52 protein-coding genes (2 of these 52 only partly in view) are annotated in these 55,948 nt (G+C 72.9%); 27 read left to right on the forward strand and 25 right to left on the reverse strand.

The genetic code is table 11. The features are described 5' to 3' along the window. Positions 1-219 carry the final stretch of an FUSC family protein gene (locus tag ACULK4_RS15380; RefSeq protein ID WP_445966458.1) on the forward strand. It extends 867 nt beyond the left edge of the window, so the window shows 219 of its 1,086 coding nt (coding positions 868-1,086); its start codon lies off the left edge, out of view; it ends in the stop codon at positions 217-219. Positions 220-348: 129 nt separating this feature from the next. Continuing rightward, positions 349-1,323: a PLP-dependent cysteine synthase family protein gene (locus ACULK4_RS15385; protein ID WP_445966459.1), complete on the forward strand. Its 975-nt coding sequence runs from the start codon at positions 349-351 to the stop codon at positions 1,321-1,323. Positions 1,324-1,330: 7 nt separating this feature from the next. Here the strand turns inward: ACULK4_RS15385 and ACULK4_RS15390 are convergent, their stop codons facing one another. Continuing rightward, the gene (locus tag ACULK4_RS15390) at positions 1,331-1,552 is read right to left on the reverse strand and encodes a hypothetical protein (RefSeq protein ID WP_445966460.1); all 222 of its coding nucleotides are present in this window, start codon (positions 1,550-1,552) and stop codon (positions 1,331-1,333) included. 178 nt (positions 1,553-1,730) lie between these two features. On the opposite strand from ACULK4_RS15390, the gene ACULK4_RS15395 reads away from it, so the two are divergent. The 6 genes from ACULK4_RS15395 (at position 1,731) to ACULK4_RS15420 (ending at position 9,554) form a co-directional block, all read left to right on the forward strand. Next, the gene (locus tag ACULK4_RS15395) at positions 1,731-4,700 is read left to right on the forward strand and encodes an aminotransferase class III-fold pyridoxal phosphate-dependent enzyme (RefSeq protein WP_445966461.1); all 2,970 of its coding nucleotides are present in this window, start codon (positions 1,731-1,733) and stop codon (positions 4,698-4,700) included. 13 nt (positions 4,701-4,713) lie between these two features. Next, positions 4,714-5,922: an adenylate/guanylate cyclase domain-containing protein gene (locus tag ACULK4_RS15400; protein WP_445966462.1), complete on the forward strand. Its 1,209-nt coding sequence runs from the start codon at positions 4,714-4,716 to the stop codon at positions 5,920-5,922. A 155-nt stretch (positions 5,923-6,077) separates the two neighbouring features. Then, positions 6,078-7,295: a carboxylate-amine ligase gene (locus ACULK4_RS15405; protein ID WP_445966463.1), complete on the forward strand. Its 1,218-nt coding sequence runs from the start codon at positions 6,078-6,080 to the stop codon at positions 7,293-7,295. Between the two features lie 148 nt (positions 7,296-7,443). Beyond that, positions 7,444-8,310, forward strand: coding sequence for a TspO-related membrane protein (locus tag ACULK4_RS15410; protein WP_445966464.1), 867 nt, complete (start codon positions 7,444-7,446; stop codon positions 8,308-8,310). A gap of 88 nt (positions 8,311-8,398) precedes the next feature. Then, entirely contained in the window at positions 8,399-9,085 is a 687-nt protein-coding gene (locus ACULK4_RS15415) for an alpha/beta hydrolase family protein (RefSeq protein WP_445966465.1), read from the forward strand. 61 nt (positions 9,086-9,146) lie between these two features. Continuing rightward, positions 9,147-9,554, forward strand: coding sequence for a TM2 domain-containing protein (locus ACULK4_RS15420; RefSeq protein ID WP_445966466.1), 408 nt, complete (start codon positions 9,147-9,149; stop codon positions 9,552-9,554). A 27-nt stretch (positions 9,555-9,581) separates the two neighbouring features. Here ACULK4_RS15420 and ACULK4_RS15425 read toward each other — a convergent pair whose 3' ends face one another. Then, positions 9,582-10,337 carry an SDR family NAD(P)-dependent oxidoreductase gene (locus tag ACULK4_RS15425; protein WP_445966467.1) on the reverse strand — a complete coding sequence of 252 codons (756 nt, stop codon included), beginning with the start codon at positions 10,335-10,337 and terminating at the stop codon, positions 9,582-9,584. Positions 10,338-10,535: 198 nt separating this feature from the next. Between ACULK4_RS15425 and ACULK4_RS15430 the strand changes: the two genes are divergently transcribed. Further along, positions 10,536-12,152: a molybdopterin-dependent oxidoreductase gene (locus ACULK4_RS15430; RefSeq protein ID WP_445966468.1), complete on the forward strand. Its 1,617-nt coding sequence runs from the start codon at positions 10,536-10,538 to the stop codon at positions 12,150-12,152. A 21-nt stretch (positions 12,153-12,173) separates the two neighbouring features. Here the strand turns inward: ACULK4_RS15430 and ACULK4_RS15435 are convergent, their stop codons facing one another. Genes ACULK4_RS15435 through ACULK4_RS15450 form a run of 4 tightly spaced genes read right to left on the reverse strand, consistent with a single transcriptional unit; the run spans position 12,174 to position 16,959 of the window. Further along, positions 12,174-12,545: an HNH endonuclease gene (locus ACULK4_RS15435; RefSeq protein WP_445966469.1), complete on the reverse strand. Its 372-nt coding sequence runs from the start codon at positions 12,543-12,545 to the stop codon at positions 12,174-12,176. A gap of 36 nt (positions 12,546-12,581) precedes the next feature. After that, positions 12,582-14,324 carry an amidase gene (locus ACULK4_RS15440; protein ID WP_445966470.1) on the reverse strand — a complete coding sequence of 581 codons (1,743 nt, stop codon included), beginning with the start codon at positions 14,322-14,324 and terminating at the stop codon, positions 12,582-12,584. Beyond that, complete coding sequence (locus tag ACULK4_RS15445) at positions 14,321-15,457, reverse strand: agmatine deiminase family protein (RefSeq protein ID WP_445966471.1); 1,137 nt, start codon at positions 15,455-15,457, stop codon at positions 14,321-14,323. Before ACULK4_RS15445 ends, ACULK4_RS15440 begins: the two co-directional genes overlap by 4 nt. Beyond that, on the reverse strand, positions 15,454-16,959 hold the full coding sequence (locus ACULK4_RS15450) for a purine-cytosine permease family protein (protein ID WP_445966472.1): 1,506 nt from the start codon (positions 16,957-16,959) through the stop codon (positions 15,454-15,456). Before ACULK4_RS15450 ends, ACULK4_RS15445 begins: the two co-directional genes overlap by 4 nt. Before the next feature lie 75 nt (positions 16,960-17,034). On the opposite strand from ACULK4_RS15450, the gene ACULK4_RS15455 reads away from it, so the two are divergent. Further along, the gene (locus ACULK4_RS15455) at positions 17,035-17,694 is read left to right on the forward strand and encodes a TetR/AcrR family transcriptional regulator (protein WP_445966473.1); all 660 of its coding nucleotides are present in this window, start codon (positions 17,035-17,037) and stop codon (positions 17,692-17,694) included. Here the strand turns inward: ACULK4_RS15455 and ACULK4_RS15460 are convergent. Beyond that, positions 17,648-17,917, reverse strand: coding sequence for a hypothetical protein (locus ACULK4_RS15460; protein ID WP_445966474.1), 270 nt, complete (start codon positions 17,915-17,917; stop codon positions 17,648-17,650). The genes ACULK4_RS15455 and ACULK4_RS15460 overlap by 47 nt on opposite strands. 94 nt (positions 17,918-18,011) lie before the next feature. Here ACULK4_RS15460 and ACULK4_RS15465 point away from each other — a divergent pair, with 94 nt between their 5' ends. The 3 genes from ACULK4_RS15465 (at position 18,012) to ACULK4_RS15475 (ending at position 24,818) form a co-directional block, all read left to right on the forward strand. Continuing rightward, the gene (locus ACULK4_RS15465) at positions 18,012-20,870 is read left to right on the forward strand and encodes a helix-turn-helix transcriptional regulator (RefSeq protein ID WP_445966475.1); all 2,859 of its coding nucleotides are present in this window, start codon (positions 18,012-18,014) and stop codon (positions 20,868-20,870) included. Between the two features lie 55 nt (positions 20,871-20,925). Beyond that, the gene (locus ACULK4_RS15470) at positions 20,926-24,465 is read left to right on the forward strand and encodes a TM0106 family RecB-like putative nuclease (protein ID WP_445966476.1); all 3,540 of its coding nucleotides are present in this window, start codon (positions 20,926-20,928) and stop codon (positions 24,463-24,465) included. A gap of 68 nt (positions 24,466-24,533) precedes the next feature. Then, on the forward strand, positions 24,534-24,818 hold the full coding sequence (locus ACULK4_RS15475; RefSeq protein WP_445966477.1) for a glutaredoxin family protein: 285 nt from the start codon (positions 24,534-24,536) through the stop codon (positions 24,816-24,818). Positions 24,819-24,896: 78 nt separating this feature from the next. On the opposite strand, the gene ACULK4_RS15480 is transcribed toward ACULK4_RS15475, so the two are convergent. Beyond that, on the reverse strand, positions 24,897-25,898 hold the full coding sequence (locus ACULK4_RS15480; protein ID WP_445966478.1) for an LLM class F420-dependent oxidoreductase: 1,002 nt from the start codon (positions 25,896-25,898) through the stop codon (positions 24,897-24,899). 116 nt (positions 25,899-26,014) lie between these two features. Between ACULK4_RS15480 and ACULK4_RS15485 the strand changes: the two genes are divergently transcribed. Next, positions 26,015-26,515, forward strand: a complete 501-nt coding sequence (locus ACULK4_RS15485; RefSeq protein WP_445966479.1) for a hypothetical protein — start codon at positions 26,015-26,017, stop codon at positions 26,513-26,515. 9 nt (positions 26,516-26,524) lie between these two features. Here ACULK4_RS15485 and ACULK4_RS15490 read toward each other — a convergent pair whose 3' ends face one another. Both ACULK4_RS15490 and ACULK4_RS15495 read right to left on the reverse strand, forming a co-directional pair. Next, complete coding sequence (locus ACULK4_RS15490) at positions 26,525-27,709, reverse strand: baeRF3 domain-containing protein (protein WP_445966480.1); 1,185 nt, start codon at positions 27,707-27,709, stop codon at positions 26,525-26,527. A gap of 150 nt (positions 27,710-27,859) precedes the next feature. Continuing rightward, positions 27,860-29,296 carry an FAD-binding oxidoreductase gene (locus ACULK4_RS15495; RefSeq protein ID WP_445966481.1) on the reverse strand — a complete coding sequence of 479 codons (1,437 nt, stop codon included), beginning with the start codon at positions 29,294-29,296 and terminating at the stop codon, positions 27,860-27,862. A 228-nt stretch (positions 29,297-29,524) separates the two neighbouring features. On the opposite strand from ACULK4_RS15495, the gene ACULK4_RS15500 reads away from it, so the two are divergent. Beyond that, a complete protein-coding gene (locus ACULK4_RS15500) occupies positions 29,525-30,574 on the forward strand; it encodes an LLM class flavin-dependent oxidoreductase (RefSeq protein ID WP_445966482.1) in 1,050 nt (349 codons plus the stop codon). A gap of 35 nt (positions 30,575-30,609) precedes the next feature. Here ACULK4_RS15500 and ACULK4_RS15505 read toward each other — a convergent pair whose 3' ends face one another. The 3 genes from ACULK4_RS15505 to ACULK4_RS15515 all read right to left on the reverse strand — a co-directional run bounded on the left by ACULK4_RS15505 (position 30,610) and on the right by ACULK4_RS15515 (position 34,069). Further along, a complete protein-coding gene (locus ACULK4_RS15505; RefSeq protein WP_445966483.1) occupies positions 30,610-32,346 on the reverse strand; it encodes an alpha-glucosidase in 1,737 nt (578 codons plus the stop codon). A gap of 108 nt (positions 32,347-32,454) precedes the next feature. Continuing rightward, a complete protein-coding gene (locus ACULK4_RS15510; RefSeq protein WP_445966484.1) occupies positions 32,455-32,871 on the reverse strand; it encodes a transferase in 417 nt (138 codons plus the stop codon). Positions 32,872-33,094: 223 nt separating this feature from the next. Continuing rightward, positions 33,095-34,069, reverse strand: coding sequence for an FKBP-type peptidyl-prolyl cis-trans isomerase (locus ACULK4_RS15515; RefSeq protein ID WP_445966485.1), 975 nt, complete (start codon positions 34,067-34,069; stop codon positions 33,095-33,097). A gap of 112 nt (positions 34,070-34,181) precedes the next feature. Here ACULK4_RS15515 and ACULK4_RS15520 point away from each other — a divergent pair, with 112 nt between their 5' ends. Next, on the forward strand, positions 34,182-35,003 hold the full coding sequence (locus ACULK4_RS15520) for a class I SAM-dependent methyltransferase (protein ID WP_445966486.1): 822 nt from the start codon (positions 34,182-34,184) through the stop codon (positions 35,001-35,003). 22 nt (positions 35,004-35,025) lie between these two features. On the opposite strand, the gene ACULK4_RS15525 is transcribed toward ACULK4_RS15520, so the two are convergent. Further along, on the reverse strand, positions 35,026-35,874 hold the full coding sequence (locus tag ACULK4_RS15525; protein WP_445966487.1) for a sulfurtransferase: 849 nt from the start codon (positions 35,872-35,874) through the stop codon (positions 35,026-35,028). Positions 35,875-35,975: 101 nt separating this feature from the next. Here ACULK4_RS15525 and ACULK4_RS15530 point away from each other — a divergent pair, with 101 nt between their 5' ends. The 6 genes from ACULK4_RS15530 to mnhG are packed head-to-tail and all read left to right on the forward strand — an operon-like array spanning position 35,976 to position 42,318. Further along, the gene (locus ACULK4_RS15530; RefSeq protein ID WP_445966488.1) at positions 35,976-38,993 is read left to right on the forward strand and encodes a Na+/H+ antiporter subunit A; all 3,018 of its coding nucleotides are present in this window, start codon (positions 35,976-35,978) and stop codon (positions 38,991-38,993) included. After that, positions 38,990-39,442: a sodium:proton antiporter gene (locus tag ACULK4_RS15535; protein ID WP_445966489.1), complete on the forward strand. Its 453-nt coding sequence runs from the start codon at positions 38,990-38,992 to the stop codon at positions 39,440-39,442. Before ACULK4_RS15530 ends, ACULK4_RS15535 begins: the two co-directional genes overlap by 4 nt. 20 nt (positions 39,443-39,462) lie before the next feature. Further along, complete coding sequence (locus ACULK4_RS15540; protein ID WP_445966549.1) at positions 39,463-41,052, forward strand: Na+/H+ antiporter subunit D; 1,590 nt, start codon at positions 39,463-39,465, stop codon at positions 41,050-41,052. After that, on the forward strand, positions 41,049-41,678 hold the full coding sequence (locus ACULK4_RS15545; RefSeq protein WP_445966490.1) for a Na+/H+ antiporter subunit E: 630 nt from the start codon (positions 41,049-41,051) through the stop codon (positions 41,676-41,678). Before ACULK4_RS15540 ends, ACULK4_RS15545 begins: the two co-directional genes overlap by 4 nt. Beyond that, complete coding sequence (locus ACULK4_RS15550; RefSeq protein ID WP_445966491.1) at positions 41,675-41,947, forward strand: MrpF/PhaF family protein; 273 nt, start codon at positions 41,675-41,677, stop codon at positions 41,945-41,947. Before ACULK4_RS15545 ends, ACULK4_RS15550 begins: the two co-directional genes overlap by 4 nt. After that, positions 41,944-42,318: a monovalent cation/H(+) antiporter subunit G gene (gene mnhG, locus ACULK4_RS15555; protein WP_445966492.1), complete on the forward strand. Its 375-nt coding sequence runs from the start codon at positions 41,944-41,946 to the stop codon at positions 42,316-42,318. The genes ACULK4_RS15550 and mnhG overlap by 4 nt, the downstream gene beginning before the upstream one ends. 30 nt (positions 42,319-42,348) lie before the next feature. Here the strand turns inward: mnhG and ACULK4_RS15560 are convergent, their stop codons facing one another. From ACULK4_RS15560 to paaA, 7 genes are all read right to left on the reverse strand, one after another. Further along, positions 42,349-44,958, reverse strand: coding sequence for a N,N-dimethylformamidase beta subunit family domain-containing protein (locus tag ACULK4_RS15560; RefSeq protein WP_445966493.1), 2,610 nt, complete (start codon positions 44,956-44,958; stop codon positions 42,349-42,351). 100 nt (positions 44,959-45,058) lie between these two features. Then, positions 45,059-45,832, reverse strand: coding sequence for an enoyl-CoA hydratase/isomerase family protein (locus ACULK4_RS15565; RefSeq protein ID WP_445966494.1), 774 nt, complete (start codon positions 45,830-45,832; stop codon positions 45,059-45,061). Between the two features lie 196 nt (positions 45,833-46,028). Further along, positions 46,029-47,240 (reverse strand): 1,2-phenylacetyl-CoA epoxidase subunit PaaE, encoded by a 1,212-nt coding sequence (paaE, locus tag ACULK4_RS15570; RefSeq protein ID WP_445966495.1) that lies wholly within the window; start codon positions 47,238-47,240, stop codon positions 46,029-46,031. Further along, complete coding sequence (paaD, locus tag ACULK4_RS15575; protein ID WP_445966550.1) at positions 47,240-47,737, reverse strand: 1,2-phenylacetyl-CoA epoxidase subunit PaaD; 498 nt, start codon at positions 47,735-47,737, stop codon at positions 47,240-47,242. The genes paaE and paaD overlap by 1 nt, the downstream gene beginning before the upstream one ends. Positions 47,738-47,808: 71 nt before the next feature. Then, complete coding sequence (gene paaC / locus ACULK4_RS15580) at positions 47,809-48,681, reverse strand: 1,2-phenylacetyl-CoA epoxidase subunit PaaC (RefSeq protein WP_445966496.1); 873 nt, start codon at positions 48,679-48,681, stop codon at positions 47,809-47,811. Then, a complete protein-coding gene (paaB, locus tag ACULK4_RS15585; RefSeq protein ID WP_445966497.1) occupies positions 48,678-48,983 on the reverse strand; it encodes a 1,2-phenylacetyl-CoA epoxidase subunit PaaB in 306 nt (101 codons plus the stop codon). The genes paaC and paaB overlap by 4 nt, the downstream gene beginning before the upstream one ends. A gap of 48 nt (positions 48,984-49,031) precedes the next feature. Further along, positions 49,032-50,003, reverse strand: coding sequence for a 1,2-phenylacetyl-CoA epoxidase subunit PaaA (paaA, locus tag ACULK4_RS15590; protein ID WP_445966498.1), 972 nt, complete (start codon positions 50,001-50,003; stop codon positions 49,032-49,034). A 135-nt stretch (positions 50,004-50,138) separates the two neighbouring features. Here paaA and paaI point away from each other — a divergent pair, with 135 nt between their 5' ends. From paaI to ACULK4_RS15615, 5 genes are all read left to right on the forward strand, one after another. Continuing rightward, a complete protein-coding gene (gene paaI / locus ACULK4_RS15595) occupies positions 50,139-50,606 on the forward strand; it encodes a hydroxyphenylacetyl-CoA thioesterase PaaI (RefSeq protein ID WP_445966499.1) in 468 nt (155 codons plus the stop codon). Between the two features lie 114 nt (positions 50,607-50,720). Continuing rightward, entirely contained in the window at positions 50,721-51,983 is a 1,263-nt protein-coding gene (gene paaK, locus ACULK4_RS15600; RefSeq protein ID WP_445966551.1) for a phenylacetate--CoA ligase PaaK, read from the forward strand. Between the two features lie 16 nt (positions 51,984-51,999). Beyond that, positions 52,000-52,626, forward strand: a complete 627-nt coding sequence (locus ACULK4_RS15605; RefSeq protein WP_445966500.1) for a TetR/AcrR family transcriptional regulator — start codon at positions 52,000-52,002, stop codon at positions 52,624-52,626. Between the two features lie 29 nt (positions 52,627-52,655). Continuing rightward, entirely contained in the window at positions 52,656-53,423 is a 768-nt protein-coding gene (locus tag ACULK4_RS15610) for an SGNH/GDSL hydrolase family protein (protein WP_445966501.1), read from the forward strand. A 27-nt stretch (positions 53,424-53,450) separates the two neighbouring features. Beyond that, complete coding sequence (locus tag ACULK4_RS15615) at positions 53,451-53,831, forward strand: SpoIIAA family protein (RefSeq protein ID WP_445966502.1); 381 nt, start codon at positions 53,451-53,453, stop codon at positions 53,829-53,831. A gap of 12 nt (positions 53,832-53,843) precedes the next feature. Here the strand turns inward: ACULK4_RS15615 and ACULK4_RS15620 are convergent, their stop codons facing one another. The 4 genes in view from ACULK4_RS15620 to mftF are tightly spaced (at most 9 nt apart) and all read right to left on the reverse strand, a layout consistent with a single transcriptional unit that may run on beyond the window. After that, positions 53,844-54,623: an ABC transporter permease gene (locus tag ACULK4_RS15620; RefSeq protein WP_445966503.1), complete on the reverse strand. Its 780-nt coding sequence runs from the start codon at positions 54,621-54,623 to the stop codon at positions 53,844-53,846. Next, positions 54,620-55,366 carry an ABC transporter ATP-binding protein gene (locus ACULK4_RS15625; protein ID WP_445966504.1) on the reverse strand — a complete coding sequence of 249 codons (747 nt, stop codon included), beginning with the start codon at positions 55,364-55,366 and terminating at the stop codon, positions 54,620-54,622. Before ACULK4_RS15625 ends, ACULK4_RS15620 begins: the two co-directional genes overlap by 4 nt. Continuing rightward, a complete protein-coding gene (locus ACULK4_RS15630) occupies positions 55,359-55,928 on the reverse strand; it encodes a TetR/AcrR family transcriptional regulator (protein ID WP_445966505.1) in 570 nt (189 codons plus the stop codon). Before ACULK4_RS15630 ends, ACULK4_RS15625 begins: the two co-directional genes overlap by 8 nt. Positions 55,929-55,937: 9 nt before the next feature. Then, positions 55,938-55,948 carry the 3' portion of a mycofactocin biosynthesis glycosyltransferase MftF gene (mftF, locus tag ACULK4_RS15635; RefSeq protein WP_445966506.1) on the reverse strand. The gene runs 1,423 nt beyond the window's last position, so 11 of the gene's 1,434 nt are visible here — the last part of the coding sequence; its start codon lies off the right edge, out of view; it ends in the stop codon at positions 55,938-55,940.

Below are 55,948 nucleotides of genomic sequence, written 5' to 3' on the forward strand. Positions count from 1 at the left end.
CTGCGTCGCGTCGCGCACGACGTGCGGCTCGCCGTGCACCTCGCCGACGTGGAGCCGCAGCCGATGACCTCGGCCGTGCCCGCGCTGACGGCGCCGCTGGTGGTGTCGCCGCCGAAGTCCGACCACTGGATCCTCGTCGGCTCGCTCCTGGAGGACCTGCGACGCATCCGCGAGGAGCTGCTCCTCGACGAGGCGCCGCCGGACGCCGCCGCGTTCTGACGCACGACGCGGTCCGCAGTCCCGTCACCGCGACCGTCGTGCGCAGTCAGCGGCCGCCCACGACGGACAGCGCGCGGCCCGCCGACCCCCACCCAGCGGGAGTAGGCTGCGCGAAGAGGAGGTCTCCTCATGATGCACGTCTCGGGCGACTCGGTGGGCGGCGCCCGGGGCGCCGCGGAACCCGCGATCGGCGGGTTGGCGGCCATCGGGCGCACTCCGATGGTGCGGCTCGGAGCAATCGTTCCCGACGGCGCGGCCGAGGTGTGGGTCAAGCTCGAGGGCGGGAACCCGACCGGGTCCTACAAGGACCGGATGGCGGTGTCGCTCCTCTCGAGCGCACTGCGCCGAGGCGACGTCTCGCCGGGCGACACGGTCGTCGAGTTCACCGGCGGGAGCACCGGCACCGCACTCGGCTTCGTCGCCGGGGTGCTCGGGCTGCAGTTCACGGCCGTGTTCTCCGACGCCTTCTCCGACAGCAAGCGCCAGGCCATGGAGGCGTTCGGCGCCACCGTCCTCATCGAGCCGAGCGTCGACGGGATGATCACCACCGAGCTCGCGGAGCGCATGCGGCGGCGAGCGCATGCGCTCGCCGCACAGCCCGGGTCCTTCTACGCCGACCAGTTCGGCTCCCCCGACGTGCGCCGCGGCTACGCCCCCATGGGCGAGGAGATCGCCGACGCGCTCGACGGCGACCTCGACGTCTTCTGCACGGCGGTCGGGACCGGCGGCGCGCTCATGGGAACCCTCGACGGGCTGCGCCGTGCGGGCGTGGACCCCGAGGTGGTGACCGTCGAACCGGCCGAGGCGCCCCTCCTGACGACCGGCGTCAGCGGGGCGCATCACGTCGAGGGGGTCGCGGTGTTCCCCGATCCGCCGTTCCTCGATCGATCGGTGCTCGGCGACGTGCGGGTCGTCGCGCAGGAACGGGCGTTCGAGATGTGCCGCATGCTCGCTCGCGTGGAGGGCGTGTTCGGCGGCGGATCGACCGGCCTGAACGTGTGCGCGGCGATCGACCTCGCCGTCGAGCTCGGCGCCGGTCACCGCGTGGTGACGATCTCGTGCGACACGGGCCTGAAGTACCTCGGCGAGGACCCCTACGCCTGAGCGCGGTTCAGCTGAGGAGGTCGCGGACCGACTCGCCCCACTCGAATCCGCAGTCGCGGCAGTCGAAGATCGGGCCCTCGGCGTGGATGCCGGCGGACGCCGCCTCCGTCGCCTCCACCTCGAAGTCGAGGGGGCCGTACACGATCACGCGCACCGCGGCGGAGCCGCAGCGCAGGCAGGGCTCGTCGAGCACGTCGGGCTCGAGCGTCGGATGCGTCTGGTTCGTCATGCCAGCACGGTACGTCGGGCCTCCGACATCCGTGCGAACGGGGCCGCGCGTCGCGACCTCGGCGGACGAACGGCACGGCACCGCGACGACGCGGCGAACGAGCGCACGGCGGATCGACACGACGGCGCTCGGCTGCGGCATCCGCTCTGGCTAGGGTCGAGGCGGAAAGGGGTGCGACATGACCCATCCCGCGAAGGCCGGCGGCTTCGACTTCTTCAGCGCCGGCGAGCTGCCCGCGCCGAACCTGTCCGCCGGCGAGGTCGCCGCGATCGTGCGCGAGCACTGGGGGCTCGATGTGGAGCTCGAACCGCTCGGCAGCCAGCAGGACCAGAACTTCCTCGCGCGGTCTCGAGACGCCGCAGGCTCCTCGACCGGCCTCACGGGCACGCCCGTCGGCGTCGTCAAGATCACCAACCCCGCCTTCACCGCAGCCGAACTCGACGCGCAGGACCACGCGGCATCCCGCATCGCCGCCGCCGCACCGCACCTGCGCGTCGCCACGACCACCCGCGCCGCCGACCGCGGCCCGCGATCCGTCGTCGCCGACACGAGCGAGGGCGCACTGGCCGTCCGCCTGCTCGAGCACCTGCCCGGCGGCACGCTGAACGGTGGCGCGCACCTCTCCCCCGCGGTCGTCGCACGCATGGGCGAGATCGCCGCGAGCGCGAGCCTCGCCCTCGCCGGGTTCGCGCACCCGGGCCTCGAGCGCGTCCTGCAGTGGGACCTCCGGCACGCCGACCGCGTGGTCGAGCTCCTCGCGCACCACCACCCCGACCCCGCCAGGCGGGCCATGGTGACGGATGCCGCGGCCCGCGCCTGGGCCGACGTGCAGGCGGTCGCCGCCGACCTCCCCGTACAGCCCGTGCACCTCGACCTCACCGACGACAACATCGTCTGCACCACCGAGCACGGCATCCGCATGCCCGACGGGATGATCGACTTCGGTGACGTCACGTCGACCTGGGCGGTCTCGGAGCTCGCCATCACGATCTCGTCGGTGCTGCACCACGCGGGGGCCGAACCGGCGTCCGTGCTGCCCGCGGTGCGCGCGTTCCACGCGCTGCGCCCGCTGTCGCCCGCCGAGGTGCACGCGCTCTGGCCGCTCGTGGTGCTGCGCGGCGCCGTGCTCGTCGTGAGCGGCGAGCACCAGGTGCAGATCGACGGCGGCGCGAACACGTACGCGGCCGCGGGCGTCGAACGCGAGTGGTGCATCTTCGAGCAGGCGGTGTCGGTCCCCTCCGTCGTGATGACGGCCGTCATCGCCGAGGCGCTCGGCGTCGATCCGACCCTCGGGTCTCGAGACGGGCACGGGGCGCCCCCCTCGACCCGCACGCTCGCGACGCGTCTCGAGACCTCCCCCGGCGTCGACGTCGCCCGTGCCGTCCGCCTCGACGTGTCGATCACCTCCGACGACGTCGACGCCGGCGCCTGGCTCGAGGCCGATCTCGACGAACGACTCGCGCTCGCGGCGCTCGACGCCGGGGCATCCGTCGCCTGGCTCGAGTGCGGCACGCCACGGCTCAGCGAGAGCCGCATCCGCTCCGCAGAGTCGCCCGCGACGGTCCCGACCGGCGTCGACGTCTGGTTCGCCGAGGCGCAGCACGTCACGGCGCACGGCGACGCGCGGCTGGTCGTCGAGACCGTGGATGGCGCGACCATCCTGGACGGGACGGTGCCGTCGCGCAGGCGCGCCCGCATCCGCCTCGAGGCACCGGACGCGCCGCGGGTTCCGCACCTCGTCAGGCCCGAGTACGCGGCGGGATGGCTCGCGCTCACCGAGGACCCGGCGGGGGCGATGGGTCTCGATTCCGATGGTGTCGAGACGCGTCCGGCTGCGCCGGGCGTTCCTCGACCCGCGGCCGACGACGCGGCCGAGCTCGTCGAGCGGCGCGGGCGCGCCTTCGCCGAGGTGCAGGAGCACTACTACGACGCCCCGCCGCGCATCGAGCGCGGCTGGCGCGAGCACCTCGTCGGCACCGACGGCCGCGCCTACCTCGACATGGTCAACAACGTGACCCCGCTGGGCCACGGTGACCCGAGGCTCGCCGCCGCCGTCGCGAAGCAGCTCCGCACGCTCAACACGAACTCGCGGTTCAACTACGGCGCGGTCGTCGAGTTCTCCGAGCGGCTCGCGGCGCTCGCACCCGACCCGCTCGACACGGTGTTCCTCGTGAACTCCGGCTCCGAGGCGACCGACCTCGCGATCCGCGTCGCGATGGCCGCGACCGGCCGGCGCGACATGGTCTCGCTCCTCGAGGCGTACCACGGCTGGACCTACGCGTCCGACGCGGTCAGCACCTCGACGGCCGACAACCCGAACGCACTGGCGACCCGCCCCGACTGGGTGCACGCGCTCGACGCGCCGAACCCGTTCCGCGGCATCCACCGGGGTGCGGATGCCACGCGCTACGCGCCCGAGGCCGCCGACCGCATCCGCCGGCTCGCGGCATCCGGTCGCCCGCCCGCGGGCTTCATCGCCGAGACCTTCTCCGGCAACGCCGGCGGGATCCCGCTGCCCGACGGATACCTCGCCGAGGTGTACTCCGCCGTCCGCGAGGCCGGCGGACTCGCGATCGCCGACGAGGTGCAGGCCGGGTACGGCCGGCTCGGGCACTGGTTCTGGGGCTTCGAGCAGCAGGGCGTCGTGCCCGACGTCATCGCCGTGGCGAAGGCCGCCGGCAACGGGTACCCGCTCGGCGCCGTGATCACGACCCGCGAGATCGCCGCCCGCTACCGCACGCAGGGGTACTTCTTCTCGTCGACGGGCGGCAGCCCCGCGTCGAGCGTCGCCGGGCTCACCGTGCTCGACGCGTTCCGGGACGAGCAGCTCCAGGAGAACGCGGCCGACACGGGCGGGTACCTGAAGGGCCGGCTCGAGGCGCTGGCGGAGCGGCATCCGCTCATCGGCGCCGTGCACGGGCTCGGGTTGTACCTCGGCGTCGAGTTCGTGCGCGACCGCGCGACGCTCGAACCCGCGACCGGGGAGACCGCGGCGATCTGCGACCGGCTGCTGGCGCTCGGCGTCATCATGCAGCCGACGGGCGACTTCCAGAACGTGCTCAAGGTGAAGCCGCCGCTCGTCGTCACCCGCGAGAGCGCCGATTTCTTCGTCGCGATGCTCGACCGGGTGCTCGCCGAGGGCTGGTAGTACGCTCGGCCACGTGGACGGGGCGACCGGTCGGTACACGTGCGACGAGCTCGTCGAGCGGTCGGGTGCTGACGCCGGGTTCGTGGACCGCCTGCTGGAGCTCGGCGTGCTCGCCCCCGCGGAGGACGGAACGTTCGGGCCCGGCGACGTGCAGCGCGTCCGGCTCGTCGAGGCGTGCGACCGCGCGGGCCTCCGCGCCGAGGCGATCGCCGAGGCCATCGGGGCCGGCCGGCTGCACCTCGGGTTCATGGACTCCCCGCAGTACCGCTGGTCCGAGCTCCGGACCGAGACATTCGGCGAGCTCGCCGACCGCTTGGGGATCCCGTTCGAGGTGATCCGGCAGTCCGGCGCGGTCCTCGTCAACCGGCACCTCACGCCCGAGGACCGCACGCGCGAGGACGACGAGGCGATCTTCACGATCATCGGCCTGGTCGCGACCATGGCCGACCTCGACGCGCTGGTCCGGATCGGGCGGGTGTACGTCGACGGGCTCCGCCGGGTCGCGGAGGCCGAGAGCGAACTGTTCCAGACCTACATCATCGGCGGGTTGATGCAGGCAGGGACGACCTACGGGGAGGCCCTCGCGCAGTCCGCCGCGATGGGCGCGCAGATGACGCCGCTCATGGAGCAGATGGTGCTCACGCTGTACCGCCGCCAGCAGGAACGCGGGTGGACCGAGGGGATCGTGGAGGGGATCGAGCGGGCCCTCGAGACGTCGGACTCCCAGGCGATGTCGACGCGTCCGCCGGCGTTCGTCTTCATCGACCTCGCGGGGTACACCGCCCTCACCGAGGAGCAGGGCGACGCCGCCGGTGCGCGGCTGGCCCGTGAGATGAACGCGATGGTGGAGCGGATCGTCGCCGACCACGCGGGCACGCCCGTGAAGTGGCTCGGGGACGGCGTGATGATCCGCTTCCAGCACGCGGGCCAGGCCGTGCGCGCCACGCTCGCGATGGTCGCCGCGGCGCCTGCGATCGGCCTTCCCGCGCACGCGGGCGTCGCCGCCGGACCCGTGGTGATGCAGGACGGCGACTACTTCGGCCGCGCGGTGAACCTGGCATCTCGGATCGCCGGCGCGGCGACGGCGGGCCAGACCCTCGTCACCGGCGCGGTCGTGGAACTGGCCGACGATCCCGGATTGCGGTTCCGCGAGGTCGGCCCGCTCGATCTGAAGGGCTTCGCCGACCGCGTCGGGGTCTTCGAAGCCCGGGCGGCCGGCTGAACAGTCCCGGCCGGCGGCCGCCGTCGTGCTGCTCGCACCCCGTCGAGGCACATCCGTCGGCCCGACGGAACCCCTTGACACTTCGCGCCCCGCGGCGCACCCTGCAAGCAGGCGGTCGGGGGCCCGAATCCCTCGCGCGCGCGAGAGGGGCGGCGATGACGACGTTCGGCATCGAGGAGGAGTTCTTCTTCCTCACCCCAGACGAGTTGCTGCCCGCCGACATCGCCGAAGACGTCTACCTCCGGCTCGCCGACGATCAGCGCTGGGGCACGCGCGTGCACCGCGAGTTCCTCGCGTCGCAGGTCGAGTACGCGAGCGAGGTGTTCACCGACCTCGGCACGGCAGGTGAGGCGCTGCTCGCGTTCCGCCGCGAGGTCGACGCCGACGCCGGACGCCACGCGGTGTGCGTCGCCAGCATCGGCACGACCCCGGACGCCCACCCGTTCCCCTCGATCACCGACACCGAGCGGTATCACCGGATCGTCCGCGACATGGCCGGGGTCATCGCCGACCACCAGATGAGCGGGCTGCACGTGCACGTCGGCATCCCGAGCCGGGAGCACGGCGTCGCCGCACTGAACGCCGTACGACCCTGGCTGCCGCTGCTCACCGCGATGACCGGCAACTCGCCGCTCTGGCGCGGGTACGAGACGGGGTACGAGAGCTGGCGCACCGTCCAGCTGCGCCGCTGGACCACCGCCGGCTGCCCGCCGCGCTTCGCCGACGCCGCCGACTACGACCGTCGCACCCGCCAGCTGCTCGGCATGGGCGGCATGGCCGACCTCGCCCTCATCGCCTGGAACGTGCGCCTGTCGGAGCACCTGCCGACGATCGAGTTCCGCATGGCCGACGCGCAGCTCACCGCCGACGACACGCTGCTCATCGCCGCCCTGTGCCGCGCCCTCGTCGTGCAGGCGATCGACGAGGTGGAACGCGACGGGCTGATCGCCGCCGCGGCCGTGCATCCCGTGCGACCGGCGGGCGACCCCGACCGCGACGTGCCACCCGAGCTGCTCAGCGCCGCGATCGTGCACTCGGCGCACGCCGGCCTGTCGAGCACCGCGTTCGACCCGGCCAGCGGACGCCTCGTGTCGGCGCCCGAGCTCGTGCGTCGCCTCGAACGCCACCTCGCCGAGCCGCTCGAGCGGATGGGGGACCGGGAGGTCGTGCACGACCTGGTCGAACGGTTGCTGCGGGACGGCACCGGGGCGGCGCGCCAGCTCGCGGCGCGGCGGCGCAACGGCATCGCCGGGTTGCGCCGCCTGTACGCGTCCACCATCACCGCGGCGCCGCGCACGAAGCGGGCCGCGGGCGCCGAGCGCGGGCCGGCGCGGGCGCCGCACGTCGAGCGGCTCGCCGGCGGCATCCGCTGACCCGGCGCACGCGCTGACCCGGCGGCACCTGGTCACCCGGGGCATCCGCTGATTCAACCGAACGGTTGAGGCGCCGGAACCGCCGGCCTGCCTACCGTGGGATCAGCTGACGAGATCAACCGACGAGTCCCACCGACGAGGAGATCCCATGAGCACGACGCACGAGACCACCCGCCCGACGACGAGCGAACGCCCGCCGGGCGTGGCAGACACCGTGCGGCAGGTGGTCGTGCTCGTGACGAGCGTGCTCGCGATCGTCGCGGCGTTCATCGGCTCGGGCGCGTTCGTGGGCACGCCCATCCAGGAGGCCGCTGGCGGCTGGCTCGACGCCGACTCCACGCTCATCGCGCCCGGCACGCCGGCGTTCTCGATCTGGAGCGTGATCTACACGGGCATGCTCGCGTACGCGATCTGGCAGCTGCTGCCCGCGCAGCGAGCGGACGCCCGGCACCGCCGCATCGGCTACGCGGTCGCCGCCTCGCTCGTGCTCAACGCGCTGTGGATCGGCGTGGTGCAGCTCGACCTGCTCGGACTCAGCCTGCCGGTCACCGTCGCGCTGGTCGCGGTGCTCGCCTGGCTGTTCGTGCAGTTGCGACGCAATCGTCCGAAGAACCTCGTCGACACGATCGTCACCGACGGCTCGATCGGGCTCTACCTCGGCTGGGTGGTCGTCGCGACCGCCGCGAACGCGACCGCGGTGCTCGCGGCGGCGGACTTCTCGGGCTGGGGGCTGCCCGACGAGACCTGGGCGGTCATCGTGATCGCCGCAGCCGCCGCCGTCGGCGTCGGGCTGGCCGTCTGGGGCCGCGGCCGGATCGCGCCGATGCTCTCCCTCTGCTGGGGGCTGTCGTGGGTCGCGGTCGCGCGGCTCACCGACGAGCCCGAGTCGACGACGACCGGAATCGCCGCGATCATCGCGGTCGCGGTCGTCGTCGTCATGACTCTCGGTATGCGGATCGCCGCGATGCGATCGGCACATGCGGGCGGTTCGGTGGGGGCCGACGCCACGACATGACCGGGGGACGCTGCGTGGGGGCGCAGCACGAGGAGCCGGGGTGCATTCGGGTCGCCCCGGTTCCTCCGCGTTCGGGCACCATGGGGTGATGAGCGTCGACGAACAGCCCCTCGCGGTCGACGTCGGCGACGGCGTGGGCACCGTCTCCGCGGTGCTCGCACGGCCCGCCGACGCCACCGCGACGGTCGTCGTCGCACACGGCGCGGGCGCCGGCAGGGAGCATCCGTTCCTGACCGGGTTCTGCCGGGCGCTCGCCGAGCGCGGCGTCGCCACGCTGCGCTTCGACTTCCCCTACCGCGAGGCCGGCCGCCGGTTCCCCGACCGCCCCCCGGTCGCGATCGCGACGTGGCGTGCCGTGACGGATGCCGCGGCCGCCCGTGCGCCCCGCGGCGAGCCCGTGTGGGCCGCGGGCAAGTCGTACGGCGGGCGCATGGCGTCGATGGCCGTCGCCGAGGGGATGCCCGCGGCCGGCCTGGTCTTCCTGGGCTATCCGCTGCACGCTCCGGGGAAGCCGGAGAAGCCCCGCGACGAGCACTTCGCCGCGCTCGGCGAGGTGCCGATGCTGTTCCTGCAGGGCCGCAACGACCCGTTCGCGATCCCGAACGAGCAGCTCGACGAGCTCGTGCGCCGCATCGGCCCCTCGGCCGTGCTCGAGTGGGTCGAGGGCGGCAACCACTCGTTCGAGGTGAAGGGGGCCCGGCGTCCGCCCGCCGAGGTCGGGGCGTCGCTGGCGCCACGGGTGGCGGAGTTCGTCACCGGACGTTCACGCGCCTGAGGGACCTTCGACCCCGTGGCATCCGCTCGGGCAGGGGAGCATCGTGCGGAGGAGGTGCACCATGACCGCTGTCCCGCCCGGTCCGCCGGAGTACGCAAACCCGCAGGTCGCACGCGCGGCCGCCACGACGACGTCCGACCGCTCGTTCATCGCCACCTGGCTGTTCGCGTGGCTGCTCGGATTCCTCGGCGTCGACCGCTTCTACCTGGGCAAGGTCGGCACGGGGATCCTCAAGCTGCTCACCGTCGGAGGCTTCGGCATCTGGTGGCTCGTCGACCTCGTCCTGACGCTCACGAACTCCCAGCGCGACGGCGACGGCCGGAAGGTCGTCGGCACGCGCCAGGAGCAGACCATCGGGTGGATCGTCACCGCGGTCGGCCTGCTGCTCGGCTGGATCGCGAGCGCGATGACGCAGGCGTTCGCCTTCCTCACCGACCAGCTGCTGCCGAACCTGCCCTGGCTGTCGTAGCGCCTGCCGACGCCCCCGCCGCCGGAGTCAGACCGCGGTGTACCCGCCGTCGACGAGGTGGTAGCTGCCCGTGATGAAGCTCGCGGCGTCGCTGGCGAGGAACGCGACGAGCGAGGCGACCTCCTCGGGCTGCCCGAGGCGCCCGATCGGGTGCTTCGAGACGAGGAACTCCTGCGTGGCCTCGTCGAGGTTCGCGTCGATCAGGGGCGTCTTGATGAACGCCGGCCCCACCGAATTCACCCGGACGCCCTGCGTCGCGTACTCGAGCGCAGCGTTCTTGGTGAGGCCGACCAGCCCGTGCTTGGCGCTGACGTAGGCCGAGGAGCTCGCGAAGCCGACGCTGCCGAGGATCGACGCGATGTTCACGATCGAGCCGCCGCCGTTCTCGACGATCGCGGGCAGTTGCGCGCGCATGCCGCGGAAGATCGACGAGAGGTTCACGTCGATCACCTTGTCCCAGCTGTCGATGGGGTACTCGCCGATGGGCGCCGCGGCACCGCCGATGCCGGCGTTGTTCACGGCGATCCGGAGGGGTGCGAGCGCGTTGGCGGCGTGGATGGACGCCTCGATCCAGCTCGCGTCGGTGACGTCGCCGACGGAGGCCTCGGCGTCGCCGCCGGCCTTGCGGATCTCCTCGACGACCGCTTCGGCGTGGTCGCCGTTCATGTCGTTGACGAGGACGGATGCGCCGTTCTCGGCGAGCAGCAGCGCGACCGCCCGGCCGATGCCGCTGCCTCCCCCGGTCACGATCGCCGAGCGGCCTGCCACGTCGTACTGGGCCATGAGTCGTCTCCTGTCGGTTGCACGAGTTCGATGCGGGTGACGGATGCCTCGGCATCCGCCGCCACTGCCCCACGGTAGGCACGTCGGGGCCGTTCCCGACAGGGCCTTGCGTCCCGTCGGCCGACGGGCTTCTTACGGTGTGCTGACGTTTCGCTCGGCGCCGGCCCCGGCGGCCGGGAGCGGACGTAGCCTGTTGCCATGCCAGACGCGAGCCGACGCCGTGCTCGGCGGGCGCTGCCCGGGTGGGTGCTGCCCGCCGCGGCCGGCGTCGCGTCGGCGGCGGTCGGCGCCGGGGTCGGCGAGCTCGCGGCGGCGGTGATCGCCCCGACCGCGTCGCCCTTCGCGTCGATCGGCTCGCTGCTCATCGACCTCGCGCCCCCGTGGGCGAAGGATGCCGCGATCGCGTTGTTCGGCACCGGCGACAAGCTCGCACTGCTCGTCGGGATCGCGGTCGTGCTCGTCCTGCTCGGGGCGCTCGCGGGCGTGCTCGAGGCGCGGCATCCGCGGTGGGGACGCGGGATGTTCGCCCTCGCGGGCGTGTTCGGGGCGCTGGCGGCGGCGACCCGCGCGAACGCATCGATGCTCGCGATCCTGCCCGCCGCGTTGGGCGCGATCGCGGCGATGGCGACGCTGACGCTGCTGCTGCGGCTGGTTCCGGTACGGGCGCCGGCGTCGGTGGCGGCACCGGATGCGGCGGAATCCGTCGCCCATCGGCCCGAGCGCGAACCGGCAGGCGCCGCCGAGGGCGTCGACCGGCGGCGGTTCCTCGCCTGGGCGGGCGGGGCGACCGCGCTCGGGGTGCTCGCGGCGATCGGCGCGGCCGCGCTGACGGCGAGCTCCCGCGCGGTCGTCGCGATCCGCGACGCGCTGCGGCTGCCGACCGCGGCGCGGCGCGCGTCCGTGCCTGCCTCGGCCGAGCTCGGCATCGACGGGCTCGCGCCGGTGATCACGCCGAACCCCGACTTCTACCGCATCGATACCGCGCTGAATGTGCCGCAGGTCGATCCGGCGGAGTGGCGGCTGCGCATCCACGGCATGGTCGACCGCGAGGTCGAGCTCACGTGGGACGAGCTGGTCGCGCTGCCGCTCGAGGAGAGCGTGACGACGCTCGCGTGCGTGTCGAACGAGGTCGGCGGCGACCTGATCGGCACCGCGGTCTGGCTCGGGTACCCGATCCGCGACCTGCTCGCCCGAGCGCGCCCGACGGCGGACGCCGACATGGTGCTCTCGCGGAGCATCGACGGGTTCACGGCGTCGACCCCGCTCGAGGCGCTCACCGACCCGGGCCGCGAGTCCGTGCTCGCGGTCGGCATGAACGGCGAGCCGCTGCCGCTCGAGCACGGGTTCCCGGTGCGGATGGTCGTGCCCGGGCTCTACGGCTACGTGTCGGCGACGAAGTGGGTGACCGAGCTGCTGGTCACGCGCTTCGACCGCGACCGGGCGTACTGGTCGGATCGCGGCTGGAGCGAGCGCGGCCCCGTGAAGCTGTCGTCCCGCATCGACGTGCCGCGCCAGGGGCAGTCGGTCGACGCCGGCCCGGTGGTCGTCGCGGGCGTCGCGTGGCACCAGCACACGGGCATCGAGGCGGTGGACGTGCAGGTCGACGGCGGGGACTGGCAGCCCGCGACGCTCGCGACGGCCATCTCGGCCGACACGTGGGTGCAGTGGCGGTTCGAGTGGGATGCCGCGCCAGGACGCCACACGCTGCGCGCGCGCGCCACCTCGTCCGACGGCGAGGTGCAGACCGCCGAGGTCGCCCCGGTCGCCCCCGACGGCGCCACGGGCGTGCACGAGCGCACCGTCGAGGTCCGCTGAGCGACACGCCGCACGTGGCGATCAGGACGTCGCGGCGTCCGGGTCGGCGAATCGCGCGACGAGCGCGTTCGCGATCTCCCGGTGACGGAGCAGGAAGGCGCGCTCGTCCAGCTTCTTGCGCCGGAGCCACGAGGTGACCTCGTCGTTGCTCTTGCTCGCGTTGCACGGACCGCACGCGGGCACGACGTTCTCGAGCGTGTACCGACCGCCGCGCGAGATCGGCAGGACGCAGTCGCGCTGCAGCCGCCGGTCGGTCGAACCGCAGTACGCGCAGCCGCCCCACGCCGTCGTGAGCGCGGTCCACTGCGCGTCGTCGAGGTCGTGCGTGACGCGCGCCATGCGACGCTTCCGTCGTCGCGAGTACACCGCCGTGCGGGTCCGGCTGACCGCCATGGCGCCAGCGTAGCCCGCGCGGACGTCAGGTCCGGGTCACAGCGCCGGGGTTCGCGGCGGGGCGACGCGACGCGACGCGAGCGCCTCGAACGCGGCGGCGAGGCGCAGCAGGGCCGTGTCGTCGTAGGCGCGCCCGGCGAAGGTGAGGCCCACCGGCATCCGGATGTCGCGCATGAGCCCCATGGGCACCGTGACGGTCGGGATGCCGAGGTGCCGTGGCACCAGGTTGCCGTTGGCGACCCACACGCCGTTCCGCCAGCCGAGGTCGGCGGAGTCGGGGTTCACGTCCATGTCGGCCGGACCGACGTCGGCGACGGCCGGGAACGCGACCGCGTCGAGTCCGAGCCCGTCCATCCACTGCTCGAGGTCGACTCGGCGGGTCTCCTCGAGGCCGCGGACACCGTCCTCGAGCTCGGGCATGTCGTCCCAGGTGGCATCCGGATGCGCGCGCACCCACTCGGGGTACTCGGCGATGTCGTCGTCGAAGCCCGCGTAGCGGTCGGGCAGCGCGCCCTCGGGGTGCGGGAAGATGCGCGATCCGTCGACGCCGGCGAGCGAGTGCAGCGCCGGGTCGCCATTGGCGTGCAGGAAGTCCTCCCACCCCCACGCCGACAGGTCGACGATCTCGCGCTTCAGGTACTCCGGCGAGACGAGCCCGCGCGTCGCGATCGTCGGCGCACCGGGCCGGTCGCCCTCGTAGTTCGACACGACCGGGAAGTCGACGAGCACGACCTCGGCGCCCGCCGCCTCGAGGTCGCAGCGAGCCGCCTCCCACAGTTCGATCGCGGTGTCGCGGGTCTCGATCCGCTGACCGGTCAACCCGCCGATCCCGACTGTGCCGCCGGGCTCGGCGGTGCCGGCCTCCGGGTCGGCGTTCACGTACATGCGCGGCACGCCGATGCGCTTCCCGGCGAGCGCTGCGCGGGAGTCGGCGGCATCCGTCACCTGCAGCGCAGGGTACGACGGCGGGCGAACGGCGGATGCCGCGGGCAGCTCGATCCACGGCTGCGCGCGCCAGAAGTCGCCGCGCGTCTCGGGGTCGTCGGCGACGATCACGTCGAGCACCTCGAGCAGGTCGGCCATCGTGCGCGTGTGCGGCACGACGACGTCCATCGTCGGCACGAGCGGCCAGTTGCCGCGCGTCGAGATCACCCCGCGCGACGGGGTGTAGGCGCAGAGCGCATTGTTCGACGCGGGCGCGCGGCCCGACGACCAGGTCTCCTCCCCCAGCCCGAACGCGCAGAACGAGGCGGCGGTCGCGGTGCCCGAGCCGTTCGACGAGCCCGAGCCGAAGGCCGCGGTCAGGTACTCCGCGTTGTAGGGGCTCTCGGCCCGGCCGTACACGCCGCGCTGCATGCCGCCGTTGGCCATGGGGGGCATGTTCGTCAGGCCCAGGCAGATCGCGCCCGACCCGCGCAGGCGCTCGATCGTGAAGGCGTCGCGCTGCGCGACGAGTTCGGCGAAGGCCGGGCTGCCGGATGCCGCGGTGAGCCCCTCCACGAGGTACGAGTCCTTGGCGGTGTACGGGATGCCGTCGAGCGGTCCGAGCGTCTCGCCGCGGGCGCGACGTGCGTCGGACGCACGGGCCTCGGCGAGCGCGTCGGGGTTCCGCACGACCACCGCGTTGAGCGCCGTCTCCGTGTCGGGACGGTCGTACGCGTCGATGCGGGCGAGGAAGGCCTCGACGAGCCCGACCGCGCTCGTGCGGCCGGCCTCGAGTGCCGCCCGGAGGTCGGCGATCGACGCCTCGACGACGTCGAACGGCTCATTCGCGCTCATCGCGCACCTCCGATGTCACGGTTCACAGGAGATGCGGCGATCTGCCGGCCGGAACCGGCGGATCGCTCCTGTGAATCGGCGGATGTCCTGTGAACGGAAGGAGACTCCAGCGCGGGCTGCTGCTGGGTGATGCAGTGGATGCCGCCGCCGCGGGCGAAGATGGCCCGCGAGTCGACGGTCACGACCTTCCGGCCGGGGTACGCGTCGGCGAGGATCGCCGCCGCGCGCGCGTCGGCCTCGGGCTCGCCGAAGCCGCACGCGACCACGCCGCCGTTCACGACGAGGTGGTTCACGTAGCTCCAGTCGACGAACCCCTCGTCGTCGCGCAGGGTCGCGGGCGCGGGCAGGTCGACGATCTCGAACGTGCGGCCCGCGGCATCCGTCTGCCCCTCGAGCAGTGTCCGCAGCTCGCGGGTCACGGCGTGGTCGGGGTGGGCCGGGTCGGGCTGGTGGTGGAGCAGCAGGTGCCCGGGCGACGGGATGGTCGCGACGATGTCGACGTGCCCGTTGGTTCCGAAGTGGTCGTAGTCGCGCGTGAGCCCGCGCGGCAGCCAGACGGCCTTCGTGGTGCCGATCGTGCGGGCGAGCTCGGCCTCGACGCGGGCGCGGTCGGCGTAGGGGTTGCGGCGCGGGTCGAGCTGCACGGTCTCGGTCAGCAGCACGGTCCCCTCGCCGTCGACGTGGATGCCCCCGCCCTCGTTCACGAGCACCGAGCTCACGAGTTCGGCGCCGACGTGGGCCGCGGCGAACCGGGCGATCTCGGCGGAGACGCGCCACTCGGCCCAGTCGGGCGCACCCCAGCCGTTGAAGATCCAGTCGACCGCGCCGAGCACGCCGGGACGCTCGTCATCGACGACGAACGTGGGGCCGAAGTCGCGCATCCAGAACTCGTCGAGCGGCGCCTCGACGAGCTCGACCTCGGAGGAGAGCATCCTCCGGGCGCGCTCGGTCTCGGTCGGGTCGACGACCATCGTGACGGGCTCGAACTCGGCGACCGCGTGGGCGACCGCGGCCCAGGCCGCGTAGCCCTCCTCACGTTCCGCGGGCTCGGCGCCGAGCGTGATCCCCTCGCGCGGGAACGCCATCCAGGTGCGCTCGTGCGGGGCGGTCTCGGCGGGCATGCGCCAGGTCATGCGAGCACCTCCGTGCGGTGGGCGGATGCCGCGGCATCCGCTTCGATGATGTCAGCGGATGCGGCATCCGGTCGCTTCGCCCGGTCGCGGTACGGGCGGGTGTTCAGCCAGAGCAGCGCGTACAGGCCGCCGCCGAGCACCGGACCGACGATCGCCGAGAGGTCGGCGCCGCCCAGCGTCTCCGAGATCGGGCCGACGTACAGCGTCGTGTTCGCCGACATCACGGCGACGGCGACCGCGACGACCATCGCGACGACGCCGGCCGGGAACACGCCGCCGCGATACCAGAACGGGCTCGCGGGGCTCGTGTCGTCGAGGGCTCGGCCGTCGTAGCGGTTCCGGCGCAGCACGATGTCGATCGCGTAGATCGCCACGAGCGGACCGAACACGGTGACCGACAGCTCGAGCGAGGCGCTGAGCGCGTCGAGGAAGCTCGGGGAGAGGAACAGCACCCAGCCCGCGGCGGCGGTCGCGAGCACGCCGGTGATCACCGTGACGGCGGCGCGAGAGATGCGTGCGCCGAGCGCCTGGGCGTAGAAGCCGGTCGAGTACGCGACGAGCACGTTGTTGGTGATGCTCGACAGCACGATCATGCCGAGGAAGACGGGCGTGAACCACGCGGGCACGATCTCGCCGATGGTCAGCTGCGGGTCGGTCATGTCGATCGCGGTGCCGGCGACGACGCCGAGCGCGCCGATGAGCACCGCCGGCAGGAAGCCGCCGAGCGCGGTGTACCAGGCGACCTTCCGCTTCGAGACGTCCGTCGGCAGGTAGCGGGCGTAGTCGGCGCCGGTGCCCCACGACAGCGGGCTCGAGGCGACGATCGCGAAGCCGAGCATGATGAGCGCCCAGTGGTCGGCGACCGGCAGCGGCTCGACGGCGTACGCCCAGTCGGCGGCGCCGAGCACGAATGCGGCGAGCACGACGAACACGACGGCGAGCGCTGCGGAGAACCAGGGCGCGAGCGCGAGGATCGTCGCGTGGCCGTAGACGCCGATGACGAAGCTCAGCACGCCGACGACGAGCAGCACGGCCCATTCGCCCCCGGCCGGGAGGCCGACGCCGAAGTGGGCGAGCAGGGCGATCGCGGCGAGCGTGGCGAAGGCGACGTTGATGATCTCGTAGAAGATCCCGATCGCGACGCCGAGGCCGGCGCCGAAGACCTTGTTGCCGCGGATGCCGAACATGGCGCGCATGATCGTCACGCTCGGGGCGCCGGCGGCGGGGCCGCTGACGGCGAGCCAGCCGACGAGCGCCCACCAGAGGTTGCCGACCACGGTGATGATCAGGGCCTCCCACAGGGAGAGCCCGAGGAGCATGAGCACGCCGCCGACGACGAAGTAGAGGTAGCCGACGTTGGCCGACATCCACACCCAGAACAGGCTGGACGGCCGGCCGTGGCGCTCGCCGGCGGGGACGTGCTCGATGCCGTGCGTCTCGACGTGGCCGACGCGGTCGGCGACGGGCGTCGGCGCCGCGGTCGGGGGGCTGGTGGTGGTCATGCGCGAACCTCATCGTCCGATTCTTTATTGATCGATTGATCAATAGTGCAGGAGGTTACATAGACTGACGGCACGATGTCAACACCCACCCGCACGAGGGCCTCGCGCAAGAGCCCGGCCGAACGATCGGTCGAGATCTCGGATGCCGCCCGCCGGCTCGCACTCGATGACGGCCTCGCCGCGCTGACGCTGCGCTCGATCGCGGCGCGCACCGGCGTCACGCCCGCCCTCGTGGCGCACTACCACCCGAACATGGACGCGCTCGTCGCCGACACGTTCGACGTCATCGTCGCCGCCGAGATCGAGGAGGTCGCGCACCTCCTCGCCGCACTGCCCGGCCCCCGCGAGCGCCTCGGCGCCCTGCTCGACACCCTCCTCGACGGCTCGCGCGACGACGTGACGGTCGTCTGGGTCGAGGCGTGGGCGATCGGGCGCCGCAACGACGCGCTCGCGGCATCCGTTCGCCGGCAGATGGACGCATGGCAGGGTGTCGTGCAGGGCGTCATCGAGCAGGGCGTCGCCGAGGCCGGGTTCGAGACGGATGACGCGGCCGCGACCGCCTGGCAGCTGCTCGGCATGGTCGACGGGCTCAACGCGCAGGCGCTCGTGCGCTGGGGCGACGCGAGCGACCGGGGCTCGCTCATCCACCGCGCGGTCGAGGGCATGCTCGGCCTCGAGCGCGGGGCGCTCAGCGCGACGCGAACGGCTTCGGGAGGACGACGAACGACGACGTGAGCGCGCGCTCGGCCGCGTCGGCGGTCTGCGCCTCAGCGCCCACGGATCGGACCGACGCGTACCAGCGCTCGGCCGCGTCGGCGGAGGGAGGGACGGCCGCGATCGCCGCCGCGGCCTCGGCCTGCGCCGGCGCCGGCGCCGGCGCCGGCGCGCCCACGTTCGCCGCCACGGCGAGCGCCAGGTAGCCGCCGACGAGCAACGCGGTGAGGATGATGCGATCCATGCCTCCCACGTTCACGGGTGCCGCCGCGTCCCGCATCCGGGGGTGATCCTCGATTTCCCACGAGGAACCCTCAGATCGATGCCAGACTGGAGGGGTGCCGCGCGATGCGAGTCCGCTCGTGGGTCGGGAGCGCGACCTCTCGACCCTCGGTCATGAGATCGCCGCCGCGGCGAACGGCGAGGCCCGCACCGTGCTCGTGCGCGGCGAGCCGGGCATCGGGAAGACGGCGATCATGGAGGCCGCCTGCCGCGCACCCGCATGCACCGCGACCGTGCTGTTCGCGCGCAACCTGCCCCTCACCACGCGGGTGCCGAATCTCGCCGTGCGGACGCTGCTGAAGCAGGCCGGCGCGCTCGAACGGACGGATGCGACGCACCGACCGCCGCCGCTCGCGCTCGACGAGGCCGTCGATCGCCTGCTCGCCCACGGCCCCGTCGTGGTCGCGATGGACGACCTGCACTGGGCCGACCCCAGCACGCTCGATGCGTTGATGTTCCTCGCCGGCGGCGACGAGCGCCGCCCGCTCGCCATCGTCGCGACCGTGCGCGCGGGCGCCGGGCGACCGGTCGACCGTTGGGCCACGGACCTGCTGCGGCTGCCCGGCACGCGCGCGCTCGACCTCGGGCCGCTCGACCGGCTCGCCATGCGCGAGCTCGTCGCCGCCCGCATCGGAGGCACGCCGCACGAGACGCTGGTCAGCGACGTGGTCGCCCGCACGCGCGGCAACCCCTACCACGCCCGGTTGCTCCTCGAGGGCGTCCGCCCCACCGCCACGGCGGCACCGGCGGCCGTCGCCCCCGACCTCGGCTCGGCGCTCCTGCAGGCGTGGTCGCAGTTGCCGGATGCCACGCGCGAACTCTGCGTCATGCTCGCGCTGCACGGCAAGCCGGTCCGCGCCCGCACGCTCGCCGCCGTCGACCCCGCATGGGCCGACGCCGAGCGCGACCAGCGCCCCGCGCTCGCCACGAGCGTGCTCGAGCAGGACGAGGACGGACGCCTCTGGTTCCACCATCCGCTCATCGCCGAGGTGCTCGTCGCGCAGATCCCGGAGGCCGAGCGGCGCGACCGACACCGCGAGCTCGCCCGGAGCACCGAGCGCGTGATCGCGTCCGGCGCGACCTCCGTCGACCTGCTCGTCGACCTCGCCGACCACCTCGCGGCGGCGGGCGACCCGAGCGGATGCCGCGAGGCCAGCAGACACGCGATCGACGCGCTCGCGCGCACCGGCGACCGGGCGACGCGACTCCGGCTCATCCGCCGCTGCGTCGAGCTCCAGGACGCCGACCCGGCCGGCGCCTCGCCCGACGAGCGACGCCCGCTGCTCGAGCAGTGGGCCGATGCCGCGGCCGAGGCCGACGTGGCCGAGGACGAGTACGCCGCGATCTCCGCCCTGCTCGAGACGGCCGATCGCGACGCGGAACCGCTGCGGGTCGCCGCGCTGCTGCTCCGGAGACAGCACCTCCGATTCCGGGTGGGCGCCGGCCTCGCCGACTCGGCACCGGCGCGCGAGGCGGTACGACTCGCCTCGGCGCACCCCGACGGGCGCGAGTACGCGCTCGGTCTCGTCGAACTCGCGCATGCCGAGATCCTCGAGGGGGACCCGGCCTGCGTCGCGCACGCCGCCGAGGCCGTCGAGCGGGCGACCGCGCTCGACGACACCGAGGTGCTGTCGTTCGCGCTCGCGGCAGCAGGCCAGCTCGCCGCCCTCACGCGCGACCTGCCGCGCGCCCGCGAACTCGCCGCACGGACCCAGGCGGTCGCGCTGCCGAACCGGCACTTCTGGCCGGCGATGCTCGCCGGGTTCTGGGAGGCCTACGCGCAGCCGGACTACCGATCCGCGGCACGCAGCCTGGGCGCCATCCGCTCGGAGCTCGAGGCGGCCGGCGCGCCCTACCTCGTGACGGCCACCGTCGCCCTCACCGAGGCACGGACGCGCATCACCATCGGCGAGGTCGCGGCGGCCCGGGCCGCCCTGCGGCACGTTCGCGCCGAGGACCCGCCGCGCTTCATCGACCTCGGGCTGCGCACCGCCTCGGCGCTGCTCGCCGCCTACCAGGGCCGGGCGGACGAGGCCGAGGCGCACCTCCACCGTGCCCGCGAGCGATTCCCGGAACCGCCGGCGTACACGCGCTCGTCCGAGACCCACGCCCGGGCGCTCGCCCGGTTCGCGCACGCCGACGCCCAGGGTGCGCTCGATGTACTGAGCCGGCGTCTCGCCGAGGCCCCGGGCGACAACTCCTGCGAGTGGCTGGTGCCCCTCGCCACGCGCGCGATCGCCGACCTCGCCCAGGCCGCACGCGACCACCACGAGGATCCGTCCGGACCGCTCGCGCGCCTCGACCTGCTCGAGGCCGCACACCCGAGCGTGCTCTGCCGCACGCTCGGCGTCTCCTACGAGTCCGACCTCGTGGCACTCGACGCCCTCACCGTGGCGGAGCGCGGCCGCGCGCGGGACTCCGACACGGCGAACGAAGCCTGGGCGACCGCGGCGGACGCCTGCGCGGTCGCCGGCCTCGCCTGGGAGGAGGCGTACGCGTGCCGCCGCGGCGCCGAGGCGGACCTGGCCGGCGACGCGGGCTCGCGCGAGCGGGGTCGCGCCCTGCTCCGGCGCAGCGCATCGCTCGCGCGCCGACTCGAGGCCGACGCCCTGCTCGACGAGATCGAGTCGCTCGCGCTGTGGTCCCGCGTGCGGCTCTACGGCGACGACCCGCGCGAGGGTGGCTCGTGGGACGACGACGGGCCCGGCACCCTCAGCGGCGTCGCGCTCACCCGTCGCGAACGGGAACTGCTGCCGTACATCATCGACGGCCGCACCTATGCGGAGATCGCCGCGCTGCTCACGATCAGCGAGAAGACGGTGAGCTCGCACATCTCGAACCTCCTGCGGAAGACCGGCGCGGCGAACCGGGTCGACCTCGCGCGGATGGCGGAGGGCCGCGAGCGCTCGGCGTGAGCCGTTGTCGGACGCCACGGCTAGCGTGGTCTCCACGGCGACTTCAGGAGGCCCGATGTACCTGGTGGACGGCACCGTCGTCACGAGCGCGAGCGACCTGAAGAAGGCGTCCGACTGCGAGTTCGCCTTCCTGCGCGAACTCGACGTGAAGCTCGGTCGCGAGACGCTGTTCGAGCCCGTGACCGACGCCATGCTCGAGCGCGCCGGGCGGCTCGGCGACGAGCACGAAGACCGCGTGCTGCAGCGCTACCGAGACGAGTTCGGCTCCGGCGTCGTCGAGATCGCACGTCCCGACCTGCGCGACCCCGAGCAGCTCGCCGCCGCGGTCGAGGCCACGCGCGAGGCGTTCGCGTCCGGAGCGCCCGTGGTCTTCCAGGCCACCTTCGTCGACGACGGGTTCGTCGGCTTCGCCGACTTCATCGTGCGGCAGCCCGACGGGCGCTACCTCGTGCAAGACAGCAAGCTCGCCCGCCGCGCCCGCGTGACCGCGCTGCTGCAGCTCGCCGCATACGCGGCGCAGCTCGACCGGCTCGGCATCCCCCGCGCCGGCACCGTCGAGCTGCTGCTCGGCGACGGCACCACGAGCTCGCACCGCCTCGACGACATCGAGCCGGTCTACCTGCTCCGGCGAGACCGACTGCGGCTCCTCGTCGACGAGCGCGTGGCCGACGACGGCCCGGTCGCCTGGGGCGACCCGCGCTACGCGTTCGACGGCCGCTGCCCCACGTGCGACCTCGAGGTCCAGGCCCATCGCGACCTGCTGCTGGTCGCGGGCCTGCGCACCACGCAGCGCGCGCACTTCGTCGAGGCGGGCATCACCACGATCGACGAGCTGGCCGCGTCATCCGGCCCGGTCGACGGCGTGCTCGACGCGACCCTCGAGGGGCTGCGGGTCCAGGCCCGGCTGCAGCTCACGGCCGAGGCGGCCGAGCTCGAGGCCGCGGCATCCGGCACCCGAACGCCCGACGACCCGCCCCTGCCGCCGCCCGTCGAGGTCCGCGAGCCCGGTGCGCTCGCCGCGATCCCCGAACCCGACCCGGGCGACCTGTTCTTCGACTTCGAGGGCGACCCGCTCTACACCGAGGGGCCCGCGACGCAGTGGGGCCTCGACTACCTCTTCGGCATGATCGACGTCGACGAGCGGTTCACGCCGATCTGGGCGCACGGCTTCGCCGACGAGCGCGAGGCGCTGCTGGAGTTCCTCGCGTTCGTCGAGGAACGGCGCCGGCGGTACCCGAACCTGCACATCTACCACTACGCGAGCTACGAGCGCACGCACCTGACCTCGATCGCCGCACGGCACGGCGTCGGCGAGGCCGAGGTCGACCAGCTGCTCGCCGACGGGGTGCTCGTCGACCTCTACCCGATCGTCAAGCGCGCGGTGCGCGTCGGCAGCCGGTCGTACTCGATCAAGAAGCTCGAACCGCTCTACATGGGCGACGAGCTGCGCGAGGCGAACGTGACGTCCGGCGGCGATTCCATCCTCGAGTACGTGCGGGCGCGCGCGCTCCTCGACGCCGGCGACCGCGAGGGCGGCGAGGTCGTGCTGGCCGACCTGGCCGAGTACAACCGCTACGACTGCGTCTCCACGCTGCGCCTGCGCGACTGGCTGCTCGGGCTCGCGCGCTCCCACTCCGTCGCGCCGGTGCCCGCGCTGCTGCTCGTCGAGCCCACGGCGAAGCAGTACGCGGCCAGCCCGCTCGCCGTCGAGCTCAACCGGCTCGCCGGTCCCGCCGTCGAACGCGGCGGCGACCCCGACCGCACGGCCCTCGCGATGGCCGCCGCGGCGATCGACTACCACGATCGCGAGATGAAGACCTTCTGGTGGGGGCACTTCTTCCGGCTCGAGCAGCCGCTCGAGGGGTGGGAGGACCACCGCGACGTCCTCGTCGTCGACCCGGCACGCACGGTGGTCGTGCACGACTGGTACCGCGAGGGCAAGCAGCAGCAGGACCGCCGCGAGCTGCTGCTGCGCGGCCGCATCGCGCCCGGTTCGCGGTTCACCCCGACGAGCGAGCCGTTCGTGCTCTACGAGTGGCCGGCGCCGTTCCCCTCCACCTCGCGACGGCCCGGGTCGCGCGGATCGACCCGCGCGCGAGTGCTCGAGGTCACCGCCGACGGGGTCCGCATCGAGGAGCGCTCCGTCGCCGGAGAGACCTGGCGCGAGCTGCCCTTCGCGCTCGTGCCGGGTACGCCGCCGCCCGCCGGCCGGCAGAAGGACGCGATCGCCGAGTGGGCGCGGCCGATCGCCGAGCGGCATCCGACGTGGCCGCACGACCCGGCGACCGACCTGCTGCGGCGCGTGCCGCCGCGCACCCGTTCGGGATCACTCGCTCCGCTGCCCGACCACGAGTACGTCGGCGCGGTCGTCCGCTCGCTCGGCGACCTCGACGACTCGTACCTCGCCGTGCAGGGGCCGCCCGGCACCGGCAAGACGTACGTCGCGTCCCACGTCATCGCGCGCCTCGTCGGCCACCACGCCTGGAAGGTCGGCGTCGTCGCCCAGTCGCACGCGGTGGTCGAGCACCTGCTCGACGCCGTCGTCGCGGCCGGACTCGACCCGCGACTCGTCGGCAAGGCGCCGAAGGACCGCGACGACGGCGTCACCCGCCCATGGACCGCGATCGAGAAGGACGGCGCCGCGGCCTACCTCACCGCGCACGCCACGACCGGATTCGTCTACGGCGGAACCGCGTGGGACTTCTCGAACGAGGGCCGCGTCGGCCGGCGCTCGCTCGACCTGCTCGTCGTCGACGAGGCCGGGCAGTTCTCGCTCGCGTCGACCATCGCCGCATCGGTCGCCGCGCGTCGCCTGCTGCTGCTCGGCGACCCGCAGCAGCTGCCGCAGGTGAGCCAGGGCACGCACCCCGAACCCGTCGACATGTCCGCGCTCGGCTGGATCGCCGTCGGCCACGACGTGCTGCCCGCCGAACTCGGCTACTTCCTCGCCGAGAGCCGGCGCATGCATCCTGCGCTCGCCGCACCCGTGTCGCGGCTGTCGTACGAGGGCGAGCTCCAGTCGCACGAGTGCGCGGCGCTGCGCTCGATCGACGGCGTCGACCCCGGGCTCACGCCGGTTCCCGTCGACCACGAGGGCAATACGACCGAGTCCGCCGAGGAAGCCGCCGAGGTCGTCCGCATCGCCGCCTCGCTCATCGGCCGCGCGTACACCGACACCACCGTCGGCCCGGAGCCGACCCGCGCCGACGCACGTCCGATCGCGCAGTCCGACCTCATCGTCGTCACGCCCTACAACGCCCAACTCGCGCTCGTGCGCGACGCACTCGACCGGGCCGGCCTGCGAGAGGTCCCCGTGGGCACCGTCGACAGGTTCCAGGGCCAGGAGGCCGCCGTCGCGATCGTGACGCTCGCGGCGTCATCGGCGGCCGCCGCTCCCCGCGGCATCGAGTTCCTGCTGCTGAAGAACCGCCTCAACGTCGCGATCTCGCGGGCGAAGGTGGCCGCGTACCTCGTGTACTCCCCCGGCCTGCTCGATGCGCTCCCGCGCACGCCGCAGGGCGTCGCCCAGCTGAGCGCGTTCGCACGGCTCGTCGGCGTCGAGCTCCCCTCCCTCGACCGCGCCGCGGTGGGCTGAGCCGCCGCACGATCGTCGCCGTGCGGTCGCTGAGACTCGCTCACAGGGTATCCGCGTAGGGTATTCGCATGACTTCCCCCACCGACGCGAACCCTGACCGCATCACCATGTACGGCGCCGACTGGTGCGGCGACTGCCGACGCTCGAAGGCGCTCCTCGACCGCCGCGGCGTCGACTACGAGTACGTCGACCTCATGGTCGTCGCCGAGGGTGCCGATCGCGCCAAGGCGATCTCCGGGCGCACCAACATCCCGGTCGTGGTCTTCCCCGACGGCACCCACTTCACCGAGCCCACCGACGCCGAGCTCGGCGCGAAGCTCGACGAGGTCGAGGCGGAGTCCGCCGCGGCCTGAGCCGCGGCATCCGTACCGGATGATGAGAACGGCGCTTCCCAGACGGGAGGCGCCGTTCTCGTCGCGTCGGCGATCCGGTCATGCGAGTGCCGGCATGACCTCCCGCTCGTAGAGTTCGAGCCCCGACCGGTCGTACGCGAGCTCGGGCATGTAGTGGATCGCGTAGCCGAGCCCACGACGCTTCATGTCGAGCAGTCGCTCGACGACCTGCTCGGGCGTGCCCACGGCGATCGCCGACGGCCCGCGGTAGTCGTTCATGAACCGCGCGGTCGCGTGCGGTCCGAGGTACGGTGCGACGCGGGCCTCGAGCGCCTCGAGGCGCCTCGCGACATCCGCTTCGGACTCGCCGATGACGGTGTTGAAGTTGGCACTGCGCACGATCGAGTCGAAGTCGCGGCCGAGCTTGTCGGTGTGCCCGCGCAGCACCTCGCTCTTGTGGCTGAACTCGTCGGGGCTGCCGTAGAAGTTGGTGTAGGCGGCGTACTTCGCCGCGATCTTGAGCGTGACCTTCTCGCCGCCGCCGGCGATCCACATGGGGATGCCGTCGGCCTGAAGCGGCTGCGGCTGCACGATCGCCCCGTCGACGCTGTAGAACTTGCCGTCGAGCGTCGCACGGCCGGTGGCCCACGCCTGGCGCATGATCTCGACGCCCTCGCGCAGCGCACGGAGCCGGGCGGGCGCGTCCGGGAACCCGTACCCGTACGCGCGCCACTCGTGCTCGTACCATCCGGCGCCGATGCCCATCTCGATGCGCCCGCCCGAGATGAGGTCGGCGGTCGCGGCGACCTTGGCGAGGTACGCGGGATTGCGATAGGCCATGCACGTGCACATCTGCCCGAGACGCACGCGCGAGGTCGATGCGGCGTACGCCGACATCAGGGACCACGCCTCGTGCGTGGCCTCGGTGTCGCTGGCGACGGGAACGGTGTGGAAGTGGTCGTAGACCCAGATCGACTCCCAGGGCGAGCCCTCGCGGTCGGCGTACTCGGCGAGGCCGTGCATCGTCGACCAGTGCTCGGTCGGCTCGATGCCGACGAGGTCGTGGCGCCATCCCTGGGGTACGAAGAATCCGAATCGCATCCCGCCAGCCTAGGTGCGGCGATGGATCCCGCGGAGGGGTTGCGGAAAGCGGATGCCCGAGATCTCAGCGTCAGCCCTGATGGCGCAGGGCCGCGGCACCCGTAGCGTCTGCGAACATGTCGCACCTCACCGATCACGCACACGTGCACCCCGACCTGCTCACCGCGGTCGCGATCACGGCCGGCGGGATCCGCGTCATCCACGTCGCGGGCGTCGCCGAATGCCCGAGCGAGCTCTGGCGCGTCGAGTTCGTCCCGGCGGGCCCCGCCTCGCCCGGCAGTCCGGCGGCGGACCGGCTGCGGCTCGGCATCCGCTCGACGCCGCCGCGTCGCCGCGGCCGCGTACGCCGGGCGCGCGTGGAGTTCGAGGCGATCATCGAGGATCCGCGCACCCGTGAGATCGAGGTGCACCTCGGCTGCCAGCCCGCGGTCGTGGTGCCCGTGCTCGAGGCGGCGGCCGGGTTCGGGGCGGGCGCACGCGCGACGCGCCCCGAGTCGAATCGGCGCGTCGCACCCGCCAGGGCGCTCGTGCGGGCGATGACGGATGCCGCGACGCGCGCGCTCCACGCCGTGCGCGCCGCCGGGACGCGGCCGCTCGTGGCATCCGCCTTCGCCTGACGCGCTGGACTACGTCAGCGCGAACCGCAACTCCGCCACCGCGGGACCCGTCCACTCGGTGTCCTCGAGGTCGTCGCCGCGGACGGTGACGACCTTGCCCCCGCGCGACAGCACCATCATCGCCAGCTGCGGCAGGATGTCGCCGGCCCGGGTGCCGTCGGCGAGCGCCTCGCCGCCGCCGTTGCCGGTCGCGAACTCGATCGCGCCGGACTCCGAGTCGAGCGTGCCGTTGACCGACGTGGTGAAGTCGAACCACAGCGTCTCGACGCCGCCCTCGGCGGCCATCCGCCCGATCGCCGCGAGGTCGCGCTCGACGCGGCCGGCACTGCCGTCGGCGAGCCCCTGGAGCGCTTCCTTCGCCTCGTGGATGTTGAGCTCGGCGAGCCGCCAGCGGAGCTCCTCGTCGATCTCGGCCGCGTTCAGGCGGTCGGGGCCGCCCTGCACGGGGATCACGCGACGGCCGTTGTGGGCTCGGTCCATGAACGAGCTGAGCAGCGGCTCGGCGGCGAAGACGAAGAGCGGCACCTTGCCGTCGGGATCGTGTGCCTGGAGTTCCTGCCAGACGGCGTCGGCGACGCGCTTGGCGTAGATGTCGTGGATCTCGGGGCGGCGGTCCTCCTCGGGCATGCCGCGATCGCCGTGGCCTCCGCGACGCTTGGTGCCCACGTCACCGGGTGCGCGGTTCGCGGCATCCTCGACATTGCGTGGAAGGTCCGGGTCGAGCGGCATCTCCTCCGCGCGCGAGGTCGGCAGCGCGCGCCAGAGCGCCCACTCGTTCGACGAGAGCGTGACCGCGAAGGCCTCCTGGTCCTGGCTCGGTGCGCGGAGCAGCTGTCCGAGCGTGAAGTGGGACCCGACGTGCACGGCGTCGTCGAGCCGGTTCGGGAGGACGTAGACCTCGTTGAATCCCGGCGCCGCGAACACGGCGAGGGAACGCGAGAGCGCGCTCCAGATGCTCTTGTCGGAGATGACCCGATCGCGCTCGGCCTTGAGGGCGTCGATGGCGGCGGGCTCCTCGCCGTCGGCGCGGAGTCGGTCGAGCGCCTCGTCGAACGCGCTCTTCACGGCCGTCTCGGCGCGTTCCCGCTCGCTCACGATGGGCGCCGTCGACGCGTAGATCGTGACCGCGGGGTGGTGCTCACCGGCCAGCGCCTGGAAGTCGCTCGCGGTGGGCAGTTCGTAGTGGACCGTCATTCGTCCTCCTCCGATTCCGGCGACGACGACGTCGTCGTCGCGTGACCCCAGCCTAGGAACCTCGGGACGGAACCGACAGACCCATTCGCCCTCGATCGGACCCGGCTGCGCGGCCGGGTCCGATCGAGGGCGTGACGGGTGCGGGTCGCGTCAGCGACGCACCGGGTGGTTCGAGCGGATGACGCCGGTGGGGTCGATCGCGGCCTTCAGCGCGCGCAGCCTCGCGAGCCGGCCGTCGTCGCCGAAGAACCGCTCGCCCGTCGCGGGCCGCTCGACGAAGTTGAGGTACTCGGCAGCGGCGCGCCACGGCTCGATGCGGGCGAGGAGGCGGCCGAGTGAGGCGACGACCGCGTCGACCGTCTCGGGCACGGCGATGCCCACCGCGTAGACGAGGTAGCGTCCCTCGAACCCGGCGATGGCGCCGGGCGCGGGCAGGCCGGCCTCGGCGGCGAGCTCGACGGCGGCGGACGGCTCGAACGCGCCGCCGAGGTGCCGGATCTCCGCGGAGAGCAGCGCGGTCTCGGCGTCGGGCCCGACCGCGGCGACGAAGGCGCGCACGGCCTCGGCGGGCAGGTCCTTCAGCATCATCCCGTCGCCGTGCCCGGGCGTCGGGCCGGGCGGGTCCATGTGCAGCTGCAGCAGTTCGGCGGGCGCCTGCGGGTGCACCGTGTCGATCTCGGGCTGCAGCTCGCGCAGTGGCGCGAGCAGTGCGTCCGCGCGCTCGGGCGACTCCTGGACCACGGCCTCGACGACGACGAACGAGCGTCCGGAGAGGAACGGCGGCAGCTCGGGCATCGGCGGGAAGCGCAGCACCCGCCCGACCGACGTGACGGTGTCCGGCACCGACCGGGTCCATTCGGCCCAGGTCTCGAGCACCTCGCCGGTGCGCTCGATCGGGAAGAATAGCGTGCCGGCGACGACCTGCTCGATCGCGAACAGTCCGAACTCGAGCGCGGTCACGACGCCGAAGTCGCCGCCGCCGCCGCGAACGGCCCAGAACAGCTCGGGGTCGTGCTCGGCGTCGACGCGCCGGAACGCTCCGTCGGCGGTCACGAGTTCGACGGCGACGACGTGGTTCGCGGCGAGTCCGTGCGCCCTCCCGAGGAACGAGACGCCGCCGCCGAGCGTGTACCCGATGACGCCGACGTCGTGGCTCGATCCCGCGAGTGCGGCGAGCCCGTGCGGCGCGGTGGCGGCGACGACGTCGCCCCACAGCGCGCCCGGTTCGACGCGTGCGATGCGCTGGTTGGGTCGCACCTCGACGGCGCGGAGCTCGTGCGTGCGCAGCAGGATCGCGTCGGCGAGGCCGCTGGCGTCGGCGAGGGGCGCGGCATTGTGTCCGGTGGCCTGCGGAGCGACGGCGAGCCCGAGCTCACGTGCGGCGCGCACGGTGCGGGCGATGTCGGCGACGGATGCCGCGACCACGACGGCCGCGGGCCGCTGGTCGACGGCGAGGTTCCAGGCGGCGCGCACGGCGTCCCAGTCGGCGTCGCCGGGCAGGTGGAGGCGGCCGTCGAGGCGCTCGTCGAGCATGGCGAACGCCTCGCGCAGCGAGAGCGCGGCGGTGTCGAAGGCAAGGGAGTTCACGGATGGTTCCTTTCAGAGGCGGTGGGTCGCGGGCCGGGCGGCGAGTGGTGCCGGTCTCCGACGGCCGCCCGGGGTGCCGGGGGCGCTCACGACGGGTTCCATCCAATGACGAGCGCGGCGGCCGGGACAGAGGGTCACCCCCCGGATCGCCTCAGGGTTATCCCGCGCTTCCGGCCGCGCCCGCCGCTGACCGGAATAGCCCCGCGACCGGGCCGGTTGGGCTGAGGGATGCCTCTCACACCACGTCTCTCAGTGCTCGATCTCGTGCCCGTGCGGAGCGGACAGTCGTCGGCCGGTGCGGTCGCGGCATCCGTCGCCCTCGCCCGCACCGCCGACCGGCTGGGCTTCACCCGGTACTGGTTCGCCGAGCACCACAACATGCCGGCGGTGGCCTCGACGACGCCGCCCGTGCTCATCGCGGCGACCGCCGCGCGCACCGAGCGGATCCGCGTCGGCTCGGGCGGCGTGATGCTGCCGAACCACGCGCCGCTCGTCGTGGCCGAGCAGTTCGCGGCGCTCGAGGCGCTCGCGCCGGGCCGCATCGACCTCGGCATCGGGCGCGCACCCGGCAGCGACCCGGTGATCACGCAGCTGCTGCGCATCTCGGGACCCACGGCCGACGTCGACCGGTTCCCCGACCACGTCGCCGACATCCTGAGCCTGCTCTCGCCCGAGGGCGCGACGCTGCGGCTCACGAGCGGGCGCGAGTACCCGATCCAGGCGACGCCGGCCGCGATCGGGGTGCCCGAGCTGTGGCTCCTCGGCAGCTCCGACTACTCGGCGCGTCTCGCCGCCGAGCTGGGCCTGCCGTACGTGTTCGCGAACCACTTCTCGGGCGAGGGCCTCGAGCGCGCGCTCGAGCTGTACCGCTCGGAGTACACGCCGAGCGAGCGGCATCCGTCACCGCAGACGATCCTGACGCTCAACGCGGTCGTCGCCGACACCGCCGACGAGGCCGACGAGCGCGCGCTCCCCCAGCTGCGCTCGATGGCGCGCCTGCGCCTGAACCGGCCCATGCAGCCGCTCGAGACCATCGACGAGGCGCTCGCCGCGCCGCGCGACTCCGATGTCGACGACGTCATCGCGCGCATGCGGCCCCGCTGGGTCATCGCCGAAGCGGATGCCGCGGCATCCGCTGTGCGCGCGCTCGCCGAACGCCACGGCATCGACGAGGTCATGCTCGCGCCCGTCGCGGGCTCGCGGGCCGACGAGCCGACGGATGCCGCGCCCGGCCGCGAGCGCACGCTCGAGCTGCTCGCCGAGCGAGTCACCGCCTGACCCAAGGCGCCGGCGGGCGCGGCGGGCGCGGCAGATCAACCGCCCGCGGCGTAGACCCGCGCCTCCCACGGCGCGAGCGGCGCGTCGAACGGCGCCGGCGAGTCGGGCAGCGTGTTGGTGAGCAGCGGCACGTCGCCCGCCTCGCCGGCATCCGTGCTCCACCGGTCGCGCACCTCGGGTGCGAACACCGGGTCGTGTTCGACCGACGACAGGTTGACGACGACGAGCAACCGCTCCGCCCCGTGCACGCGCTCGTAGGCGAGGATCGCCGGGTGGCCGGCATCCGCTCGCTCGAACGAGCCGTGCGCGACGACCGGGCGCTCGTGCCGCAGCACGATGAGCTGCCGGAAGTACTCGAACACCGAGCCGGGATCGCCGACCTGCGCGGCCGCGTTGATGCGGTCGTGGTTCGGGTTCACCGCGAGCCACGGGGTGCCCGTCGTGAAGCCCGCGTTCGGCGAGGCATCCCACTGCATGGGCGTGCGCGCATGGTCGCGGCTCATCAGGCTGAGGCCGTACAGGGCGTCGGCGACGGCGGTGCCGCTCGCGACGGCCTCGGCGTAGGCGTTGAGCGACTCGACGTCGCGGTAGTCGTCGATGACCGAGAACGGCGCGTTCGTCATGCCGAGCTCCTGGCCCTGGTACACGTACGGCGTTCCGCGCATGAGGTGCAGCATCGTGGCGAGGGCGGTCGCCGACGAGTACCAGTGCTCGTCGGCGTCGCCGAAGCGGCTCACCGAACGCGGCTGGTCGTGGTTCTCGAGGTAGAGGCTGTTCCAGCCGACCTCCTCCAGGCCCTCCTGCCACTTCACGAGCGAGGCCGCGAGCTCGCCCGGCTCGAGCGGCCGCGGCCGGAACTTGCTGATGCCGTGGTCGAGGCCCACGTGCTCGAACTGGAACACCATGTCGACCTCGCGTCGGGCGGGGTCCGTGAACAGGATGGCGTCGTCGAGCGTGGCCCCGGGTGTCTCGCCGACGGTGATGAGGCCGTCGCGACCCTCGAACACCTCGCGGTGCATCTCCTGCAGGAACTCGTGCAGTCGCGGTCCGTTGACGTACGACGCGCCGCCGTCGCCGTACCGCTTGCCGTCGCGCACCGGCCCGTCGGGCAGTGACGGATGCTTCGAGATGAGGTTGATGACGTCCATCCGGAACCCGTCGACGCCGCGGTCGAGCCACCAGCGCATCATCTCGTAGACCGCGTGGCGCACCTCGGGGTTCTCCCAGTTGAGGTCGGGCTGCTTCACGTCGAACAGGTGCAGGTAGTACTCGCCGGTCGCCTCGTCCCACTCCCACGTCGGACCCGAGAAGAACGACTCCCAGTTCGTCGGCTCCGCGCCCGGGTCGCCGCCGTGCGCGCCCTCGCGCGGCGGTCGCCACCAGTACCAGTCGCGCTTCGGGTTGTCGCGGCTGGAACGCGACTCGACGAACCACGCGTGCTCGTCGGACGTGTGGTTCACGACGAGGTCCATGACGAGGCGGATGCCGCGAGAGTGCATCGCCGCGAGCAGCTCGTCGAAGTCGGCGAGGGTGCCGAACGCCGGGTCGATGTCCTGGTAGTCGCTGATGTCGTAGCCGTTGTCGGCGTGCGGCGACCGGTAGATGGGCGACAGCCACACCACGTCGACGCCGAGGCGTTCGAGCTGGTCGAGCCGGTTCAGGATGCCGCGGAGGTCGCCCACGCCGTCGCCGTCGGAGTCCTGGAAGCTGCGCGGATACACCTGGTACACGACGGCCGACTTCCACCAGTCGGGTGCGATCTCATTCCCCATGCCCCGATCCTTCCAGTCGACGCCGCGCACGTCACCCTGCGGACACGGCGATGCCCCGGGCGCGGGGCCCGGGGCATCGGTTGCGGGTGCGGCGGCGCCGCGGCCGGATCAGGCCGCGAGGCCGAGCCGCCGCAGGTCGTCTCCCGAAGCGCGGTGCTCGGCGCCCTCGGCCACGCTCGCCTCACGCGGCACCCGGGCGCCGTTCTGCACGCGTGCGTTCGCGCCGACGGCCGCATAGGGGCCGATCACGGCGAAGCGGCCCACGACGGCACCACGGCCGATGTGCGCGTTGACTCCCACGGTCGCCTTCTCGGCGACGATGGCGTCCTGTTCGATCCATGCGCCGTGCGAGATGACGGCTCCGCGCTGCACCTGCGCGCCCGGATCGACGTAGGCGGTCGGGTCGACGAACGCCGTCGGATCCACCTTCGCGGTCGTGGCGACGAGGCCACGGCCGTTGACGTGCTTGCGGTAGCGACGCAGGATGCCGGCTTCGTCCTCGAACTCGACGTAGCTGATGCCCACGTGTCCTCCAATCGCCGGGACCGGGTCAGGGTCGTTCGGTCCCGGATACAGGTACAACATCCACCCTGACCGGGGCATTCCCCAGCCTCCCCGGCCCAGCTGAATACCCGCGGGGATATCCCTATGCATGGGCTGCGAGCCGTGGTCCGGGACAGCGACGCGCCCGCGGCATCCGCTTCGGTGAACGGATGCCGCGGGCGCGGCGTGACGGGAACGTCCGGCGCTACTCGGCGTCGGCGCCCTCGGTGTCGATGATCTCGACCACGAACACGAGCGTCTGGCCGCCGAGGCCGTTGGACGACTCGCCCTCGCCGTAGCCGAGCGCCGGCGGGATGGTGACGATGAGCTTCGTGCCGACCTCCTGGCCGACGAGCGCGCCGCCGAAGCCGGGGATCACGTCGCCGGTGCCGAATCGCGCCGGGTCGGGGTTGCCGAAGCTCTGGTCGAAGATCTCCTTGGTCGCCCAGTTGAGGCCCTGGTAGTGCACGGAGACGGTGTCGCCCGCGGCGACCGTGGCGCCGTCGCCCTCCTCGAGCACCGCGAGCTCGTACTCGGCGGGCGGCTCGGTGTCGGGGATCGTGACGGTGGGCACGCCCGCGTCGTCGAACTCGACCTCGGGCACGTTCTCGGTCCACTCGCTCGGGGTGGGCAGGTCCTCCGCCTCGACGACCTCCTGCACGTCGGTGACGATGACGAGCGTCTCGCCGGGCTCGACGCCGATGGACTCGTTGCCCTGCTCGCCGTACACGGACGCTGCGGGCGCGACGGTCACGACGCGCGAGCCGATCGGCACGCAGTCGACGCCGGCGAGGAAGCCCTCGTACAGCGAGCCGTCGCCGATCGTCAGCGAGGTCGGCTGCGAGAAGACCTGGTCTCCCGTGGAGCCCTTGAACGCGGTGACCACGACGGAGACCTCGTCGCCGGTCGCGGTGACGTCGCCGTCGCCCTCGGTCTCGATGGTGCGCTGGAGCTCCTCGGACTCGAGGGGCGTCTCGAACGTGGCGGTGGGCGAGGCGCCGAAGTCGCCCTCGACCTCGACGGCGTCGCTCTGCTCGCCGGCGTCGACCTCGAGGCAGGCGGCCGCTTCGTCGGTGGCGGTGGCCTCGGGCTCGGCGGGGTCGCCCGCGCAGCCGGCGAGCAGGAGTGCGGTCACGGATGCGAGCGCGATGGGCGCGCCGCGGCGCAGGGCACGGTTCATGACGGGGATTCTCGTTTCGATTCGGGTGCGAAGTGCACGCACCAGTCTGCACGCTGCAGGTATCGATTCCCTGAGTCTTCCCGAATCCGCTGGTGACGGCGAGAATGCCTCCATGGGGGATGTCAGGGCGAAGCCCGATTTCGTCGCGTCGTTCGAGGAGGCGGGGACGGCGTTCGCCGAGCTCGACGCGGTGCTGTGGGAGCCGATCTCGCGGGCGACCGTGCTGCGCTCGCAGCCGCGATTCGACGAGCGTGTGCTCGACGCGTGCTCGGGCGACGGCGCATCGGCGCTGCCGACGGCCGAGCTCGTGGGTCCCGGCGGCGTGGTCGACGCGGTCGACCTGGCCGAGCCGCTGGTCTCGATCATGCGCGATCGTGCGGGCGAGCGGATGCCGCAGCTGCGCCCGCACGTCGCCGACGCGACCACCTGGCCGTACACGGGCTACGACCTCGTGCAGTGCGTGCTCGGCATCCTGTTCTTCGACGATCCGGAGGCCGGCACGCGGCACCTCGTGGAGTGCGTGCGGCCGGGCGGGCGCGCCGTGTTCACGGTGTGGGGGTCGGGCGCGCTCGACGTCATCGGCGAGCTGCTCGCCGACGCCCTGCCCGCCGACGACGATCGCGTCCCCGAGTCCGACGATTCGCGCCGCGCGACGATCGTCGGCGCGGAGACCGCGGGCAGCTTCGCGCACTGGCTCTCCGAGCGCGGACTCGTCGAGGTGCGCGCCGAGGTCGTCCCGAGGCACCTCGACCTGACTCCGGAACTGGCATGGCGGCTCGTGGTCGGCACGGGACTCCGCGCGTTCGTCGCGCGGCTCGACGACGAGGCTCGCGAGGCGGTGCGCGAGCGCTACCTCGCCGCGCTCGAGGCGCGCGGCACCGCGTCGGTCGACGTGACGACGCTGATCGGGGTGGGACACCGAGCGCCGGAGTGACGCGGGTCGGGCGTCGCGGCGGTCACGCCCCTCCGGGCTCCGCGCCGGTCGCGACGGGCCGCTCGGGCCGGTTCGACCACTGGCTGAACGAACCCGGATACAGCGCCGCGTCGATGCCCGCGACGGCGAGCGCGGCGACCTCGTGGGCGGCGTTCACGCCCGAGCCGCAGTACACCGCCACGGGGTGCCGCCCGTCCACCCCGAACTCGGCGAACCGTTCGCGCAGCGCCTCAGCGGGGAGGAACCGCCCGTCGGGCGCGAGGTTCCCCGCGGTCGGCGCCGACACCGCGCCCGGGATGTGCCCGGCGCGCGGGTCGATCGGCTCGACGTCGCCGCGATACCGCTCCGCCGCGCGGGCGTCGAGCAGCACGCCGGCTCCTGCGGAGGCGAGGGCGTCGGCCTCGTCGAGGTCGACGACCGGCATGGCGCCGAATCGGGCGGTCGCGTCCCCGGGCTCCGGGACGACGTCGCCCGTCTCGAGCGGCAGGCCGGCGTCCCGCCAGGCGGCGAGCGCGCCGTCGAGCAGGCGCACGTCGGCCCAGCCCGCGTGCCGCAGCAGCCACCACGCCCGGGCGGCCGACATCCCGCCGGCGTCGTCGACGACGACCGCGGTGTCGCCCTCGCGCAGGCCCCAGCGCCGCATCGCAGCGGTGAAGGCCGCCTCCGAGGGCAGCGGATGCCGCCCCTCCCCCGTCGCGGCGTGGTCCGCGAGCTCGCCGTCGAGGTCGACGTACACCGCGCCGGGGATATGCCCGGTACGGTACGCGTCGCGCCCGTCGGGTTCGGCGAGGGTCCAGCGGACGTCGAGCACGACGGTCCCCGGGTCGTCCAGGCGGGCGGCGAGTGCAGCGGGATCGATGAGCACGTGCATGCCCGACATCCTCGCAGCCCGTTCGCCGCGCGGCATCCGCGCTCTCGGGCCCCCCGGTAGAATCGTGGGACGGACGGTCGGTGCGAAGCGGGGGAGGGTTGATGATCCTCTCCCTCGTGCTGTTCGGGCTCGTGGCCGCCGTCACCCCGCTCGCGGCCCGGGGGCTGGGGCGAAGGGTCTTCCCGGTCATCGCGCTCGTTCCGACCGGCGTGTTCGCGTGGCTGCTCTGGCAGGTGCCGGCGACCTCCGAGGGCAGCGTCATCACCGAACGCCTTCCGTGGATCCCCGCGCTCGACATCGAGCTGTCGTTCCGGCTCGACCCGCTCGGGCTGCTGCTCGCACTCATCGTCACCGGCGTCGGCGCGCTCGTGCTGCTCTACTGCACCTGGTACTTCCGCGACGACGAACCGCGCCTCGGCCGTTTCGCGGCCATGCTGCTCGCGTTCGCCGGGGTGATGCTCGGGCTGGTGACGGCCGACGACGTCTACGTGCTCTTCACGTTCTGGGAGCTCACGAGCGTGCTGTCCTACCTGCTCATCGGGCACGACTCCAGCAGGCGCGAGAGCCGGGGTGCCGCACTGCAGGCGCTCACCGTCACGACGTTCGGCGGCCTGGCGATGCTCGTCGGTCTCATCCTGACGGTCGAGGGCGACACGACCTCGCTCTCCGAGCTCATCGCCGACCCCGTCACGGGCGTCGCTGCCGAGGTCGGCATCGCCCTCGTGCTCGTCGGCGCGATCTCCAAGAGCGCACTCGTGCCGTTCCACTTCTGGCTGCCCGCGGCGATGGCGGCCCCCACTCCCGTCTCGGCGTACCTGCACGCGGCCGCGATGGTGAAGGCCGGCGTGTACCTCGTGATGCGGCTCGCCCCCGGCTATGCCGACCTCGCGGTGTGGCATCCGCTGCTCATCGGCATCGGCGGGTTCACGATGCTCGTCGGCGGGTGGCGCGCGCTGCGCCAGACCGACCTGAAACTGCTCCTCGCGTACGGCACGGTCAGCCAACTCGGCTTCATGGTGCTCGTCGCATCGATCGGCACGCGAGACGGCCAGCTGGCCGCGGGAGCACTGCTGCTCGCGCACGCGCTGTTCAAGTCGGCCCTCTTCCTGACCGTCGGCATCATCGACCACGCCGCCGGTACGCGTGACGTCCGCGAGCTCTCCGGCCTCGGGCGACGGATGCCGTGGATCGCCGCGTTCGCGACCGTGGCCGCCGCCTCGATGGCCGGCCTGCCGCCCCTGCTCGGGTTCGTGGCGAAGGAGACCGTGTTCCACGCGCAACTCGCGTACGGCGCCGAGGGCGGCGCATGGGCGTGGGTCGGCCTCGTGGCGGCGATCGCGGGGTCCGTGCTCACCGTCGCGTACAGCGCGCGTTTCCTCATGGGCGCGTTCCTTCGCAAGCCGGGTGTCGCCGAACCACCGCTGCACGAGGAGTCGCCGCTCATGGCGCTCGCGCCGGGGCTGCTCGCCGTCGCCTCGCTGGTCGCGGCGCTCGGCGTGGCGCTCGTGGAGCCGCTCATCGCCGCGGGGTCGGTCGGGCTGCCGGGGCCGGACGACTACCACCTCGCGCTCTGGCACGGCTTCGAGCCGGCGCTCTGGATCTCCCTCGGCGTCTACGCGCTCGGTGCGCTCATGGTGTGGCGGCGGGTCGCCGTGTCGCGCGCGCAGGCGGCGCTGCCCGACACCTTCGAGGCGGGGCGCGGCTACCTTCGGACGGTCCGCGGCGTCGACCGGTTCGCGGCGTGGCTGACGACCCTCATCCAGTCGGGCGGGCTGCCCGGCTACCTCGCCGTGACGGTGACGGTGCTCATCCTGGGCGTCGGCGGCGCGGCGCTGCTGAACGACGTCTGGCCCACGCAGGTGCGGTTCGCCGACGAGCCCACGCAGCCCGTCGTGGGCGTCGTGATCATCGTGGCGGCCCTCTCGGTCGTTCTCACCCGGCAGCGGCTCGCCGCCGCGCTCCTCGCGGGCGTGACCGGGTTCGGGCTCGTGGTGCTCTTCGGCGTCGGCGGCGCACCCGACCTCGCGCTCACGCAGGGCCTGGTCGAGGCACTCACGATCGTCGTGTTCGTGCTCGTGCTGCGACGCCTGCCGAACAACATCCAGAGCCGCAGGTCCACCGTGCCCGCCCCCGTGCGCGTGATGATCGGCACCCTGGCCGCCCTCGTGATGGGCGTCGTCGGCGTGGTCGCGCTGTCGGCCCGGCGCAAGCCGAGCATCTCCGAGGGCCTGCCGGAACTCGCGCTCGAGGCGCACGCGAAGAACATCGTGAACGGCCTGCTCGTCGACATCCGCGCGTGGGACACGCTCGGCGAGGTGTCGGTGCTCGTGGCGGTCGCGACCGGCGTGGCGAGCCTGATCTTCGTCTCCGGGCGCACGGGCGGAGCCCCCCGCCTCGACGTCGGCGCCCCGCGCGACCGGTTGCGTCCGCTCCCCGAGCCCGCCGACACGATGCGTGCGCCTCGCCGGCGCCTGGCCGAGGTCGAAGGCGAGACGGATGCCGCGGCCGAGGCCGCCGCGACGCGACAGACGTGGCTCCTCGCGGGCCGCACGATCTCGCCGGCCAACCGATCGATCCTCGTCGAGGTGCTGGTCCGGCTGCTGTTCCACCCGGCCATCGTGGTGTCGGTCTACCTGCTGTTCGTCGGCCACAACGCGCCGGGCGGCGGATTCGCGGGCGGGCTCGTGGCGGGGCTCGCGCTCGTGGCGCGCTACCTCGCCGGCGGCCGGTACGAGCTCGGCGAGGCCCTGCCCGTCGACGCCGGCCGGGTGCTCGGCGCCGGGCTCCTGCTCGCCGCCGGGACCGCGGCGATGCCGCTGCTGTACGGCGCCACCGTCTTCCAGTCGACGTGGTTCGAGGCCGAGGTGCCGGTGCTCGGCCTGCTGTCGATCGGCACGTCGACCCTGTTCGACATGGGGGTCTACCTGATCGTCGTGGGCCTCGTGCTCGACATCCTCCGCACGCTCGGCGCCGAGATCGATCGCCAGATCGACGAGGCCGGAGAGGATGCGGTGCCGCCGGACCCCGCGGAACCCGCCGACCCGTCCCGGCCGGTGCGCGACCCCGACCTGCCCGCCGACCCGGCCGGCGCGACCGGACCCGGGAGGGCCGAGGCATGACCCCGACCCTGGTGCTCGTGATCGTCGCGGCGGTGCTGTTCGGCTCCGGCGTGTCGGTCATGCTCGAGCGCAGCCTGACCCGCGTGCTGATCGGCTTCCTCCTGGTCGGCAACGGCGTGAACCTGTTCATGTTCTCGATGGCCGGGGCGCCGGGACTCGCGCCCATCCTCGTCGACGGCGTCGACGAGGCCGAGATCTCCGACCCGCTGCCGCAGGCGTTCGTGCTGACGGCGATCGTCATCAACCTCGGCCTCACCGCCTTCATGCTCGCGCTCGTGTACCGCACGTGGTGGCTCGCGCAACTCGGTGCCGAGGGCGACATCATCGGCGACGAGGAGGACGTCGAGGAGGACGCCGAGGAGGCCGCGGACCTCATCCGCAGCGCAGCCGACGACGACCGCGCCGTGCAGGACGTGCTCGACGCGAGCGACGAGGAGGTGCGCAAGTGACCGACGCCCTCGTGCCGCTCATGGTGCTGCTGCCGATGCTCGGCGCCGCCTCCGCGCTCATCCTGGGCCGTCACCTGCGGGCGCAGATGGCGGTGAGCACCGGCGTGCTCGCGAGCGTCGCGATCATCGCGGCCGTGCTGCTCGCCGAGGTCGACGCCTCGGGCTCCGGCATCGCGGTCGAGGTGGGCGCGTGGCCGGCGCCGTTCGGCATCGTGCTCGTCGTCGACCGGCTGAGCGCCATCATGATCATCATCTCGGCGCTGGTGCTCCTCGGCGTGCTCGTCTACGCGGTGGGGCAGGGCATCGCCGATCAGCACCGCGAGACGCCGGTGTCGATCTTCCACCCGACGTACCTGATCCTCTCGGCGGGGGTGTTCAACGCGTTCATCGCCGGGGACCTGTTCAACCTCTACGTCGGCTTCGAGATCCTGCTGTCGGCGAGTTACGTACTGCTGACGCTCGGCGGCACCGGCGAACGGATCCGTGCGGGCATCACGTACATCATCGTGAGCCTGATGTCGTCGCTGTTCTTCCTCAGCGCGATCGCGCTGATCTACGGCGCCACCGGAACCGCCAACATCGCGCAGCTCTCGGTGCGCCTCGCGGAGCTCCCGCAGGACGTGCAGGTCATGCTGCACCTGCTGCTGCTCATCGCCTTCGGCATCAAGGCGGCGGTGTTCCCGCTGTCGTTCTGGCTGCCCGACTCGTACCCGACGGCTCCCGCGCCGGTCACCGCGGTGTTCGCGGGACTGCTCACGAAGGTCGGCGTCTACGCGATCATCCGCACCGAGACCGTGATCTTCACCGAGAGCGACTTCACGACCCTGTTCCTGGTGGTCGGCGGACTCACGATGGCCGTCGGCATCCTCGGCGCGCTCACCCAGGCCGACATCAAGCGACTGCTCTCGTTCACGCTCGTGAGCCACATCGGCTACATGATCTTCGGCATCGGGCTCGCGAGCGTCGTGGGCCTCGCGGCGACGATCTACTACGTCGTGCACCACATCACCGTGCAGACGACGCTGTTCCTCACGACCGGCCTCATCGAGCGGTTCGGCGGCGCGACGTCGATCACCCGGCTCGGCGGCCTCCGCAACGCGTCGCCGCTGCTGGCGGTGCTGTTCTTCATCCCCGCCGTGAACCTCGGCGGCATCCCGCCGTTCTCCGGCTTCCTCGGCAAGGTGGGGCTGTTCGTCGCGGGCGCCGACTCGGCGGACGGGACGGGCGCGACGGAGACCCTCGGCACCTCGGCGACGGGACCGGCCTGGCTCATCTGGGTGGTCATCGGGGTGGGCGCGGCCACCTCGCTGGTGACGCTCTACGCGCTGTCCCGGTTCTGGAACCTTGCGTTCTGGCGTCCCAGCGGTGACGTCGAGGGATACCGTTCGGCCATGATCGACTCGATGCAGGAGGCTCCGGCGGGTGCGACGCTCGTCGCGACCCGCACGACGCCTCGCCTGATGGTCGCGGCGACCACCGCGCTGGTCGTACTCACGATCGCGCTCACCGTGTTCGCCGGACCCCTCTACGACCTCGCCGGACGCGCGGCCGAGAACCTCCGCGACGCGAGCGTGTACATCGCGCTCGTCTTCCCCGAGGGAATGCCATGACGACGGATGCCCCCGGCGAGCGCCCGCGCACCCGGCCCGAGGAGTTCTCCCGCTGGGAGGCCGTGTGGCGGCAGGTCCCCCTGCTGCTCGGGCTCGTCGCGCTGTGGATCTTCCTGTGGGACCACGTCGACGTGCTCACCGTGACCACCGGCGTCCTGCTCGCGGTCGCCGTCACCCGGGCGCTCTACCTTCCGCCGGTGCTGCTGAGCGGCCGGTTCAACCCGGGGCGCGGCCTCCTGCTCGGCCTCCGGATGATGTTCGACGTCGTGGTCGCCTCGATCCAGGTCGCCGCCCGGGCGATCTGGCCGACGTGGGTGCCGACGAGCGCGATCATCGACGTGCAACTGCTCACCCGCTCCGACCTCGTCACGACGCTCACCGCCGAGGCCATCACGGTCGTGCCCGGCACCCTGGTGGTCGACATCGACCGCGAGCGCGGCCTGCTGTACCTGCACGTCCTGGGAACGCGCACGCCCGAGGACATCGACCGCGCGCGCGCGAAGGTCCTCGCCACCGAGGAGCGCATCGTCCTGGCCATCGGCACGCGCGCGCAGGCACGCGCCGTCCACGAGGCGCGACGTGCGCGGCGCGCCGCTGCAGACGAACGGAATGGAGGCACCCCGTGACCCCGCTCACCCTGATCGGGCTCGCCGCCGCGACGATGTTCGGCGTCGGAGCCATTGCCGCGGTCATCCGCATCATCCGCGGGCCGTCGATCCTGGACCGCGCGCTCGCGACCGACGTGCTGCTCGCCATCGCGATGTGCGGCCTCGCCGCCGAGATGGCGATCAACCGGCACACCGACACGCTCGTCGTGCTCCTCGTCCTGGCCCTGTTCGCCATCGTCGGCTCGATCGCCATCGCCCGGTTCGTCGCGAGACAGGACGCCTCGTGACCGCCTACGAGATCGGCGTGGCCGGGTTGATCCTGCTGAGCGCATTCCTCTCGATGGCGGCCGGCATCGGAATCCTCCGCTTCCCCGACGTACCCACGCGCCTGCATGCGGGCACCAAGCCGCAGGTGCTGGGGCTCGCCGTCGTGCTGCTCGCGGTCGTGCTCCGCGTCCCCACATGGGGCGTCGTGTCGACCGTGGTCCTCATCATGACGTTCCAGCTGCTGACGCAGCCGATGACGGCGCACATGCTCGGGCGAGCCGCGTACCGGAGCGACCACGTCCGGCGCGACCTGCTCATCGAGGACGACCTCGGACGCGACATCGACGAGCACGAGCACGAGCACGAGGCCGGTCCCGCGGACGGGCGCTGACCGGGCGGCGCGGGGTCCACCCGGCCCCGGTCAGTCCCCCGCTCCGGGCACGTACTGCCAGTCGGCCGGCGGCTCGTCGAGCCACGGGAGCTCCGGCCGCTGGTCGGGATGGATGTACTCGGTGTCCGGACTCGTGTCGGGTACCGCCGGGTCGTTCGGCAGCGACCTGCGCTCCACCGGAGCCTCGAACGTGGCGACCTCGGGTGCGAACAGCCCGTCGACCTGCTGGGCCACGCTGTCGGGGATCGCGCCCTGGAGGCCCGAGAGCATGACGGTGCGCGGATCGGAGCGGACGAGTTCCTCGGCGAGCGCCGGACTCATCGAGGCGCCCACGAGGAGGAGCGAACCCCCCGACGCCGCGACCACGGGGCCGGCGGCGAGCGCGTCCGGGAAGCTCAACGCGGTCGCGAGTCCCACGGTGTCGGCGAACGCCGGTCCGGCGAGGTCGCGCGCGACCGCCATCGCCGTCTCGTAGCGGTCGGCGCCGCCGAGCCTGGTCACCTGCGGGGCGAGCGACATCAGCCGCGACCGGACGGCCTCGGAGACCGCACCGGTGCCGCCCACGACGACGATGCGCTGCGGGTCGAGCCGGTCGAGCTCGTCGAACGTCGCGGCGGGAAGCGAGGTCGGCGCGGTGAGCAGGACGGGCCCGCCGAGCTGCGCTCCCGCGGTCCCGGCCGACAGCGCGTCCGGGAAGTCGGTGCCGGCCGCCACGTACGCGACCGGGACGCCGGCGCCGAAGGTGCGCTCGGAGACGTCCGCGGCGGTGGCGTACCGATCGGGGCCCGACGCGCGGATCGCCGTGACGCCGGCCGCGTCCGACGCCTGGGCGAGGACCGCGTTCGAGACCGCGGAGGCGCCGCCCGCGACGACGAGCTTCGCGGGCTGCAGGCGGGCGAGCTCATCGAGCACGGCCTGCGGGATCGTCTGTCCGGGAACCAGCAGCACGGGACCCGCGCCCCCGGTCGCCGCGGCTGCGGCGAGCGCGTCCGGGAAGGTCGCGCCGGTCGCGAGGAAGGCGACGGGGACGCCCGCGTCGGGGAAGCCGTGCTGCGAGAGGGCGACGGCGGTGCCGTACCGGTCGCTGCCGCCCACGCGCTCGGTCGACGCGTCGACCCGCATCCCGGTGAACCGGGCGAGCAGGTTGGTGGTCATCGTGCGCACGCTCTGCTGGGGAGTGATGTCCTCGCCCATCAGCCCCTGCGTGTAGTTCAGGGTGCCGGCACTGAAGACGCGGGCCGATGACGGCGCCTGGTACAGCGTCGACTCCTGGATGCCGGTGAGCCCGTTGCGCGCCGTGAACGTCGACTGGGCCAGCACGGCGAGCGAGGTGCCGCCCATGAGCGGCGGCCCAGGCTGGTCGGGAAGCCGCCGATCGATCTCGATGCCGATCAGGTTCGGGATGGCGGAGCCGTCGCGGAGTCCGGTGCCGCGGTACATCCAGTGGTCGGACTGCTGGACGCGCCACGACGCGAACGGGCCCACCATGCCGGTGCCGTCGGTGTTCGGGAACGCCTGGCCCATGACCGGCTGCTCGGGGCGCGGCAGCTGGCGGAAGAGGACGGTCCGCGTCTCGTCCTTCACGGGGTCCAGCTCGGCGCTCTTGTAGGCGACGACGACGCGATTCGCGACTCCCGTCGCGGACGGTTCGAGGCGCACCTGCCAGTACATGTTGTTGGCGCCCAGGTAGCCGAGGTCGACACCCGAGTCCCTGGCACGTTCGGCGGCGGTGAACATGTCGCTCGTCCAGTACTCGTCGTGCCCGACGGAGAGCATCGCCTCCTGACCAGCGAGCAGGCCGGCATCGGAGTGCAGGTCGAGGTTGGTGGCATAGGTCACGTCGAACCCCCGCGACTCCGCATAGCGGATCATCGGGGCCTCCTCCGCGACGATCAGCGCGGCGCCGGCGTTCGCGTAGGGACGGTCGAAGCTCACCTTGACGGCGCCCGCGTGCCCGGCCACGGTGGTGGCGCCGAACGAGTTGAACGAGTACAGGCTCTTGCCCGTGCTCCGGTTCGCCGGGAAGTTGTTGTACGCCTGGTAGGTGAACGTGGGCTGGATGTGCACGAGCGCCCCGGTCCGGTCCCCGTCGCGGACGACGAACGAGGCGTAGTTCTGCTTCGTTCCCCGGGTCAGCACCACGACGTAGACGCCGCTGGTCCAGGCCTCCGACGTCTGGAGCGTGACCGACTTCGCCCAGTTGCACGTGATCGTCCCCTCGGGCATGAGGGTCGGGCACGCCGGTTGGGGCGCTGCGTTGAAGGTGCCGCCCGTGATGCGCCGTCCGCCGAGCCCCTGGTACCAGCCCAGCCGGTAGACGTCGTAGCGGGTCGATCCCGCGGATGCGACGTGCACGTGGAGGCCGACGGACTCGCCCTGCTCCACGCTCACCGCCGAGGTGTAGCCCTTGACGGCGAGGTCCGAGTCGGTCGCGACCGAGTGGCCCGCCCACGGGATCCGCCACGACGAGTGCCCGCCCAGGCGGTTCTCGAGGACGACCTCGTTGACCGCCGGCGCCGCCGCAGCTGCGCTCACCGCACTGACGGGCGCGGCGGTCGCGGCGGCGGGGCCCACCGGAGGCGCGAGCAACGCGGACGTCGCGGTGAGGACGGCGATGAGGAGGACGAGGACTGATCTCACGGTGCGCTGCTCCAGGTCGGACCGACGGTAGGGAGCCGATCTCCGCGATCGTACGTGCGGGTGCGGCCGGCGGTCTGCCCCCCGTACGGGGCGGAAGCGGCTAGCCGCGCCCGGTGAAGTGCGGCGCCCGCTTCTCCTGGAAGGCCGCGAAGCCCTCGCGGTAGTCGTCGGTGTCGCACAGCGCGGCCTGCGCGCGGTTCTCGTCCGACATCGACGCCCAGAGCCCGTGCCGGTGGTCGCGGAGGTCGGCGATGAGCCGCTTCGACGCGACGAAGGCCCGCGTGGGGCCGGATGCCGCCTCCCGGGCGGCCCGCATCGTGGCATCCGTCACCTCGTCGGCCGGGAACACCTGCGAGAACAGGCCGGCGGCGACCGCCTCGGCGCCGGTCATCAGTCGACCGGTCACGATGAGGTCCATCGCGCGGTGCGCGCCGAGCCGCTCGTAGAACAGCGCGTGCCCTCCGGAGTCGAGCGTCGCGCCGAGGTTCTTGAACGGCGAGCCGATCTTCGCGGTGTCGGCGACGTACACGATGTCGCTCGCGATGAGCAGGCCCAGGCCGACGCCGAGGCACGCGCCGTGCGCGACCGCGAACGTCGGCGCGGGGAAGCGCGACATCCGCTTCAGCAACGGCTCGACGAGCCCGCCCAGGTAGCCGTGCACGTCGTCGTCGCGCGGGTCGACGCCCGCGATGTCGCGGCCGGCGCAGAACGCGCGTCCCTCGCCGCGCAGCACGAGCGCACGGACGCCCGCGAACTCGGCCTGCTCGTACGCGTCGGAGAGGTCGCCGATCGCGGCTTCGCCCAGCGCGTTGAGTTTCGCGGGCGCGTTCAGCGTGATCTCGGCCACGCCGTCATGGATCTCGAGCTCGATCATCGGTGTTCCTCTCCTCGTCGAGTGATACCGTCCGCGTCCAGTGTGGCCGTTGCCGCGGCATCATTCGGTGCGAACGGCATCATTCGACGGATGGCGCGGGGCGGGGCGGGGGCGGATGGCGCGGGGCGGGCGGGGCGGGCGGGGCGGGGGCGGATGGCGCGGGGCGGGCGGGGCGGGCGAACGGCGGGCGGTGCGATCAGACGTCGTAGTCCACCACGACGCGGTCGGACGTGGGGTGCGACTGGCAGGTGAGCACGTAGCCCCGCTCGAGCTCGTCGGGCTCGAGCGCGTAGTTCTCGGTCATGTTCACGCTGCCCTCGACGACCCGCGCGCGGCACGTGCCGCACACGCCGCCCGCGCACGCGAACGGCACGTCGGGGCGCACGCGCAGCGCCGCGTTGAGGATCGACTCGTTCGCGCTCACCGGACTCTCGACGCTCGTCGAGTTGCCGTCGAGTGTGAACTCGATCGCGACCGTGGCCTCGCCGCGCTCGACCGTGACCGGCCGGCCGTGCCGCGGCTCGGTGGCCCTGTCGGAATCCGTCGTGAAGAGCTCGTACCGGACCCGACCCGCCGGCACGTCGCGCGCCTCCAGCGTGTCGCGCGCGAGCTGCACGAGCTCGAACGGCCCGCACAGGAACCACTCGTCGACCGTCGCGGGCGGGATGAGCGCGTCGAGCATGCGCTCGAGCTTCTCGGCGTCGATTCGGCCCGAGAGGAGCGGCGCGGTGCGCTGCTCGCGCGAGAGCACGTGGTGCAGCGCGAGCCGCGACGGGTAGCGGTCCTTGAGCTCGGCGAGCTCCTCGAGGAACATGACGTCGCGCGTCGAGCGGTTCGTGTAGACGAGCGTGAAACGGGCGTCGTCGGAGCGCGCGAGCACGGTGTGCGCGAGCGCCATGAGGGGCGTGATGCCCGAGCCGGCGGCGATGCCGACGACGTGCTTGCCGTCGAGCGAGTCCAGGCCCGAGGTGAACGTGCCCTGCGGGCTCATCACGTCGATGCGGTCGCCCGCGGCGAGCTCGGTGTTCGCCCACGTCGAGAAGCGCCCGCCCAGGTCGCGCTTGATCGCGACCGAGACGCTGCCGCGCACGGGCGGGCGGCAGATGGAGTAGGAGCGGCGCAGCTCGTGGCCGTCGAACTCGCGGCGGAGCGCGACGTACTGCCCCGGCAGGTACGTGTAGTCGTCTGCGAGCTCGTCGGGGACCGCGAAGGTCACCTCGACGGAGTCGTCCGTCAGCGGCCGCACCTCGGCGACCTCGAGCGTGTGGAATCGCGCCCGGCGCCGCGCCGGTGCGGTGTCGCCCCCGACCGCGCTCTGGAGGAACGCGTCGGCGATCGCGGCATCCGTCTCGAGCGTGCCGGCAGGGGTGGTCGGGGCTCCCGTGGAGCCCAGGTTGATCGCGGCCATCAGAGCACCTTGAAGTAGTCGAAGGGCTCGAGGCAGTCGCGGCACTCGTAGAGCGCCTTGCACGACGTCGAGCCGAAGCGGGCGAGTTCGCGGGTGTTGAGGGAGTCGCAGCGCGGACACTTCACCGCCATCTGCAGGCGGATCGGTCCGCCCTCGCGCACCGGCGCATTGCCCGACGGCGCCTGGATGCCGTACGTCCGGAGCTTCTCCTTGCCGGATTCGCTCATCCAGTCGGTGGTCCAGGCGGGTGAGAGCACCATCTTCACGTCGACGTGGTCGTACCCGGCGTGGGTCAGGGCGAGCACGACGTCGTCGCGCATGGCATCCATCGCGGGGCACCCGCTGTACGTCGGGGTGAGCTCGACGTGCACGCCGGCATCGTCGACGGCGACCGAGCGCAGCACCCCGAGGTCCTCGATGGTGAGCACGGGCACCTCGGGGTCGGTGACGGTCGCGGCGACGTCCCACGCGGCGCGCGCGGCCGGGTCGGATGGCACGGGACGAGCGACGTCCTCACGCGGTCTCGAGACGGCGCTGCGCGCCTCCTCGACCCGCACGTCCTCGCCGGTCACCACGACGCTCCCGGGTGCGAACGGGCGAGCACCTGCATCTCCGCCAGCATGGGCCCGAGGTGCTCGGTGTGCTCCCCCTCGCGGCCGCCGCCGGAGGCGATGAACGCGAGCCGGCCCTCGGGTCGCGTCAGCTCGGCCTCGGCGAACACCTGGTCGACGACGGCGTCGAACGCGGGCCGCAGCGACGACGGCAACGGGGCGACGCCCTGGTCCGCGAGCCGCGACACGAGCTCGTCGTCGCGGAACAGCTCGTCGACGTACGGCCACGTCTGCTCGACGGCGCGGATCATGCGGCGACGCGACTCGTCGGTTCCGCCCGCGAGGCGCAGGGTCCACTGCACGGCGTGGTCGCGGTGGTAGTCGACCTCCTTGGAGGACTTCGCCGCGATCGCCGCGAGCGTGGCATCCGTCGACTGCTCGAGGTGCCGGTACAGCTCGACGAGGTACGTGGCGACGAACAGCTGCCGGGCGATGGTGTGCGCGAAGTCGCCGTTGGGCTGCTCGAACAGCCAGGCGTTGCGGAAGTCGGGCTCGTCGCGGAAGTAGGCCAGGTCGTCCTCGCTGCGGCCGTCGCGCGTGCCGGCGTAGTGCAGCAGGGAGCGTGCGTGGCCGAGCAGGTCGAGGGCGATGTTCGCGAGCGCCACATCCTCTTCCAGCTCGGGGGCGCGGCTGATCCAGTCGCCGAGGCGCTGCGAGAGCACGAGCGCGTCGTCGCCGAGGCGCAGGGCGTACTCGGCGACGTCGGCGGATGCCGCGTGGCCGGCCGCCGCCTCGGAGCCCGCGAGCTCCTCGGCGAGCGCGACCCGGTCGACCGTGACGTCGCCGTGCGGGTCGATCTCGGTCTGGTCGTGCGCGTCGGGGCCGCTCACAGGTGCTTCACCCCTTCGGACTTCGTGTAGTACACGGCGTGCCGGTAGTTCTTGCCCGCGGGGCTCTCGAAGAACGCGCCCTTCGCGTCGGGGTCGCTCGTGGTGACGGCGTCGGCGGGAACGACCCAGATCGAGACGCCCTCGTTGCGGCGCGTGTAGAGGTCGCGGGCGTTGCGCACGGCCATATCGGCGTCGGGCGCGTGCAGCGAGCCGACGTGCACGTGGCTCAGGCCGCGGTTGGCGCGCACGAAGACCTCCCAGAGGGGCCAGGCCTCGGTTTCCATCTCACCGGGGGTGGACATCAGTGGTTCCTCTCCATCGGGGTCTCACGTCGTTTCGGTTCGGGCCGCTCAGGCGGCGACCACGGCCTTCGCGGCCTGCTTGCGGGCGTACTCGGCGGCGGCCTCGCGCACCCACGCGCCCTCCTCGTGGGCCTCACGGCGGCGACGCAGACGCTCGGCGTTGGCGGGTCCGCGACCGGCGAGCACCTCGTGGAACTCGGTCCAGTCGATCTCGCTCATGTCGTAGCGCTGCTCGGCCTCGTTCCACTGCAGGTTCGGGTCGGGCAGCGTCACGCCGAGCGCCTCGGCCTGCGGCACGAGCATGCCGACGAACCGCTGGCGGAGGTCGTCGTTCGAGAAGCGCTTGATGTTCCACGCCATCGACTGCGCCGAGTTGGGCGACTGGTCGTCGGGCGGGCCGAACATCATGAGCGCGGGCCAGTACCAGCGGTTCACCGAGTCCTGCGCCATCTCGCGCTGCGCCTCGGTGCCCTGCATGAGCTCGAGCAGGATCTCGAAGCCCTGACGCTGGTGGAACGACTCCTCCTTGCAGATGCGTACCATCGCGCGGCCGTACGGGCCGTACGAAGCGCGGCACAGCGGCACCTGGTTGCAGATCGCGGCGCCGTCGACGAGCCAGCCGATCGCGCCCATGTCGGCCCAGGTCGGGGTCGTGTAGTTGAAGATCGAGGAGTACCTGGCCTTGCCCTCGATGAGCTGCTGGGTCATCTCCTCACGGCCGATGCCGAGGGTCTGCGCGGCCGAGTAGAGGTAGAGGCCGTGGCCGGCCTCGTCCTGCACCTTGGCCATCAGGATGGCCTTGCGCTTGAGGCTCGGCGCGCGCGAGATCCAGTTCGACTCGGGCTGCATGCCGATGATCTCGGAGTGCGCGTGCTGGCTGATCTGGCGGATCAGGGTCTTGCGGTACCCGTCGGGCATCCAGTCGCGCGGCTCGATGCGCGAGTCCTGCGCGATCAGGTCGTCGAAACGTGCCTGCGCTTCGTCGTCCTCGACGACGGTCAGGTCGGCGGGTGCGGTCATCGTCGACTCCAATGCTCTCGGGACCGGCGGTGCGGTTCAGGACACATTACCAACCGATCGTTCAGTTAGTATAGGCTGACTTCATCGCCGCGGCAACGACCCCCGGCGGCCCACGCACTCGACGAGGAGCAGCGCATGACGGATGTCGCGACCGAACGCCACGACGCGGCCCAGCCGGCCGGCGAGACCACGGATGCCGCGGCATCCGCTCGCCTCAACCGCGTCATGATGGAACGCGACCTCGCGTCGGCGTCGCTCGGCATGATCGTCGAACGCGACGATCCCGGCCACGCCGTCGTCTCGATGCGCGTGCGCGACGACATGACGAACGGGTTCGCCATCACCCACGGCGGGCTCGTGTTCACCCTGGCCGACACGGCCTTCGCCATCGCCTGCAACGAGGACCACCGCGTCACCGTGGCCGCGGGTGCCGACATCACCTTCCTGAAGTCCACGGTCGCCGGGCAGACGCTCACCGCGACCGCCGTGCGCCGCACCCGCAGCGGCCGCACGGGCCTCTACGACGTGACCGTGGTCGACGAGCAGGGCGACGCGGTCGCCGAGTTCCGCGGCCGCTCGATCACCACCGACCGCACCATCTGACACCCGGGAGCCACCGTGTCGACGACGACCCTTCCGCAGAACCCCGCAGAGATCCGCCCGACCGTCTCCGGCCTCGCGCCGGCAGCGCCCGACGAGCTCGACCCCGAGGAGCGCATGTCGCGCGCCGAGATCGAGGCGCTGCAGCTCGAGCGGCTGCAGTGGACCGTGCGCCACGCGTACGAGAACGTGCCGCTCTACACGCGCAAGTTCGACGAGCACGGCGTGCACCCCGACGACATCCAGACCCTGGCGGATGTCGCGAAGCTGCCGTTCACGACCAAGGCCGACCTGCGCGACACCTACCCGTTCGGCATGTTCGCCGTGCCGATGGAGCGCGTCGCACGTATCCACGCGTCATCGGGCACCACCGGCCGGCCGACCGTGGTGGGCTACACGCACGACGACCTCGACCGCTGGGCGACGCTCGTCGCCCGATGCCTCCGCGCGAGCGGCGTGCGCCCCGGCATGAAGGTGCACAACGCCTACGGCTACGGCCTGTTCACGGGCGGCCTCGGGGCGCACGCGGGCGTCGAGAAGCTCGGCGCCACCGTCATCCCGATGTCGGGCGGCCAGACCGCGCGACAGGTGCAGCTCATCCGCGACTTCGAGCCCGACGCGATCATGTGCACGCCGAGCTACCTGCTCACGATCGCCGACGCCATGGAGGAGGCCGGCATCGACCCGCGCTCGACGAGCCTGAAGGTCGCGATCCTCGGCGCCGAGCCGTGGACCAACGAGATGCGCCGCCGCATCGAGGACCGCCTGGGCATCGACGCGGTCGACATCTTCGGCCTCAGCGAGGTCATGGGCCCGGGCGTCGCCAACGAGTCCATCGAGACCAAGGACGGGCCGCACGTCTGGGAGGACCACTTCCTCCCCGAGATCATCGACGGCGAGACCGGCGCGCAACTGCCCGACGGCGAGAAGGGCGAGCTCGTCTTCACGTCGCTGACCAAGGAGGCCTTCCCGGTCATCCGCTATCGCACCCGCGACCTCACGCGCCTGCTGCCCGGCACCGCCCGGCCCGGCATGCGCCGCATCGAGAAGATCACGGGCCGCAACGACGACATGATCATCCTGCGGGGCGTCAACCTGTTCCCGACCCAGATCGAGGAGCTCGTGCTCGAGATCGAGCACCTCACGCCGCACTTCATCCTCGAGCTCACCCGCACCGGGCACATGGACGACATGACGGTCCGCATCGAACGCCACCCCGACCTGCCCGTCGACGCGTGCCAGGCAGCAACCGTGGTGCTCGCCGGCAGGATCAAGGAGTTCGTCGGCTCGTCGGTGCGCGTGCAGCTCGAGGAGCCGGGCGCACTCCCGCGGAGCGAGGGCAAGTACAAGCGCGTCTACGACCTGCGCGAGCCCCGCTGATGCGAGACTGAGACGGATGGCGGAGAACGGGGCGCGGCGCGGACGGCCGGGGTACGACCAGCAGGGCATCCTCGAGGTCGCGGTCGCCGCGTTCAACGAGTACGGCTACGACGCGACGTCGATGGGCGTGCTGGCCGACCGGCTCGGCCTGTCGAAGTCCGCGATCTACCACCACTTCGCCTCGAAGGACGAGATCCTCGAGCGAGCCCTCGACCAGGCGCTCGGCTCGCTCGAGGGCGTGCTCGACGAGCCCGGCGCATCCGAGGGCAGTGCCGCCGACCGGCTCGACCACGTGCTGCGCGGCGCGGTGCACGTGCTCGTCGCCGAGCTTCCGTACGTGACCCTGCTGCTGCGCGTGCGTGGCAACACCGAGATCGAGCGTACCGCCCTCGCCCGGCGGCGCGCGTTCGACCGGCGGGTCATGTCGCTCGTCGAGGCGGCCCAGTCCGAGGGGACGCTCCGCACCGACATCGACGGCCGCATCGTCGAGCGGCTGCTGTTCGGCATGATCAACTCCATCGTCGAGTGGTACCGGCCGGGTGGCCGAGAGGATGCCGCGCGGCTGGCCGACGACGTCATCGCCGTCGCCCTCGACGGGCTGCGCGTGCCCACCGGCGACCGGGCGGCGGCGGTGCGCGGCTGACGCCCGACCGAGTGTTCTACCATCGATCCGTGCCCGACCAGCCCGTCCCCCGTCGATCGCGCGCGCTCGCGATCACCCGGATCGCGGCGACCCTCGCCATCGGGGCGATGCTCGGCGCCGGCCTCGGCGTCGCGGTCATGGCCGACCCGCTCGCCTCGTCCGAGCTCCCGCTCGAGGAGCGGGCGCCCGCCGAACCGCTCGCGAGCCTGCCCGAGCAGCCGACGGCGCTGATCGTCGGCGACTCGTTCTCCGAGGGCATCGGCGCATCCAAGCCCGACGCCGGCTGGGCGCGGACCGCGTCCGACGCCCTGTCGTGGCGAGCGACGATCGACGCCATCGGCGGCACGGGCTTCACCAAGGGCAACGCGTCGGACGGCCGGATCGGGCTGGCGTACGTCGACCGGATCGAGGCGCACGCGGCATCCGGAGCCGAGTACGACGTCATCGTGCTGCAGGGCGGGCTCAACGACTTCCTCGCCACGCACCGCGAGGAGGTGCTGGCCACCGTGCGGGCCGTCGAGGCGGCGCGCGAGCGCTGGCCGGATGCCGCGATCGTCGTCTTCGGGCCGATCGAACCGCTCGGAATGGGCGTGCAGCGGAGCGCACGCTTCGAGGCCATCCGCGAGGGCGCCGAGGAGGCCGATGCGACCTTCATCGACCCGGACGTGCCCGCGCCGTGGATCAACGAGCGCAACTCGATCCGGTTCGACGCGGGCGACGGCCTGCACCTCAACGACGCCGGCTACGCGTACATCGCCGCGCGGTTCGCGGCGGTCATCGAGTCGTACGCCGACTGAGGTGCAGAATGTCCCCGAGGGGGACGCATGATCGAACCGCTGCAGGATCTTCCGCCGGGCGTCATCGGCTTCCGCGCCGTGGGCACCGTGACCGCCACCGACTACCGCGAAGTGCTCGATCCGGCGATCGACGCGGCCATCGCCGACGCCGGCAGGCTGGACTTCGTGATCGTGATCGACGAGGAGTTCGACCACTACTCGCTCGGCGCGATGCTGGAGGACGCCAAGCTTCTCGGGCGGCCGCTCTCGGCCTGGGACCGGGCCGCCTTCGTGACGGATCGCGACGTGCTCACCGGCATCGCCGTCGCGTTCGGCGGGCTCGTGCCCGGTGAGTTCCGGGTGTTCCCGATGTCACGCAGGAACGAGGCCATCGCGTGGGTCGCGGAGGGGGCTGCGTCGCCCGCCTGACCCCGTCGCGGCTCACCGGTCGAGCTGGAGCCGGGCCCACGTCCACGCGCACAGGCCGCCGAAGGCGAGCGGCACGAGCGGGACGAGGGCGAGGCCCGTCGCCGTCGCGGCGCCGGGTTCGATCGCCCAGAGCGCGGGCGCGACGAACGGGATCGAGCCGCCGAGGCCCACGACCGCGAGCACCTGCGCGACCGCGATGAGCCCGACCGTCGCGGCGATGCCGGGCAGCAGGCCGCGCCCCACGGAGGCGGCCCACGCCGCGGGCGCGGCGATGAGCGCGGTGAGCACCGCGAGGGCGGGGATGCGGACGAGATCGGCCACGCCCGCGGCATCCGTCGCCGCGTAGCCGAGCAGGACGCCGGCGACCCCGACCGCGGCGGTGAGGAGCACGGCGACGATCACCGACCACGCCAGGTAGACCGCCAGCTTGGCGACCGCGATGGTGGACCGCCGGATCGGAAGGGCGAAGAGACCGGCGACGGTGCCCTCGGCGAACTCGCGACCGAAGATCCAGCTGAGGGCGACGCCGAATCCGAGCAGCGCGGCCGCGGACTCGACCTGCGCGACCACGCCGACGAGACCGGTCCAGCCCCCGGCGCCGGCCAGCGGACCCAGCTTCGCGGCGAGCCGCTCGTCGCCGGACGCGGCACCGGCGGCCGCGCCGACGGCGAGCACGACGATGCCGGCGACGAGGAACACCGTCGTCCAGGCGAGCACGCGCGAGGCGGCGGCCTTCCGCGCCTCGACGGCGATGGCCGTGCCCAGCCCGTGGAACGCGCGGGTCCGGTTCATGTGCGGCTCCGTTCGAGGTCGTCGGCGTGCACGCGTGCGAAGAACGCCCGCTCGAGGTCGGCGCCGGCGGGGTCGAGCTCCCCGACCACCCGGCCGGCGTTCACCACCGTGATCCGATCGGCGACGCGCGCGACCTCGTCGAGGTGGTGGCTCGACACGAGGACGCCCGCACCGTCGGCCGCGAGCGCGAGCAGTTCTGCGCGCAGGAGCAGGACGCCGGCGGGGTCGAGCGCGTTCGACGGCTCGTCGAGCACGACGAGCCGCGGTCGGTGCTGCAGTGCGGCGGCGAGGCCGAGTCGCTGGCGGTTGCCGAGCGAGAGCTGGCCCACGCGGCGGTGTTCGAGGCCGTCCAGTCCGAGGGCGGCGACGCCGCGAGCGACGACGGCCGGCACGTCGCCGCGTCGCACGCCGCGCAGCCGGGCGGCCGCCGCGAGGCTCGCCAGCACGTCGAGCTCGCGGTAGGCGAAGGGCTGCTCGACGAGCTGGCCGACGCCCGCCCAGGCTTCGGGCGGCGCCTCGGCGAGGTCGTGGCCGAGCAGGCGCACCCGCCCGGCGTCGAGCCGCAGCATCCCGAGCAGGGAGCGCAGCAGCGTGGTCTTGCCGGCGCCGTTGAGCCCGACGAGCGCGTGGATCTCGCCCGCCGCCACGTCGAGGTCGGTGCCGTGGATGCCCGCACCGCCGGGGAACCGGCGCACGAGCCCGCGCGCCTCGAGCCGCGCCTCGCGATTGCCGGTGTCACCCATGGCGCGCCTCCACGACGTCGAGCGCGCGCTCGATGGCCTCGCCGAGCGTCTCGACCTCGCGGTCGGCCCACGCGTACAGCCCGGTGACGAGGGCGGCGAGCACGGCGGATGCCGCGACGCGGGCGTCGAGCGGGTCGGCGCCGTCGTCGACGAGCCGCTCGACGATCGCCGCCTCGGTGTTGCCCGTGCTGCGCCACATCGCGCCTCGCAGTGACGGGGTGCGCGCGGCGATGCGCACCCGGCGGCGGATCTCGGGCTCCTCACGCTCGGGCAGCGACCGCCAGACGGCGCGGATGCCGGCCGCGGCCCGCCGCAGCGGCGCCAGGTCGCGGGGCTGCGCCCCGATGCCGGAGGCGAGGAACGGGTCGTACGGGTCCTCGAGGACGAGCTGCTCCTTGGTGGCGAAGTGCCGGAAGAACGTCATCTCGGTGACGCCTGCGGCGGCGGCGATCTGGGCGGCCGTCGTCTGCTCGTACCCCTGGCGCTCGATGAGGTCGAGGCCGTGCTCGATCAGGCGCTGCCGCGTGCGGGCGCGTCGGGTTTCCGTCGGGGCGATGGTCACGGTTGAATGTTAGTCACTAA

The organism is Agromyces selenitireducens, from assembly GCF_052748465.2.

What these genes read in the sequence shown, in the direction of transcription:
- ACULK4_RS15385 (WP_445966459.1), top strand. Translation starts at nt 349, where the DNA reads ATGATGCACGTCTCGGGCGACTCGGTGGGCGGCGCCCGGGGCGCCGCG.
- ACULK4_RS15390 (WP_445966460.1), bottom strand. Translation starts at nt 1,552, where the DNA reads ATGACGAACCAGACGCATCCGACGCTCGAGCCCGACGTGCTCGACGAG.
- ACULK4_RS15395 (WP_445966461.1), top strand. Translation starts at nt 1,731, where the DNA reads ATGACCCATCCCGCGAAGGCCGGCGGCTTCGACTTCTTCAGCGCCGGC.
- ACULK4_RS15405 (WP_445966463.1), top strand. Translation starts at nt 6,078, where the DNA reads ATGACGACGTTCGGCATCGAGGAGGAGTTCTTCTTCCTCACCCCAGAC.
- ACULK4_RS15410 (WP_445966464.1), top strand. Translation starts at nt 7,444, where the DNA reads ATGAGCACGACGCACGAGACCACCCGCCCGACGACGAGCGAACGCCCG.
- ACULK4_RS15415 (WP_445966465.1), top strand. Translation starts at nt 8,399, where the DNA reads ATGAGCGTCGACGAACAGCCCCTCGCGGTCGACGTCGGCGACGGCGTG.
- ACULK4_RS15420 (WP_445966466.1), top strand. Translation starts at nt 9,147, where the DNA reads ATGACCGCTGTCCCGCCCGGTCCGCCGGAGTACGCAAACCCGCAGGTC.
- ACULK4_RS15425 (WP_445966467.1), bottom strand. Translation starts at nt 10,337, where the DNA reads ATGGCCCAGTACGACGTGGCAGGCCGCTCGGCGATCGTGACCGGGGGA.
- ACULK4_RS15430 (WP_445966468.1), top strand. Translation starts at nt 10,536, where the DNA reads ATGCCAGACGCGAGCCGACGCCGTGCTCGGCGGGCGCTGCCCGGGTGG.
- ACULK4_RS15435 (WP_445966469.1), bottom strand. Translation starts at nt 12,545, where the DNA reads ATGGCGGTCAGCCGGACCCGCACGGCGGTGTACTCGCGACGACGGAAG.
- ACULK4_RS15440 (WP_445966470.1), bottom strand. Translation starts at nt 14,324, where the DNA reads ATGAGCGCGAATGAGCCGTTCGACGTCGTCGAGGCGTCGATCGCCGAC.
- ACULK4_RS15445 (WP_445966471.1), bottom strand. Translation starts at nt 15,457, where the DNA reads ATGACCTGGCGCATGCCCGCCGAGACCGCCCCGCACGAGCGCACCTGG.
- ACULK4_RS15450 (WP_445966472.1), bottom strand. Translation starts at nt 16,959, where the DNA reads ATGACCACCACCAGCCCCCCGACCGCGGCGCCGACGCCCGTCGCCGAC.
- ACULK4_RS15455 (WP_445966473.1), top strand. Translation starts at nt 17,035, where the DNA reads ATGTCAACACCCACCCGCACGAGGGCCTCGCGCAAGAGCCCGGCCGAA.
- ACULK4_RS15460 (WP_445966474.1), bottom strand. Translation starts at nt 17,917, where the DNA reads ATGGATCGCATCATCCTCACCGCGTTGCTCGTCGGCGGCTACCTGGCG.
- ACULK4_RS15470 (WP_445966476.1), top strand. Translation starts at nt 20,926, where the DNA reads ATGTACCTGGTGGACGGCACCGTCGTCACGAGCGCGAGCGACCTGAAG.
- ACULK4_RS15475 (WP_445966477.1), top strand. Translation starts at nt 24,534, where the DNA reads ATGACTTCCCCCACCGACGCGAACCCTGACCGCATCACCATGTACGGC.
- ACULK4_RS15480 (WP_445966478.1), bottom strand. Translation starts at nt 25,898, where the DNA reads ATGCGATTCGGATTCTTCGTACCCCAGGGATGGCGCCACGACCTCGTC.
- ACULK4_RS15485 (WP_445966479.1), top strand. Translation starts at nt 26,015, where the DNA reads ATGTCGCACCTCACCGATCACGCACACGTGCACCCCGACCTGCTCACC.
- ACULK4_RS15490 (WP_445966480.1), bottom strand. Translation starts at nt 27,709, where the DNA reads ATGACGGTCCACTACGAACTGCCCACCGCGAGCGACTTCCAGGCGCTG.
- ACULK4_RS15500 (WP_445966482.1), top strand. Translation starts at nt 29,525, where the DNA reads ATGCCTCTCACACCACGTCTCTCAGTGCTCGATCTCGTGCCCGTGCGG.
- ACULK4_RS15505 (WP_445966483.1), bottom strand. Translation starts at nt 32,346, where the DNA reads ATGGGGAATGAGATCGCACCCGACTGGTGGAAGTCGGCCGTCGTGTAC.
- ACULK4_RS15515 (WP_445966485.1), bottom strand. Translation starts at nt 34,069, where the DNA reads ATGAACCGTGCCCTGCGCCGCGGCGCGCCCATCGCGCTCGCATCCGTG.
- ACULK4_RS15520 (WP_445966486.1), top strand. Translation starts at nt 34,182, where the DNA reads ATGGGGGATGTCAGGGCGAAGCCCGATTTCGTCGCGTCGTTCGAGGAG.
- ACULK4_RS15525 (WP_445966487.1), bottom strand. Translation starts at nt 35,874, where the DNA reads ATGCACGTGCTCATCGATCCCGCTGCACTCGCCGCCCGCCTGGACGAC.
- ACULK4_RS15530 (WP_445966488.1), top strand. Translation starts at nt 35,976, where the DNA reads ATGATCCTCTCCCTCGTGCTGTTCGGGCTCGTGGCCGCCGTCACCCCG.
- ACULK4_RS15535 (WP_445966489.1), top strand. Translation starts at nt 38,990, where the DNA reads ATGACCCCGACCCTGGTGCTCGTGATCGTCGCGGCGGTGCTGTTCGGC.
- ACULK4_RS15540 (WP_445966549.1), top strand. Translation starts at nt 39,463, where the DNA reads ATGGTGCTGCTGCCGATGCTCGGCGCCGCCTCCGCGCTCATCCTGGGC.
- ACULK4_RS15545 (WP_445966490.1), top strand. Translation starts at nt 41,049, where the DNA reads ATGACGACGGATGCCCCCGGCGAGCGCCCGCGCACCCGGCCCGAGGAG.
- ACULK4_RS15565 (WP_445966494.1), bottom strand. Translation starts at nt 45,832, where the DNA reads ATGATCGAGCTCGAGATCCATGACGGCGTGGCCGAGATCACGCTGAAC.
- paaE (WP_445966495.1), bottom strand. Translation starts at nt 47,240, where the DNA reads ATGGCCGCGATCAACCTGGGCTCCACGGGAGCCCCGACCACCCCTGCC.
- paaB (WP_445966497.1), bottom strand. Translation starts at nt 48,983, where the DNA reads ATGTCCACCCCCGGTGAGATGGAAACCGAGGCCTGGCCCCTCTGGGAG.
- paaA (WP_445966498.1), bottom strand. Translation starts at nt 50,003, where the DNA reads ATGACCGCACCCGCCGACCTGACCGTCGTCGAGGACGACGAAGCGCAG.
- paaI (WP_445966499.1), top strand. Translation starts at nt 50,139, where the DNA reads ATGACGGATGTCGCGACCGAACGCCACGACGCGGCCCAGCCGGCCGGC.
- paaK (WP_445966551.1), top strand. Translation starts at nt 50,721, where the DNA reads ATGTCGCGCGCCGAGATCGAGGCGCTGCAGCTCGAGCGGCTGCAGTGG.
- ACULK4_RS15605 (WP_445966500.1), top strand. Translation starts at nt 52,000, where the DNA reads ATGGCGGAGAACGGGGCGCGGCGCGGACGGCCGGGGTACGACCAGCAG.
- ACULK4_RS15615 (WP_445966502.1), top strand. Translation starts at nt 53,451, where the DNA reads ATGATCGAACCGCTGCAGGATCTTCCGCCGGGCGTCATCGGCTTCCGC.
- ACULK4_RS15620 (WP_445966503.1), bottom strand. Translation starts at nt 54,623, where the DNA reads ATGAACCGGACCCGCGCGTTCCACGGGCTGGGCACGGCCATCGCCGTC.
- ACULK4_RS15625 (WP_445966504.1), bottom strand. Translation starts at nt 55,366, where the DNA reads ATGGGTGACACCGGCAATCGCGAGGCGCGGCTCGAGGCGCGCGGGCTC.